58 protein-coding genes (2 of these 58 cut by a window edge) are annotated in these 55350 nt (G+C 72.0%); 33 read left to right on the top strand and 25 right to left on the bottom strand.

The window, feature by feature from the left end:
* Positions 1 to 206, bottom strand: the 5' end (the start) of a protein-coding gene (locus ACWEOE_RS11510) for an ABC transporter permease (RefSeq protein ID WP_452007198.1). Its footprint begins 1009 nt before the window's first position; 206 of the gene's 1215 nt are visible here — the first part of the coding sequence; its start codon is at positions 204 to 206; its stop codon lies off the left edge, out of view.
* A complete protein-coding gene (locus tag ACWEOE_RS11505) occupies positions 203 to 1129 on the bottom strand; it encodes an ABC transporter ATP-binding protein (RefSeq protein WP_452007196.1) in 927 nt (308 codons plus the stop codon). Before ACWEOE_RS11505 ends, ACWEOE_RS11510 begins: the two co-directional genes overlap by 4 nt.
* A gap of 159 nt (positions 1130 to 1288) precedes the next feature.
* On the opposite strand from ACWEOE_RS11505, the gene ACWEOE_RS11500 reads away from it, so the two are divergent.
* The 5 genes from ACWEOE_RS11500 (at position 1289) to ACWEOE_RS11480 (ending at position 6230) form a co-directional block, all read left to right on the top strand.
* Positions 1289 to 2500, top strand: a complete 1212-nt coding sequence (locus tag ACWEOE_RS11500; RefSeq protein ID WP_452007194.1) for a PucR family transcriptional regulator — start codon at positions 1289 to 1291, stop codon at positions 2498 to 2500.
* Positions 2501 to 2685: 185 nt separating this feature from the next.
* Complete coding sequence (locus ACWEOE_RS11495; protein WP_452007248.1) at positions 2686 to 3618, top strand: ACP S-malonyltransferase; 933 nt, start codon at positions 2686 to 2688, stop codon at positions 3616 to 3618.
* Positions 3615 to 4598 carry a beta-ketoacyl-ACP synthase III gene (locus ACWEOE_RS11490; protein WP_452007192.1) on the top strand — a complete coding sequence of 328 codons (984 nt, stop codon included), beginning with the start codon at positions 3615 to 3617 and terminating at the stop codon, positions 4596 to 4598. The genes ACWEOE_RS11495 and ACWEOE_RS11490 overlap by 4 nt, the downstream gene beginning before the upstream one ends.
* 71 nt (positions 4599 to 4669) lie before the next feature.
* Entirely contained in the window at positions 4670 to 4915 is a 246-nt protein-coding gene (locus ACWEOE_RS11485) for an acyl carrier protein (protein ID WP_020657583.1), read from the top strand.
* Positions 4916 to 4979: 64 nt separating this feature from the next.
* Positions 4980 to 6230, top strand: a complete 1251-nt coding sequence (locus ACWEOE_RS11480) for a beta-ketoacyl-[acyl-carrier-protein] synthase family protein (RefSeq protein ID WP_452007190.1) — start codon at positions 4980 to 4982, stop codon at positions 6228 to 6230.
* A 70-nt stretch (positions 6231 to 6300) separates the two neighbouring features.
* On the opposite strand, the gene ACWEOE_RS11475 is transcribed toward ACWEOE_RS11480, so the two are convergent.
* Both ACWEOE_RS11475 and ACWEOE_RS11470 read right to left on the bottom strand, forming a co-directional pair.
* A complete protein-coding gene (locus ACWEOE_RS11475; RefSeq protein ID WP_452007188.1) occupies positions 6301 to 6894 on the bottom strand; it encodes a hypothetical protein in 594 nt (197 codons plus the stop codon).
* A 31-nt stretch (positions 6895 to 6925) separates the two neighbouring features.
* Positions 6926 to 7429, bottom strand: coding sequence for a DUF3145 domain-containing protein (locus ACWEOE_RS11470; RefSeq protein ID WP_452007186.1), 504 nt, complete (start codon positions 7427 to 7429; stop codon positions 6926 to 6928).
* 260 nt (positions 7430 to 7689) lie between these two features.
* Between ACWEOE_RS11470 and ACWEOE_RS11465 the strand changes: the two genes are divergently transcribed.
* Positions 7690 to 9819, top strand: a complete 2130-nt coding sequence (locus ACWEOE_RS11465; RefSeq protein WP_452007184.1) for a hypothetical protein — start codon at positions 7690 to 7692, stop codon at positions 9817 to 9819.
* A gap of 216 nt (positions 9820 to 10035) precedes the next feature.
* Here the strand turns inward: ACWEOE_RS11465 and ACWEOE_RS11460 are convergent, their stop codons facing one another.
* Positions 10036 to 11439, bottom strand: coding sequence for a dihydrolipoyl dehydrogenase family protein (locus tag ACWEOE_RS11460; protein WP_452007182.1), 1404 nt, complete (start codon positions 11437 to 11439; stop codon positions 10036 to 10038).
* A gap of 146 nt (positions 11440 to 11585) precedes the next feature.
* Here ACWEOE_RS11460 and ACWEOE_RS11455 point away from each other — a divergent pair, with 146 nt between their 5' ends.
* The gene (locus ACWEOE_RS11455) at positions 11586 to 12113 is read left to right on the top strand and encodes an Lsr2 dimerization domain-containing protein (protein WP_452007180.1); all 528 of its coding nucleotides are present in this window, start codon (positions 11586 to 11588) and stop codon (positions 12111 to 12113) included.
* Between the two features lie 3 nt (positions 12114 to 12116).
* On the opposite strand, the gene ACWEOE_RS11450 is transcribed toward ACWEOE_RS11455, so the two are convergent.
* Positions 12117 to 12851, bottom strand: a complete 735-nt coding sequence (locus ACWEOE_RS11450) for a lipoate--protein ligase family protein (RefSeq protein WP_452007178.1) — start codon at positions 12849 to 12851, stop codon at positions 12117 to 12119.
* Between the two features lie 187 nt (positions 12852 to 13038).
* On the opposite strand from ACWEOE_RS11450, the gene ACWEOE_RS11445 reads away from it, so the two are divergent.
* The gene (locus ACWEOE_RS11445; protein ID WP_452007176.1) at positions 13039 to 13737 is read left to right on the top strand and encodes a helix-turn-helix transcriptional regulator; all 699 of its coding nucleotides are present in this window, start codon (positions 13039 to 13041) and stop codon (positions 13735 to 13737) included.
* 150 nt (positions 13738 to 13887) lie between these two features.
* Here ACWEOE_RS11445 and ACWEOE_RS11440 read toward each other — a convergent pair whose 3' ends face one another.
* On the bottom strand, positions 13888 to 14241 hold the full coding sequence (locus ACWEOE_RS11440; protein WP_452007174.1) for a RidA family protein: 354 nt from the start codon (positions 14239 to 14241) through the stop codon (positions 13888 to 13890).
* 224 nt (positions 14242 to 14465) lie between these two features.
* On the opposite strand from ACWEOE_RS11440, the gene ACWEOE_RS11435 reads away from it, so the two are divergent.
* From ACWEOE_RS11435 to ACWEOE_RS11425, 3 genes are all read left to right on the top strand, one after another.
* The gene (locus ACWEOE_RS11435) at positions 14466 to 14993 is read left to right on the top strand and encodes a hypothetical protein (protein ID WP_452007172.1); all 528 of its coding nucleotides are present in this window, start codon (positions 14466 to 14468) and stop codon (positions 14991 to 14993) included.
* Positions 14878 to 15480, top strand: a complete 603-nt coding sequence (locus ACWEOE_RS11430) for an aldehyde dehydrogenase family protein (protein ID WP_452007246.1) — start codon at positions 14878 to 14880, stop codon at positions 15478 to 15480. Before ACWEOE_RS11435 ends, ACWEOE_RS11430 begins: the two co-directional genes overlap by 116 nt.
* 230 nt (positions 15481 to 15710) lie before the next feature.
* Positions 15711 to 16469: a hypothetical protein gene (locus ACWEOE_RS11425; protein WP_452007170.1), complete on the top strand. Its 759-nt coding sequence runs from the start codon at positions 15711 to 15713 to the stop codon at positions 16467 to 16469.
* Between the two features lie 47 nt (positions 16470 to 16516).
* On the opposite strand, the gene ACWEOE_RS11420 is transcribed toward ACWEOE_RS11425, so the two are convergent.
* Positions 16517 to 17200, bottom strand: coding sequence for a TetR family transcriptional regulator (locus tag ACWEOE_RS11420; RefSeq protein ID WP_452007168.1), 684 nt, complete (start codon positions 17198 to 17200; stop codon positions 16517 to 16519).
* Positions 17201 to 17294: 94 nt separating this feature from the next.
* Between ACWEOE_RS11420 and ACWEOE_RS11415 the strand changes: the two genes are divergently transcribed.
* The 6 genes from ACWEOE_RS11415 to ACWEOE_RS11390 all read left to right on the top strand — a co-directional run bounded on the left by ACWEOE_RS11415 (position 17295) and on the right by ACWEOE_RS11390 (position 22153).
* Positions 17295 to 18380, top strand: coding sequence for a ferredoxin reductase (locus tag ACWEOE_RS11415; RefSeq protein ID WP_452007167.1), 1086 nt, complete (start codon positions 17295 to 17297; stop codon positions 18378 to 18380).
* Between the two features lie 9 nt (positions 18381 to 18389).
* Positions 18390 to 19505 (top strand): fatty acid desaturase family protein, encoded by a 1116-nt coding sequence (locus ACWEOE_RS11410; RefSeq protein ID WP_452007165.1) that lies wholly within the window; start codon positions 18390 to 18392, stop codon positions 19503 to 19505.
* A gap of 10 nt (positions 19506 to 19515) precedes the next feature.
* Positions 19516 to 19722, top strand: a complete 207-nt coding sequence (locus ACWEOE_RS11405) for a hypothetical protein (protein WP_452007163.1) — start codon at positions 19516 to 19518, stop codon at positions 19720 to 19722.
* A gap of 85 nt (positions 19723 to 19807) precedes the next feature.
* A complete protein-coding gene (locus ACWEOE_RS11400) occupies positions 19808 to 21067 on the top strand; it encodes a sensor histidine kinase (protein WP_452007161.1) in 1260 nt (419 codons plus the stop codon).
* Positions 21068 to 21077: 10 nt separating this feature from the next.
* Positions 21078 to 21722, top strand: a complete 645-nt coding sequence (locus ACWEOE_RS11395) for a response regulator transcription factor (RefSeq protein WP_452007159.1) — start codon at positions 21078 to 21080, stop codon at positions 21720 to 21722.
* A gap of 20 nt (positions 21723 to 21742) precedes the next feature.
* The gene (locus tag ACWEOE_RS11390) at positions 21743 to 22153 is read left to right on the top strand and encodes a YjbQ family protein (RefSeq protein ID WP_452007157.1); all 411 of its coding nucleotides are present in this window, start codon (positions 21743 to 21745) and stop codon (positions 22151 to 22153) included.
* A gap of 185 nt (positions 22154 to 22338) precedes the next feature.
* Here ACWEOE_RS11390 and ACWEOE_RS11385 read toward each other — a convergent pair whose 3' ends face one another.
* Positions 22339 to 23373 (bottom strand): ABC transporter permease, encoded by a 1035-nt coding sequence (locus ACWEOE_RS11385; RefSeq protein WP_452007156.1) that lies wholly within the window; start codon positions 23371 to 23373, stop codon positions 22339 to 22341.
* A gap of 82 nt (positions 23374 to 23455) precedes the next feature.
* Between ACWEOE_RS11385 and ACWEOE_RS11380 the strand changes: the two genes are divergently transcribed.
* The 3 genes from ACWEOE_RS11380 (at position 23456) to ACWEOE_RS11370 (ending at position 25219) form a co-directional block, all read left to right on the top strand.
* Positions 23456 to 24154, top strand: coding sequence for an HAD family hydrolase (locus ACWEOE_RS11380; RefSeq protein ID WP_452007154.1), 699 nt, complete (start codon positions 23456 to 23458; stop codon positions 24152 to 24154).
* A 319-nt stretch (positions 24155 to 24473) separates the two neighbouring features.
* Positions 24474 to 25004 carry a hypothetical protein gene (locus ACWEOE_RS11375; RefSeq protein WP_452007152.1) on the top strand — a complete coding sequence of 177 codons (531 nt, stop codon included), beginning with the start codon at positions 24474 to 24476 and terminating at the stop codon, positions 25002 to 25004.
* Entirely contained in the window at positions 25001 to 25219 is a 219-nt protein-coding gene (locus ACWEOE_RS11370) for a hypothetical protein (RefSeq protein WP_452007150.1), read from the top strand. Before ACWEOE_RS11375 ends, ACWEOE_RS11370 begins: the two co-directional genes overlap by 4 nt.
* Before the next feature lie 28 nt (positions 25220 to 25247).
* Here ACWEOE_RS11370 and ACWEOE_RS11365 read toward each other — a convergent pair whose 3' ends face one another.
* Together ACWEOE_RS11365 and ACWEOE_RS11360 are read right to left on the bottom strand one after the other, a co-directional pair.
* Positions 25248 to 26186, bottom strand: coding sequence for a hypothetical protein (locus ACWEOE_RS11365; RefSeq protein WP_452007148.1), 939 nt, complete (start codon positions 26184 to 26186; stop codon positions 25248 to 25250).
* Positions 26187 to 26198: 12 nt separating this feature from the next.
* Positions 26199 to 27947: a proline--tRNA ligase gene (locus ACWEOE_RS11360; RefSeq protein WP_452007146.1), complete on the bottom strand. Its 1749-nt coding sequence runs from the start codon at positions 27945 to 27947 to the stop codon at positions 26199 to 26201.
* 137 nt (positions 27948 to 28084) lie between these two features.
* Between ACWEOE_RS11360 and ACWEOE_RS11355 the strand changes: the two genes are divergently transcribed.
* Together ACWEOE_RS11355 and ACWEOE_RS11350 are read left to right on the top strand one after the other, a co-directional pair.
* Entirely contained in the window at positions 28085 to 28441 is a 357-nt protein-coding gene (locus tag ACWEOE_RS11355) for a VOC family protein (RefSeq protein ID WP_452007144.1), read from the top strand.
* Between the two features lie 10 nt (positions 28442 to 28451).
* Positions 28452 to 29345: a 2-hydroxyacid dehydrogenase gene (locus tag ACWEOE_RS11350; protein WP_452007142.1), complete on the top strand. Its 894-nt coding sequence runs from the start codon at positions 28452 to 28454 to the stop codon at positions 29343 to 29345.
* 143 nt (positions 29346 to 29488) lie between these two features.
* On the opposite strand, the gene ACWEOE_RS11345 is transcribed toward ACWEOE_RS11350, so the two are convergent.
* Complete coding sequence (locus tag ACWEOE_RS11345) at positions 29489 to 30451, bottom strand: GNAT family N-acetyltransferase (RefSeq protein WP_452007140.1); 963 nt, start codon at positions 30449 to 30451, stop codon at positions 29489 to 29491.
* 54 nt (positions 30452 to 30505) lie between these two features.
* Here ACWEOE_RS11345 and yaaA point away from each other — a divergent pair, with 54 nt between their 5' ends.
* Entirely contained in the window at positions 30506 to 31252 is a 747-nt protein-coding gene (gene yaaA, locus ACWEOE_RS11340; RefSeq protein ID WP_452007138.1) for a peroxide stress protein YaaA, read from the top strand.
* Here yaaA and ACWEOE_RS11335 read toward each other — a convergent pair.
* Both ACWEOE_RS11335 and ACWEOE_RS11330 read right to left on the bottom strand, forming a co-directional pair.
* Positions 31239 to 32333: an NAD(P)/FAD-dependent oxidoreductase gene (locus ACWEOE_RS11335; protein ID WP_452007136.1), complete on the bottom strand. Its 1095-nt coding sequence runs from the start codon at positions 32331 to 32333 to the stop codon at positions 31239 to 31241. The genes yaaA and ACWEOE_RS11335 overlap by 14 nt on opposite strands.
* Before the next feature lie 4 nt (positions 32334 to 32337).
* The gene (locus ACWEOE_RS11330; protein WP_452007134.1) at positions 32338 to 33894 is read right to left on the bottom strand and encodes a phytoene desaturase family protein; all 1557 of its coding nucleotides are present in this window, start codon (positions 33892 to 33894) and stop codon (positions 32338 to 32340) included.
* A gap of 213 nt (positions 33895 to 34107) precedes the next feature.
* Between ACWEOE_RS11330 and ACWEOE_RS11325 the strand changes: the two genes are divergently transcribed.
* The 3 genes from ACWEOE_RS11325 (at position 34108) to ACWEOE_RS11315 (ending at position 38205) form a co-directional block, all read left to right on the top strand.
* Positions 34108 to 35055: a serine protein kinase RIO gene (locus tag ACWEOE_RS11325; protein ID WP_452007132.1), complete on the top strand. Its 948-nt coding sequence runs from the start codon at positions 34108 to 34110 to the stop codon at positions 35053 to 35055.
* Positions 35056 to 35394: 339 nt separating this feature from the next.
* The gene (locus ACWEOE_RS11320) at positions 35395 to 36933 is read left to right on the top strand and encodes a DEAD/DEAH box helicase (RefSeq protein WP_452007130.1); all 1539 of its coding nucleotides are present in this window, start codon (positions 35395 to 35397) and stop codon (positions 36931 to 36933) included.
* 96 nt (positions 36934 to 37029) lie between these two features.
* Positions 37030 to 38205, top strand: coding sequence for an 8-amino-7-oxononanoate synthase (locus ACWEOE_RS11315; protein WP_452007128.1), 1176 nt, complete (start codon positions 37030 to 37032; stop codon positions 38203 to 38205).
* A 361-nt stretch (positions 38206 to 38566) separates the two neighbouring features.
* On the opposite strand, the gene ACWEOE_RS11310 is transcribed toward ACWEOE_RS11315, so the two are convergent.
* Positions 38567 to 39013: a GNAT family N-acetyltransferase gene (locus tag ACWEOE_RS11310; protein ID WP_452007126.1), complete on the bottom strand. Its 447-nt coding sequence runs from the start codon at positions 39011 to 39013 to the stop codon at positions 38567 to 38569.
* A 19-nt stretch (positions 39014 to 39032) separates the two neighbouring features.
* Positions 39033 to 39851, bottom strand: coding sequence for a S1 family peptidase (locus tag ACWEOE_RS11305; protein ID WP_452007124.1), 819 nt, complete (start codon positions 39849 to 39851; stop codon positions 39033 to 39035).
* A gap of 412 nt (positions 39852 to 40263) precedes the next feature.
* Between ACWEOE_RS11305 and ACWEOE_RS11300 the strand changes: the two genes are divergently transcribed.
* On the top strand, positions 40264 to 40881 hold the full coding sequence (locus tag ACWEOE_RS11300; RefSeq protein ID WP_452007122.1) for a M15 family metallopeptidase: 618 nt from the start codon (positions 40264 to 40266) through the stop codon (positions 40879 to 40881).
* Between the two features lie 75 nt (positions 40882 to 40956).
* A complete protein-coding gene (locus ACWEOE_RS11295) occupies positions 40957 to 42354 on the top strand; it encodes a mycothione reductase (protein WP_452007120.1) in 1398 nt (465 codons plus the stop codon).
* A 50-nt stretch (positions 42355 to 42404) separates the two neighbouring features.
* Here ACWEOE_RS11295 and ACWEOE_RS11290 read toward each other — a convergent pair whose 3' ends face one another.
* The gene (locus ACWEOE_RS11290; RefSeq protein ID WP_452007118.1) at positions 42405 to 43670 is read right to left on the bottom strand and encodes a CynX/NimT family MFS transporter; all 1266 of its coding nucleotides are present in this window, start codon (positions 43668 to 43670) and stop codon (positions 42405 to 42407) included.
* 49 nt (positions 43671 to 43719) lie between these two features.
* On the opposite strand from ACWEOE_RS11290, the gene ACWEOE_RS11285 reads away from it, so the two are divergent.
* Both ACWEOE_RS11285 and ACWEOE_RS11280 read left to right on the top strand, forming a co-directional pair.
* Complete coding sequence (locus tag ACWEOE_RS11285; RefSeq protein ID WP_452007116.1) at positions 43720 to 44409, top strand: FadR/GntR family transcriptional regulator; 690 nt, start codon at positions 43720 to 43722, stop codon at positions 44407 to 44409.
* Between the two features lie 150 nt (positions 44410 to 44559).
* The gene (locus ACWEOE_RS11280; RefSeq protein ID WP_452007114.1) at positions 44560 to 45531 is read left to right on the top strand and encodes an SGNH/GDSL hydrolase family protein; all 972 of its coding nucleotides are present in this window, start codon (positions 44560 to 44562) and stop codon (positions 45529 to 45531) included.
* On the opposite strand, the gene map is transcribed toward ACWEOE_RS11280, so the two are convergent.
* The 3 genes from map to ACWEOE_RS11265 form a co-directional block, all read right to left on the bottom strand.
* Positions 45518 to 46375 carry a type I methionyl aminopeptidase gene (map, locus tag ACWEOE_RS11275; protein ID WP_285969430.1) on the bottom strand — a complete coding sequence of 286 codons (858 nt, stop codon included), beginning with the start codon at positions 46373 to 46375 and terminating at the stop codon, positions 45518 to 45520. The two genes, ACWEOE_RS11280 and map, sit on opposite strands and share 14 nt — an antisense overlap.
* An 18-nt stretch (positions 46376 to 46393) precedes the next feature.
* On the bottom strand, positions 46394 to 48220 hold the full coding sequence (locus tag ACWEOE_RS11270; RefSeq protein WP_452007112.1) for a penicillin-binding transpeptidase domain-containing protein: 1827 nt from the start codon (positions 48218 to 48220) through the stop codon (positions 46394 to 46396).
* A gap of 70 nt (positions 48221 to 48290) precedes the next feature.
* Positions 48291 to 49145 (bottom strand): GNAT family N-acetyltransferase, encoded by an 855-nt coding sequence (locus ACWEOE_RS11265; protein WP_452007110.1) that lies wholly within the window; start codon positions 49143 to 49145, stop codon positions 48291 to 48293.
* 80 nt (positions 49146 to 49225) lie between these two features.
* Here ACWEOE_RS11265 and ACWEOE_RS11260 point away from each other — a divergent pair, with 80 nt between their 5' ends.
* Positions 49226 to 49432: a DUF4177 domain-containing protein gene (locus ACWEOE_RS11260; protein WP_452007108.1), complete on the top strand. Its 207-nt coding sequence runs from the start codon at positions 49226 to 49228 to the stop codon at positions 49430 to 49432.
* Between the two features lie 698 nt (positions 49433 to 50130).
* Here ACWEOE_RS11260 and ACWEOE_RS11255 read toward each other — a convergent pair.
* Together ACWEOE_RS11255 and ACWEOE_RS11250 are read right to left on the bottom strand one after the other, a co-directional pair.
* The gene (locus ACWEOE_RS11255; protein ID WP_452007106.1) at positions 50131 to 50913 is read right to left on the bottom strand and encodes an alpha/beta fold hydrolase; all 783 of its coding nucleotides are present in this window, start codon (positions 50911 to 50913) and stop codon (positions 50131 to 50133) included.
* On the bottom strand, positions 50910 to 51740 hold the full coding sequence (locus ACWEOE_RS11250; RefSeq protein ID WP_452007104.1) for an SDR family NAD(P)-dependent oxidoreductase: 831 nt from the start codon (positions 51738 to 51740) through the stop codon (positions 50910 to 50912). The genes ACWEOE_RS11255 and ACWEOE_RS11250 overlap by 4 nt, the downstream gene beginning before the upstream one ends.
* Positions 51741 to 51881: 141 nt before the next feature.
* On the opposite strand from ACWEOE_RS11250, the gene ACWEOE_RS11245 reads away from it, so the two are divergent.
* A complete protein-coding gene (locus tag ACWEOE_RS11245) occupies positions 51882 to 52709 on the top strand; it encodes a helix-turn-helix transcriptional regulator (protein ID WP_452007102.1) in 828 nt (275 codons plus the stop codon).
* Positions 52710 to 52713: 4 nt separating this feature from the next.
* Here the strand turns inward: ACWEOE_RS11245 and ACWEOE_RS11240 are convergent, their stop codons facing one another.
* Together ACWEOE_RS11240 and ACWEOE_RS11235 are read right to left on the bottom strand one after the other, a co-directional pair.
* A complete protein-coding gene (locus ACWEOE_RS11240) occupies positions 52714 to 53112 on the bottom strand; it encodes a VOC family protein (RefSeq protein WP_452007100.1) in 399 nt (132 codons plus the stop codon).
* The gene (locus tag ACWEOE_RS11235) at positions 53109 to 53933 is read right to left on the bottom strand and encodes a helix-turn-helix domain-containing protein (RefSeq protein ID WP_452007098.1); all 825 of its coding nucleotides are present in this window, start codon (positions 53931 to 53933) and stop codon (positions 53109 to 53111) included. Before ACWEOE_RS11235 ends, ACWEOE_RS11240 begins: the two co-directional genes overlap by 4 nt.
* Positions 53934 to 54007: 74 nt before the next feature.
* Between ACWEOE_RS11235 and ACWEOE_RS11230 the strand changes: the two genes are divergently transcribed.
* A complete protein-coding gene (locus ACWEOE_RS11230) occupies positions 54008 to 54262 on the top strand; it encodes a hypothetical protein (protein ID WP_452007096.1) in 255 nt (84 codons plus the stop codon).
* 48 nt (positions 54263 to 54310) lie between these two features.
* Here ACWEOE_RS11230 and ispG read toward each other — a convergent pair whose 3' ends face one another.
* Positions 54311 to 55350, bottom strand: the 3' portion of a protein-coding gene (gene ispG / locus ACWEOE_RS11225) for a flavodoxin-dependent (E)-4-hydroxy-3-methylbut-2-enyl-diphosphate synthase (protein ID WP_326569405.1). 112 nt of this gene lie beyond the right edge of the window; 1040 of the gene's 1152 nt are visible here — the last part of the coding sequence; the start codon falls outside the window, past its right edge — the gene reads right to left on this strand; its stop codon occupies positions 54311 to 54313.

Here is a 55350-nt window from a genome sequence, read left to right as displayed (position 1 = left end):
GCCGCGGCCGGCACGAAGCCGACGGTCGCGTCGGGACCGCTGCTGCCGCCGAACAGCTTCAGCACCACGATGCCGACGACGATGAGGACCAGCAGCACGAGCGTGCTGATCCGGTAGGCCTTCGACTTCAGCCGGGTGCTGATCTCGCGCGAGGCGACCAGGCCGACCCCGGACATCGGGCTCATGCGGACGTCGGGTGTGCTCATGCCGCCGCTTCTTCCTCGTGGTGGTGTTCGGTCACGACGGACCGGAACAGATCGGTCAGCGACGGGAGCTTGCGCGCGAACTCGCGCACGGGACCGGTCGCCAGCGCCGCGCGCAGCACGACCTGGTCGTCGGCCCCGTCGGCCAGCTCGAGCTCGGTCACCGAACCGTCGCGGCCCAGCACCGTGACGCCGGGCAGGTTCGCGGCCCAGCCGTCGGCCGCCTGCGGCGCGTCGACGAGCAGCCGCACGGCGCCGCCGGCCCGCAGCTGCGAGACGGTGCCCATCGCCTCCATCCGTCCACTCCGGACGATCCCGATGCGGTCGCACAGGCGCTCCACCAGGTCGAGCTGGTGGCTGGAGAACACCACCGGCACGCCGTCGGCCGCCTTTTCCTTGAGCACCTTGCTCATCACGTCCACCGCGACCGGGTCGAGGCCCGAGAACGGTTCGTCCAGCACGAGGATGCTCGGTTCGTGCACCAGCGCGGCCGCGAGCTGCACGCGCTGCTGGTTGCCAAGGCTGAGCTTCTCCACCTCGTCGCCGCGGCGCGCGGCCACGCCGAGGCGTTCGGTCCAGCGCTCGGTCGACGCCTTCGCCTCAGCCGCCGACATGCCGTGCAGCCGCGCCAGGTAGGTCAGTTGCTCACCCACCTTCATCTTCGGGTACAAACCGCGCTCTTCCGGCATGTAGCCGATGTGGCGCCGCGTCTCGTGCGTGATCGGCGAACCCGCGAACCGGACCTCGCCCGAGTCCGCGCTGAGCACCCCGAGCGCGATGCGCATCGTGGTGGTCTTGCCCGCGCCGTTGCTGCCCACGAAGCCGAACAGCTCGCCGGGCCGCACGTCGAAAGTCATCTGTTCCAGTGCCACGACGGTGCCGTAGCGTTTGGAGATCGCGTCGATCTCCAGTCCGGGCTCTGGCATCGGCCCTTTCCCCCTTGGTGTCGGATTCGGTGACGTGCGTCACCGGTTACGGATCGTAGAGATCCCGCTGCACGGTGCCTAGCGCCGCCGGTTGCGTGTCCGCCGCCGAAAGTTGCCGATCGAATGTCCAACTAGGATTCCCCCGGAGGAACGGAACGAATGGCTGAGACGACGGGGCGCCGGGTCCCCAAGCACCACGGGCTGTCGGCGAAAACGCTGCGCTCGCTCGAGCACGCCTCGGGCCGGCTCGCGAGCGCGAGCGTCGCGGTGATGGAGAAGCGGCTGGTGTGGTTCGGCCGGCTGCCCGCCGACCAGCGCGCGAGCGTGCTGCTGATCACGCAGGCCGGCGCGGCCGGGTTCGTCGATTGGCTTCGGGATTCGAAGGAAGCGCTCAAGCTCACCACCGAGGCGTTCCGCGACGCGCCCGCCGAGCTGTCGCGCTGGGTCAGCCTGCGCCAGGCCGTGGGCATGGTGCGGCTCGCGATCGAGGTGTTCGAGGAGCAGCTGCCGGAGTTCGCCGCGAACGAGGCCGAACGCGCGGCCCTGATCGAGGGAATCCTGCGCTACGGCCGGGAGATCGCGTTCGCCGCGGCCAACTCCTACGCGGCGGCGGCCGAGACGCGCGGCGCCTGGGACGCGCGGCTCGAGGCGCTGGTCGTCGACGGGATCGTGCGCGGCGACGCCGAGGAGGCCGTGCTCTCTCGCGCGGCCGCGCTGGGCTGGGACCCGGCTTCGGCCGCGACCGTGATCGTGGGCAACCCGCCTTCGGAAGACCCGCCGACGGTGGTGTTCGAGGTCCGCAGCCGCGCCGCGCGCGTCGGCCGGCCGGTGCTGCTGTCGGTACAGGGTTCGCGGCTGGTGATCGTGATCGGCGGCCCCACCGAAGGCGGCGTGAAGGAGCGCGAAACGCTGTCGCGCATGTCCGCGGTGTTCGCCGACGGCCCCGTGGTCGCCGGCCCGACCGTGCCCTCGCTGGCGGAGGCGCACCACAGCGCGGCCGAGGCGCTCTCCGGCCTGCGCGCGGTGGTCGGCTGGCCCGGCGCGCCGCGGCCCGTGCGCTCCGACGACCTGCTGCCCGAGCGCGCGCTGTCGGGCGACCCCCAAGCCGAGCGGCTGCTGGTGGACCTCGTCGCGCGGCCGCTCGAAGAGGCCGGTCCCGCGCTGCAGCGCACGGTGGAGACCTACCTCGAAAGCGGCGGGGTGCTCGAACGCTGCGCGCAGACGTTGTTCGTGCACCCCAACACCGTGCGGTACCGGCTCCGCAAGGCCGCCGAGCTCACCGGCCGCAACCCGACCGAGCCGCGCGACGCGTTCGTGCTGCGGGCCGCGCTCACCGTCGGCCGGCTGGCCCGCGCCCGCGGCCTCTGGTGACACTCGGTGACGATCACGGGAACCCGTGGACCCGTGACGGACTTCACGGCAAGCGATGGTTGAATCCCACAAGGCATCTGGGTTAAGGGCAAGGATCCCCCGCGGGTCTTTGGAGGTTTCCTCCAATAACGCCCGGCGGACTTGGTGACCGGCCGCATCCGGGGGAGACGACCGAGCGTGGTGTCATAGACGGCGTGACAGCAGCAGTCCTCTCCCCAGGCCAGGGCTCACAAGCCCCCGGCATGCTCTCCCCTTGGCTCGAGTCCGACGGTGCCCGCGCGCGCGTCGAGGAGTGGTCCGCCCGCGCCGGGCTCGACCTCGTGCGCCTCGGGACGGAAGGCGACGCCGAGGAGATCCAGGACACCGCGGTCGCGCAGCCGCTGATCGTCGCGCTCTCACTGCTCTCGTTCGAGCGCCTGCAGCAGGTGGCGCCGGTGGCCGACGACGCGCCGGTGGCCGGTCACTCCGTGGGCGAGCTCGCCGCGGCCGCGATCGCCGGGGTGCTGACCCCGGCCGACGCCGTGGCGCTGGCTGCGGTGCGCGGTGCCGAGATGGCGAAGGCCTGCGCGCTGGAGCCGACGTCGATGGCGGCCGTGATGCTCGGGGACCCCGACCAGGTCGTCGCGTGGCTCGAGGGCCAGGGCCTGACCGCCGCCAACCGCAACGGCGCCGGGCAGATCGTCGCCTCGGGCGCCGCCGACGCCATCGAGCGGATCGTCGCCGAACCCCTGGAGGGCACGAAGATCCGTGCGCTCAAGGTCGCGGGAGCCTTCCACACGCCGTACATGGCGCCGGCGGAAGACGCCCTTCGCGAGCACGCCGCCGGCCTCACCCCGGCCGACCCCACGCGCCCGCTGCTGTCGAACGCCGACGGCACCGTGGTCACCAGCGGCACCGAGTACCTGCGGCGGCTCGTCGCGCAGGTCACCCGGCCCGTGCGCTGGGACCTCACGATGGACGGCCTCGTGTCGCTCGGCGTGAGCAGCACCGTCGAACTCGCGCCCGCGGGCACGCTGACCGGTCTGGTCAAGCGCCAGCTCAAGGGTGTCGTCACCACAACCACCGCGCTGAAGACGCCGGCCGAGCTGGCGAAGCTGCGCGAGGAGGACGCCCAGTGACCGACCGCACCAGCCTCCGCCTGAGCACGGGCCCTGCCAGCACCCGGATCCTCGGCGTCGGCAGCCACCAGCCGGAGAGGGTCGTGACCAACGACGACCTCTCGCAGCTCATGGACACCAACGACCAGTGGATCCGCGAGCGCGTGGGCATCATCGAGCGCCGCTTCGGCAGCGAGGACGAGTTCCTCGTGGACTACGCCGTCGCCGCGGGTGAGGCCGCGATGGCCGACGCCGGCGTCGACCCGTCCGAAGTGGACACGGTCATCCTGCCGAACTGCACGATGCCCACGCAGATCCCCAACGCCGCAGCCCAGGTCGCCGCTCGCCTCGGCATCCCGGGTCCCGGCGCGTTCGACCTCAACGCCGCCTGCGCCGGGTTCTGCTACGGCCTCGGCGTGGCCTCGGACCTCGTCCGCGCGGGCTCGTCGAAGAAGGTGCTGGTGATCGGCGCCGAGAAGCTCACCGACGTGGTCGACCCGACCGACCGGGCCAACGCCATCATCTTCGCCGACGGCGCGGGCGCCGCGGTGGTCGGCGGTGCCGACGAGCCGGGCATCGGCCCGGTCGTGTGGGGCAGCGCGGGTGACCTCGTGGACCTGATCACCATGCGGGACAACAAGTACATCTACCAGGAGGGCCAGTCGGTCTTCCGGTGGGCCACCACGAAGATCGCGCCGATCGCGATGAGCGCGCTGGAGGCCGCGGGCCTGCAGGCGTCCGATGTGGACGTGCTGATCCCGCACCAGGCCAACCTGCGCATCGTCGAGAGCATCGCGAAGAAGCTGAAGTCCGCGGGCGCGCGCGAGGACATCGCCGTGGCCGACGACATCAAGTACTCGGGCAACACCTCCTCGGCGTCGATCCCGCTGGCACTGGACCACATGCGCAAGGCGGGCACCGCGAAGCCGGGCGACGTCGTGCTGGCGATCGGCTTCGGCGCCGGGCTCTCGTATGCCGGGCAGGCCTTCGTCTGCCCCTGATGGATACTTCCCCCGCGAGCGCCGTGCTCGCGAGGTGGACCTGAAGAAGAACCGAGAAGGGAACAACTCCAATGGCTGACAACACTGAGATCCTCGCCGGCCTCGCCGAGATCGTCGAAGAGGTGGCCGGTGTGGCTCAGGACGACGTCACCGCCGAGAAGTCGTTCGTGGACGACCTGGACATCGACTCGCTGTCGATGGTCGAGATCGCCGTTCAGGCCGAGGACAAGTTCGGCGTCAAGATCCCGGACGACGAGCTCGCCAACCTGAAGACCGTGGGCGACGCGGTGAACTACGTGTCCGCCAACCAGAAGTAAGTCCTCTTCGTACCCGGGCCGGGGAAGCTCCCCGGTCCGGAGCCGAGACCTTGGGGAGACTCCCATGAGCAACATCGACGTCGTGATCACCGGGATGGGGGCGACCACGCCCCTCGGCGGGGACGTCGCGTCCACCTGGGACGGTCTGCTGACCGGTCGCAGCGGTGTGCGCAAGATCGAGGCGGACTGGCCCGAGAAGCTGGGCCTGCCCGTGCTGATCGGCGCCGCGCTGGCTGTCGACCCGTCGGAGGTCCTGCCCCGCGTGCAGGCGCGCCGGCTTGACCGCTGCGAGCAGGTGGCGATCATCGCCGCCCGGCAGGCCTGGGCCGACGCCGGGTTCGCCGAGCAGACCGACGAGCACACCGACGTCGAGCCGGAACGGCTGGGTGTCTCGATCGGCACCGGTGTCGGTGGGCCCATGACGCTGCTGAGCCAGAACGACCTGTTGCACCAGCAGGGCCTCCGCAAGGTGTCGCCGCTCACCGTGCCGATGCTGATGCCCAACGGGCCGGCCGCGCACGTGAGCATCGACCTCAAGGCGCGGGCGGGCGTGCACTCCCCCGCTTCGGCGTGTGCTTCCGGTGCCGAGGGCATCGCCACCGGCTACGAGATGATCCGGTCCGGCCGGGCCGACGTCGTGGTCGCCGGTGGCACGGAGGCGTGCATCCACCCGATCACCCTCGCGGGCTTCGCCCAGGCGCGCACGGTGTCGACCCGCAACGACGACCCGGCGGCCGCGTCCCGGCCGTTCGACTCGAGCCGCGACGGCTTCGTGCTCGGCGAGGGCTCCGGGGTGGTCGTGCTGGAGCGGGCCGACTACGCGAAGGCCCGCGGTGCGCGGATCTACGCGAAGCTCGCCGGCTACGGCATCACCTCCGACGCCTACCACATCACGGGCAACCACCCCGAGGGCATCGGTCAGATCGCGGCGATGCGCGCGGCGATGAGCATGGCCGGGCTGTCCCCGTCGGACGTCGGTCACGTCAACGCGCACGCGACGTCCACTGTGGTCGGTGACATCGGCGAGGCGGCGGCGATCCGCAAGGCCGTGGGCGACCACGCCGTGGTCACCGCGCCGAAGGGCGCGCTCGGCCACCTCGTCGGCGGCGCCGGCGCGGTCGAGGGCATCGCCACGATCCTCGCGCTGTACGAAGGCGTGGTCCCGGCCACGCTGAACCTCACCGACCTCGACCCGAAGGTGGAGCTCGACGTCGTGTCGGGCGAGAACCGCAAGGTCGAGCTCACCGCGGCGCTCAGCAACTCGTTCGGCTTCGGCGGCCACAACACCGCCCTGCTGTTCACGCCGGCCGCCTGATCGGTTCCGCTTCACGAACGAGGGCCCCTCCCGGGTGTCGGGAGGGGCCCTCGTTCGTGGTGTGGTCCAGTCAGCACTTCTCGTGTTCGGGCGCGGTGCCGGCCCTGATGGTGTCGATCTTGTACCCGCCGCCCTCGAAGACCATCGGCAGAACGAGGCGCCAGCGGATGCAGCCCGCTTTGAGATCGTCGGGCGCCTCGTCCTCGGACTGCGTGCTGGTGAAGCCCACGAGCACCCTCAGCGACGTACCGGCGCCGGGTTCGATGCGGTACAGCGTGATGCTGCCGTCCTTCGTGGACACGTAGTCCTTCGTCCACTCCGTTTTCGGGGTGTCGTCGAGCCGGCCTTTGCTGACCGCGCTCGCCCACGTCGCGTAATCGTGTTTGTTGACGCCGTCGAAGAAGGCCTGCAGCACGGTTTGCACCGCCTCCACGTCGGGGTGTCGGGCCGCGTCGTCGGTCACCTTGACGTCGCCGGGGCCGGGCTGGTCTTCGGCGGCCACCGGCGTCGGAGGGGTGAGGGCGCTGGGCACGCCCGCGTCGACGACCGGGCGGCGGTAGAGCTCTCGCGCGAGCAGGCCTCCGCCCACGGTGATGGAGAGCACCACGACGAGGACGGGTACCAGCCACCGCTGGCGGGCGGGTGCGGGCGGGCGGACGGTCACCCCCGAGAGGGTACCCACCCGGCCGCCGGTGTCACCCGACCTGGTGCAACCACGTGACCGGAGCGCCGTCGCCGGCGTGGCGGTAGGGCTCGAGCGCCTCGTCCCAGTTGGCCGCGAGCAGCTCGTCGAGCTTGTGCGCCAGCGATTCCCCACCGCGGGTCATGGTCACGAGGGCACGCAGCTGGTCCTCGCCCACCACGATGTCGCCGTTGGCGCTCGTGCGGCCGTGCCAGAGGCCGAGGCCGGGCGCGAAGCAGAAGCGTTCGCCGTCGACGCCGGCGCTGGGTTCCTCGGTGACCTCGAAGCGCAGCATCGGCCACGCCTTGAGCGCCGAGGCCAGCTTGGCCGCGGTGCCGGCAGGCGCGCGCCAGCCGCACTCGGCGCGGAGCTGTCCGGGACTGGCGGGCTGCGCCGTCCACTTCAGCTCGACTCGGGCCCCGAGGGTGCCCGAAATAGCCCACTCGACGTGCGGACACACCGCAGACGGCGACGAGTGGACGTACACCACACCTCGGGTGTTGCCACGGGTGCTCACTGCTGACCTCCGCTTGCTCGACGAGGGACGTCTTCCCCTACGACCTCTCGAGCTGCTTCGGCTTGTGGGCTTCCGTGCCGCTTCCCGATGTGTAGCACATTCTGCACCCCAACCGTGCGGTTTGGCCACACGAACACCACAAGTCGCACGGGAACCCCCTTTCGGAGGGAGGCTCGCCGACGCGTCCGCGCGCAGCACGGAATCCGGGCGCGGGCACGCTAGCGTGATGCACCGGAACGGACGAGGTGAGGAGGGTTTCGGTGCGACTGGTCCGCCTCGGGCAGCAGCCGTCGCGCGTCGCCGAGGATGTGCGGGCGGCGCTGGCCTCCCTCGGCCGCGGCAGCACCGTCATCGGGGGCGTCGCCCTCATCGGCGCCCGCCCGGCGGGCGGCGAGCGTGCCGTCGAGGCCGTGGTGGTGCTGCCGAAGGGCGTGCTCATCGTGATCGGCGTCGACCTCCCCGATCCGGCCCTGCGCCTCGAGGCCCCGCTCGGCGGCCCGTGGAAAGCCGACGGCTGGCCCCTGGTCCACGGTGACGACGCCGTGAACCCCGCCACGGAGGCCCTCGACCTCTCCGCCGAGTGCGAACGCCGCATCGCCGAGCTGGCCCCGGGCTCCGGGCCGGTGGGCACGATCGTGGCGGTGGGGCCCTACGTCGAGACGGTGGACCAGCCGCCGGCCGATCTGGCGGGGCCGGTGCGCGTGCTGCACCCCACGCCGACCACGATGCTGGCCGCGACGGTGTCCTTGGCCACCGCCCGCAGCGCGCGGTCGCTGGACCAGGCGCGGGCGCTGATCACGGCGCTGGCGCCGGACGCGCCGCCGCTGTCCGACGAGGTGCTGCTGGGTGAGGGATTCGTCCGGTACACGGATGACCCGCCGGTGCCGGTGGTTCCCGCCGCGGTGCCGGTCCCTGTTCGGCCTGCCGATGTTCGGCCTGTGGTCGCCCAGCCTGTTGTCGCCCAACCTGTTGTCGCCCAGCCGGCTGCCGGTGCTCCGGTGGCGCCGCGGCCGCGGATCACCTCGGTGCCGCCGCCTCCGCCGGTCATCCCGACGACGCGGCCGGTGCCGCAGGTCGCGTCCGCTTCCCTGACGGGGGTGCCCCCTTCGGCGCCGGTCTTTCCGGGTTCGTCCACTTCGGCCACTTCCCCGGCCGTCGGTGTGACGCCGGACGTTTCGGATGCGCCGACGGAGTCCATCGCCGCACCGAGCCCGGTCACGGCGGCCGCGAGTGTGGCGCCCAGCTTCACCGACACGCCCAGCTTCACCGACACGCCGACCGAATCCGTCGCCGCACCGAACCCCGCCGCGGCGGCCGCTTCCCCCGTGGTCGAGGACACCGCCGATCCGTCCACTTCGGCCGTTCCCCCGGCCGGAGCGGACCACCTCGCGGACGCCCCGACCGAGTCGACCGCGGCGCCGAGCTTCCCCGGTGGCCCGGGTGGGTCGTCGGACGCGGCGGCGACGGAGCAGATGGCGTCGCCGAAGCAGGCTCCGGTCGTGCCGCGCGCGGTGCCGGCGCCGAGGCCCGCGCCGAACGGTGGCCAGCCCTCGGGCGATGGCCGCGCTGGTGCCGGCCCCGGTGAAAAACCGGTGGCCGCGAACGGCGTGTCGAGAGGAAAGTCCGTGGGCGCCGGTGGTCCGGCCACCGCTGCCGTGCCCCCGGCTCGGCAGCCCGCGCCGGCGAGGACGGTGTCTTCGGCTCCGGCGGTGGGCTCGGTCGAAGTGCCGGCGAAGCCCGCCCCGCCGGCGAAGGAGCAGTCGCGGACCGTCCGGTGGGTGCCGGTGGCCGCGATCGGGTTGCTGGGCATCCTGTTGGTGACGGCGATCGTCGTGGCCGCGACCGGAGGCGGTGGGGGCGGGCAGGCCGCACCGCCGCCGAGTTCGAGCGGGCGGCCGGTGGCGCCCGCGAGCAGCGCGCCGGTGACCAGTGCCCCGGCGAGCAGTGCGGCGACGCAGAGCCTGTCGTTCGAGCCGCGGGCGAGCAGCGCGGACCAGCGCTGCGCCTCCCACGCGTTCGGCGACGTGCAGGCGAGCCTGCAGCAGACGAGCTGCTCCGCCGTGCGCCGCGCGAGCTACACCGCCCAGGTCGACGGCCGGGCCGCGGCCGTGACCATGGCGGTGGTCGAGTTCCCCGACGCCGCGCAGGCCACCCACTTCAAGCAGATCGCCGATACCCCGGGCGGCGGCGGGATCCTCGACGTCGCCACCGAGACCGGCAAGTGGCCGACCCCAACGCCGGCCTTCGACAACGCCGCCTACGCGAGCGAACTCGACGGCAACGGCGTGCGGCTGGTGCAGGTCGTGTGGCAGTCGGGTCCGTCCACTCCGGACGACCCCGCCCTCGCGCGCGCTGCCCAGGGCGCACTCGGCCTCGCCATGCCCGCCTGACGCGCAACCACGGCACCTCGCGAAAACAGCGGGCCCAAGTCGCCGACTCGGGCCTGCTGCGCAGGAGCCATCCCACGCACGCTGATCAAGAACGCAGCGCGATCCCGTCGGAGCACCGGGCCCGGGCGCAGCCGCGTCCACAGCCCCGCGAGCCCGCGGCACAACGCAAACAGCGGGCCCCGGTCACCAACCGCGAGCCCGCTGCGCGAAAAGGGCCTACAGGCCGTACGCCTCCAGCAGCCGCAGCCAGACCTCGCTGATCGTCGGGAACGCGGGGACCGCGTGCCACAGCCGGTCGAGCGGCACCTCGCCCACCACGGCGATCGTGGCGGAGTGCAGGAGTTCCGCGACGTCCTGGCCGGCGAAGGTGACGCCCAGCACGACCCCGCGCTCGGTGTCGACGACCATGCGGGCCTTGCCGGTGTAGCCGTCGGCGTACAGCGCCGAGCCGGCCACCGCGATGTCGATCTCCACGACGCGGTCCGCGGAGCCCTCGCGCGCTTCGGTGAGCCCGACCGACGCCACCTCGGGGTCGGTGAAGATCACCTGCGGCACGGCGTGGTGATCGGCCGTCGCGCTGTACTTGCTCCAGGGCTCGACGGTGATCTTCTCGCCCCGGCCACGCGCGGCGATGCTGTCGCCCGCCACACGGGCGGCGTACTTGCCCTGGTGGGTCAGCAGAGCCCGCCCGGTCACGTCGCCCGCGGCGTAGAGCCAGCCACCGTCCACGGCGGACACGCGGCCGCTCTCGTCGACCTCCAGCGGGCCGTCGGTCGCCAGGCCCAGCACCTCCAGTCCGACGTGCCCGGTCGCGGGCGTGCGGCCGGTGGCGATCAGCAGCTCGTCGACCACGAGGTCCTCGCCGCCGGCGAGCTTGAGCGAAGCGCCACCGTCCACAGCGGACACCTCGTCGATGCCCGAGCCGGTGTGCACGGTCACGCCGTCGGCCCGCAGGCCCGCGAGCACCAGGTCGCCCGCGAACTCCGGCAGCCGCGGCAGCGGACGCTCGCCCGCGATGATCAGGTGCACCTGCGCGCCGAGCCGCGCCCACGCCTGCGCCATCTCCACGCCGACCACGCCGCCGCCGAGCACGCCGAGGCGCGCGGGCACGGCCGAGGCCGAAGTCGCGTCACGCGAGCCCCACGGCTTGATCGTGTCGAGCCCCGGGATCGGCGGCGAGTACGGAACGCTGCCGGTGCACACGATCACGCCGTGGCGCGCGGTGAGCACCTGCCCGTCGGAAACCGTCACCTCCCGTTCACCGGAAATCCGTGCGTGGCCGCGGATCGGCTCGACACCGACCCCGCGGGCCCAGTCCGCCTGACTCCGGTCGCGAGCCGGATCACTGCCACCTGTGAACGCGTCGCGGCGGGCGAACACCTTCGCCGGGTCGAGCACGTCGCCGACCACCACCCCCGGCATGCGCTTGGCCGCGGCGAGCAGGTTCCCGGGGCGCAGCAACGCCTTGCTCGGCACGCACGCCCAGTAGGAGCACTCACCGCCGAACAACTCGTGCTCGATGAGTGCCACCTTGAACCCGCCTCGGGCGGCGCGTTCCGCGGCCACTTCGCCGACCGGGCCACCGCCGATCACCACGACGTCGAAAGTCTGTCCTGACATGGGTTCAGCGCACACCACCGCGCGGCTTCACGCAAGCCAGCCGCTACTGTGTTCCGCAAGCTGCAAGAAATCGGCGACACCGGGTGACCGGGTCGTCGCCGTGCCGATTGCACGCACGACCACGATCGAGCACGGAGGCTTTCGCCATGGCCAAGAACACTGCCGTCCACGTGGTGGACGACCTCACCGGCGAAGCCGCCGCCGAGACGCTGGGCTTCGGCGTCGACGGGATCGACTACGAGATCGACCTCTCCGCGCGCAACGCCGCCGCGCTACGGGAAATCTTCGCCCCGTACGTGCGCCACGGGCGACGCACGGGTGGCCGCAAGCAGCGTCCGCAGCTCGCGGCCGGCGCGAAAACCAGCGCCAACACCGGCTTGAAGAACCCTGAGCCGCAGGAAGTTCCGGCGAAGGCCAAACCCGCGAAGCGAACCGCGGCAGGAGCGAAAACCGCGGCGCGGCCGGCGAAGGCCGAACCAGCCGCGAAGCCCACGCGGGCCAAGAAGGCCCAGCCGGCGAAGGCGGTCAAGACCACCGAACCGCGCGCGGCCGCGGTCAAGACCACCGCGGCCGTCAAAAACCCGGCCGGGGAACCGAAATCGGCGAAGACCGCCGAGCCCGCCCGGCGCCCGGCGAAGAAGATCCCCGCCGTCACGTTCTCCTCGGGCGAGTAGCCCTCACGCCGCCGGGCGCTGCTTCCCGTCGGCGTGCCAGCCGTCGTAGTGGTAGCGCGTGTGCAGCAACGAGCGTTGCCGCTCGAACTCCGCGTCGGTCGGCGGCCGCGGCACGAGGGTGCCGAGCAGCCCCGCCGCCGCGGCGCGCACCACGGCCTCGGCCTCGCCCTCGGCCGGGTGCACGCCGTGGTCGGCCAGCGACGCGACCTTGCTGCGGTGCGAATCCAGCGGCTTCGGGTCCGGCGGCGCCGAGGTGAGGTAGGCGCCGACGCGCGCGGCGTCGGTGTCGATCAGCAGTGTCGAGTGCGCCAGCAGCCCGTTCTTGGTGCGGAACACCGCGAACCCGCACAGCTTCGCGTCACCCACGAACAAGCCGCGCTCGCCCAGGCGCGGCGGCAACCCGAGCTTCTCGACGGCCGCCGACATCACCAGCCCGAGCATTTCCAGCGGCCGGTCGGCCGGGCCGGGCAGCACGAGCGTGACGTTGAGGTTGCCCGGGTCGTGGAACACCGTGCCGCCGCCGCTGGCCCGGCGCAGCACCGGCACGCCGTCGCGCTCGCACTCGGACACGCGCACCTCACGCGCCACCTTCTGCCCCCGGCCGACGACCACGCTCACCGGGTTGCGCCACAGCCACAGCACCGGCGTGGCCGGGCCTTCGCGCAGCAGCGCCTCGTCGAACGCCAGGTTCGAGGCCGGATCGCCGAACTCCGCGCGCACGTCCGATCCGGTGTCCACGTTCGTTCCTCCACGTTCTCGCTCCACGGCCGGCGCCGGAGAGTTCGCTGCCCACGCCGAGCGTAGCCGCCGCCGATGCCCGAACCGTGTTGGCACACAAGCGCGCGCGGACGATCACCGGCGAACGTGGCTCGCGACGCCGTGGTAATTTCGGGAAACGCCGGTTGACCCCGAGCGGAGGAGCCACATGGGTGACGAGGACTTGGCCGCAGCCTGGTCGGCGGAAGCCGACGCCGAGGCCGACCGGGTGCTGGACGCCGCACGACCGCTGGTCACCGGTATCCAAACCACCTTCGGGCGCATCTGCGAAGTCGTGCTCCACGACTTCCGCCGGGACGACCACTCCGTCGTGGCGATCGCCGGCGACGTGACCCACCGCAAGATCGGCTCGCCGATGAGCGCGATCGGGCTCTCGCTCCTGCGCCAGGGCGAATCGGCCGAGGACAAGATCAACTACATCACCCGCCTGCCCGACGGCCGCGTGATGAAGAGCACGACGATGCTGCTGCGCCTTGCCGACGGTCGCGTCGCCGGCGCCCTCTGCATCAACCTCGACGTGACGCAGCTGCGGTTGTCGTCGATGTTGCTGGGCGAGGTCATCGGTGAGGAAAGCGCTGCCGAACCCCAGCCGGTGACCTTCGGCAGCGACGCGGAGACCGTGATCGAGTCGGTGCTCGCCGACGTCGAAGGCCAGCTGGGCAAACCCCTCACCCACCTGGCAACCGCCGAGTGGCTGTCGGTCTTCAAGACCCTGGACGAGCGCGGCGTGTTCCAGCTGCGCCGCGCGGTGCCCATGCTGGCCGGGCGGCTCGGTATTTCCCGCGCCTCGGTCTACAACTACATCGGCCGGCTGCGCGACGAAGCCCCGTCCGCCACGCAGGCGTAGCGCGCCCGGGCCAGGACCCGAGCAACCCGCGGAACTCCCTGCCGGAACGGCGTTTCCCGCGCACCACGAGCCGGCCGATCCCGAGCCGACGACCCGGGTACAGGATCGCCGGCGGACCGGCCGGCCGCGAACATCCACGGAGCCCGCGCGTCAGGCGCGGTGCGCGATCGCGTCGATCTCGACCGTCGCGCCCCGCGGAAGACCGGCGACCTGAACCACGGTGCGGGCCGGACGCGGCTCGGACCAGGTGTCCACGTACTGGTCGTTCGCGAGCGCACGGTAGGCGATGTCGGTGACGAAGTAGGTCAGCTTGACCACATCGGACAGGTCGAGCCCCGCCTTCACCAGGCGGCGCTCGACCGTCTTCAACGCCGCGTCCATCGCCGGTTTGCCGGCCGGGGCGAGGTTCTCGTTCTCGTCGAGGGGCAGGCAACCGGACACGAAAACGGTGTTCCCGGCGCTGGCCGTCTCGGAGTAGGGGTGGTCGAAGTCGGTCGAGGTCATGGCGACGTGGTCCTTTCCGCGGGGGAGGTCGGGTGGCGAGCCCGGGCGAGATGTCGCACCGGTGGGGAAGGTCGTCCCCACACCCTTGCCTCAACAAAATATCTATGCTTAGACTCTCTGTCAACTTCGCACCACCTCGTCGTCCGGCCGGTCCGGCGGCAGCGGCCCGCACCCGCGGCGGCCGCGCGAATCGTTGTGCCCGTCGTGCAGAGAGGACTTCCCCCGTGACGGCACCCACCACCAACCAACGTCGCGTGGCAGCGGCGACCTTGGTCGGCACCACAGTCGAGTTCTACGACTTCTTCATCTTCGGTACCGCGTCCGCGCTGGTGTTCGGCCCGGCCTTCTTCTCCCCCGCGCCCCCGGCCATCGGCCTGATCCTGTCGCTCGCGACGTTCGGGGTGTCGTTCCTGATGCGGCCGGTCGGCGGCATCATCGCCGGGCACCTCGGCGACCGCTACGGCCGCAAGGTCGTGCTGGTGTGGACGCTCACCTTGATGGGTGTGTCCACGGCAGCCATCGGCCTGCTGCCCACCTACGCCGCGATCGGCGTCGCCGCGCCGCTGCTGCTCATCTTCTTCCGGCCACGAGGACGGGGATCTCGCCCGGGCCGTGGACTGCTGCGTGCGCGGCGGGATGGTGTTCGCCGGCCAGTACTGCATCGGTGTGCAGCGGGTGCTCGTGCACGAGTCGGTGTACGACAAATTCCTCGGCGAGCTGCTCGACGCCGTCCGCGGGGTGCGCACGGGTGACCCGCTGGACGAGGCGACGCAGTGCGGCCCGGTCATCGACGAAGGCTCGGCCAAGCGCATCGAGTCGTGGATCGAAGAGGCTCGGGCCGCGGGTGCCGTGGTCGAGGTCGGCGGCACGCGCGCCGGCACGGTCGTCGCTCCGACCGTGCTCACCCACACCGCGCCGGGGATGAAGGTGGAGGACGAGGAGATCTTCGGCCCGGTCGTGACCGTGAACCCCTACCGCGGCATCGACGAGGCGATCGAGCGCGTCAACGCGTCGCGGTTCGGCTTGCAGGGCGCCATTTTCACCGAGGACCTGCGCACCGCGTTGCGCGCGGGCGACCGGGTCGACGTCGGCGCGCTGATCGTCAACGACTCCCCCACCTTCCGCGTGGACAGCATGCCGTTCGGCGGGCAGAAGGAGTCGGGCCTGGGCCGCGAAGGCACGCGGTACGCGATGGAGGAGCTGACCGACGTCCGGCTGCTCGTGCTGGACTACAGCTGAGACCGGGAGGAGCACTGTGCCACACCGCATCGCCGTTTCCGCCAACGACCGCACCCGCCCGCTGATGAGCGGGCGGGTGCCCCTGGCCGGCTGGGAGTTCGTCGACGGCCCGATCGAAGAGCTGTTCTCCCGGGCGTTCCAGGACGCGCCGTACGAGCTGACGGAGATCTCGTTCAGCAACTTCCTCATCAGCGTCGCCCCGGGGCACCGCGCGGTACATCGGCCTGCCGGTGTTCACCTCGCGCTCGTTCCGCCACTCGGCGATCTACGTCCGCGATGGCGCGGGGATCACCGCACCCGCAGACCTCGCCGGACGCCGGGTCGGGCTGCGCGACTACACCAACACCGCGGCGCTCGTGGCGCGGGGCATACTGCGGGACGAGTACGGGGTGCACCCCGAGACGATCGAGTGGTTCGTCGGTGACATCGACACACCGGTCCGCGACCGGGTCGCCGTGCCGGATCTCGGGCCGGAAGTGTCGCTGAGGCCGGTGGTCGGCCGAGACCTGTCGCAGCTGCTGCTCGACGGCGAGCTCGACGCGATGATCGCCTACCACCCGCCGCGGTGCTTCGGAGCCGGCGCCGACCGGCTGTTCCCCGACTACCCGGCCCTCGAAGCCGACTACTACGAGCGGACGGGCCACTTCCCCGTCATGCACCTGCTCGCCGCTCGCACCGACTTCGCCGCGGCGAACCGGGCGGCGCTCGTGGATGTCTTGGCGGCGTTCGCCGAGGCGAAGAAGCTCGCGTGGGAGGAGCTGCTCGACCAGCAGGCGCTGAAGGTCATGCTGCCGTGGCTGGCGGCGGAGGCGCACCGGACCGCGGGGCTGCTGGGCCAGGACTACTGGTCCTACGGGCTGGAGCCCAACCGCAAGGCGCTGAGCACGCAGATCCGCTACTCGCGGGGACAGGGCCTGATCGACCGCGACGTCGAGCTGGCGGAGCTGTTCCTGACCGACCCCGCGCTGGAAGCCGCGGCGCGCGCCTGAAACGTGCTCCGGGCCGGGTTTTCCCGGCCCGGAGCACGTTTTCACGGTCAGCCCGACGGCCGCCAGTGGGGCACCCCGACGAAGATCATCCGCAGACGTTTGCGCGCCAGGTCCAGCGTGCGCTGATCGGCTTCGCGGTCGCCGTGGCGCACCTCCAGCAGGTCGACGACCGTGGCGAGCATCGCGGTGACGATGAGGTCGGCCAGGGCGTGCAGGTCTTCGGTCGGCCATTCCCGCAGGTGGTCGAAGCGGGCGAGGTCGATGGCGAGGTCGCCGGAGAACAGCCGCAGCTCGACGCCGATGGCGCGCGCCACGGGACCGGTGCCGGCGTAGCGCTCGCGCGTGACGAAGCGGAAGTGGTCCTCGTGGGCGCGCACGTGCTCGTACAGGGTGTTCACCGAAGCGTCGATCATGCCGAGGTGGCTCACGGGCTCGGTGCGCGCCGAGCGGATCATGCCCCGCAGCGTGCGGGTGGTCTCCTCGACCAGCGCCACACCGAGCTCGTCCATCGACGTGAAGTGCCGGTAGAACGCCGTGGGCACGATGCCCGCACCCTTGGCGACCTCGCGCAGCGAAAGGCTGGCGAACCCGCGGTCCGCCAGCAGCTCCAGCGCGGCGTCGAGCAGCGCCTGGCGGGTGCGCTGCTTGCGCTCCTGCCGGCTCACCGACGAAGCCGGCATCTCCGCTGCGCTCACCTCCAAGAGCGTACTGACCCCTTCGGCATGGTCCACGTCACATCACCTCGCTCCCGCGTTGACAGCCGCCCGGTCCGTGCCCCCACACTGTTGAGTGTACAGCTGTGCACTCAAATCTCTGGAGGGTGTGATGACCGCCTTGCTCCCGCGGCGCCTGCGTGGGCTCGCCTCACTCGCCGAGGCCCTGCTCACCCCCCACGGCGCCGACCGCTACCTCGAGCTGCTCGACCCGATGCTGGTCCGCGGGGAGATCCGCGGCCGGGTCGTCGCCGTGCGGCACCAGACGCCGGACACCGTCACGTTCACCGTGCGGCCGAGCCGCGCGTGGCGGGGGTTCGAAGCCGGGCAGTACGTGCGCCTGACGGTGGAGATCGACGGTGTGCGGCGCACCCGCTGCTACTCGCCGTGCGGACCGGGCGAAGGCGATCTCGAGTTCACGGTCAAGGCCGACCCGCAGGGCCTGGTGTCGCGCCACCTGCACACCACCACCCGCGCCGGCACGGTCTTCGGGCTGTCGGCCGCGGCGGGCGAATTCACGCTGCCCTCGCCGCGCCCGCAGCGGATCGTGCTGGTCAGTGGCGGCAGCGGCATCACGCCGGTGCTGGCAATGGCGCGCCGGCTCGTGGCCGAAGGGCACCGCGGCGAGGTCGTGTTCCTGCACTACTCGAACAGTTCGGAAGACGCCCTGCACCGCGCCGACCTGGCCGAACTCGCGCGGCGGCACCCGGGTTTCCGGGTCGTGCACGCGTACACCCACGCGGCCGGCGGCGACCTGCGCGGGTTCTTCTCACAAGGTCACCTGGAGCAGGCCGCGCCCTGGTTCCGCGACGCCGAGACGTTCCTGTGCGGCCCGAAACCCCTCATGGACGCGGCCCGCGAACTGTTCGAGGCCGAAGGACTCGGTGAACGCCTGCACACCGAAGAGTTCACGGCCCCGCCGCTCACCTTCGACACCGAGGCCGCGGAGGGCACCGTGCGCTTCGCCCGCAGCGGCCGGGAATGCGCCAACTCCGGCAAACCACTGCTGGAGCAAGCCGAAGACGCGGGCCTGTCGCCGGAACACGGGTGCCGCATGGGCATCTGCTTCTCCTGCACTCAGGTGAAGACCGCCGGGCGCGTGCGCAACGCCCGCACCGGCGAGATCTCCGGCGAAGAAGACGAAGAAATCCAGCTGTGCATCAGCGTCCCGGTCGGGGACGTGGAGATCAACGCCTAGGAGGCGACGATGACCGGATTACAGGATCGCCTGACCCCCGAACAGGTCGAGGAGTTCGGCCGCGAGCTCGACGCGCTGCGGCAGCGGATCGTCGACGACCTCGGCGAGGCCGACGTCGAGTACATCCGCTCGATCATCAAGACCCAGCGCGCCCTGGAGGTGACCGGGCGCGGGCTGCTGTTCGCCGGGTTCCTGCCGCCGGCTTGGGTCGCGGGTGTCGCGGCGCTGTCGCTGGCCAAGATCCTGGACAACATGGAGATCGGCCACAACGTGATGCACGGCCAGTACGACTGGACGCGCATCCCGGAGCTGAGCTCGCAGCGCTTCGAGTGGGACAACGTGGCACCGGCGGAGAACTGGCGCAACTCCCACAACTACATCCACCACACGTTCACCAACATCCTCGACAAGGACCGGGACATCGGCTACGGCATCCTGCGGATGGACCCGGCCCAGAAGTGGCACCCGTACTACCTCGGCAACCCCGTGTACGCGACGCTGCTGGCGCTGCTGTTCCAGTGGGGCGTGATGCTGCACGACCTCGAGGTCGAGCGGGTCGTGAAGGGCGAGCGCACGTGGGCCGAGAACGTGCCGGTGCTGAAGAAGATCGTGCGCAAGGCCGCGCGCCAGATCGGCAAGGACTACGTGCTCTTCCCGCTGCTGACGGGACCGCTCGCGCCGCTGACACTGCTGGGCAACGCGAGCGCGAACCTCGTGCGCAACCTGTGGGCGTTCGCGATCATCTTCTGCGGCCACTTCCCCGCCGACGTCGAGAGCTTCACCGAGGACGAGACCGACGACGAGTCGCGCGGCCAGTGGTACCTGCGCCAGATCCTCGGGTCGGCGAACATCACCGGCGGGCCGCTGTTCCACGTGATGTCGGGCAACCTGTCGCACCAGATCGAGCACCACTTGTTCCCGGACATCCCGGCGCGTCGCTACCCGCAGATCGCGGCCGAGGTGCGCGAGATCTGCGAGCGCTACGGCCTGCCGTACAACACCGGGCCGCTGCGCAAGCAGCTGTGGTCGGTGGCGAAGAAGATCGTGCGGCTGGCACTTCCCGGCACGCCATCGCGCACCCCGGGCGTTACGGTGGATCCCGACCGGCAACTCCGAGCAGCCTGAGGAACCTCACATGGTGGGTCAGTTCGAAAGCGGCAAGGACACGGTGCAGGAGCTCACGGAGTCCGCAGCCACGCACATCGGGGCGATCGCGACGATCATCACCGGCGCCGTGCGCGAAATCGCGCGGGAGACGGGTGAGTGGCTCACCGATGTGATCGAGATGCGCGAAGCGTCGCAGCGGGCGAAGGAAGACCACCGGGACCCCGAGGCCGGCTGACCTGCCGGGAGCGGGGGAAATCCCCCGCCCGGTTCGCCGGTGATCCCGGTGGTCGGCCGCGCGCGGGGCGGGCAGACTCCGAGGCATGACGACGCCCGCCGGCCCCCGTGTGCTCTGGTGGCCCGGGCCGTTGCGGCGGACGCGGACGGAAGCGACGTGGCTGCTCGTGGCCGGGGTGCTGTCGCCGACCGCGCTGGTCGTGGTGCTCCTCGGCCTGGCTGTCGGCCTCGCCCTCAGCCCGCTCGGACTGGGGCTGGTGGTGCTCGCGGGGGTCGTGCGGGTGATGCGGCTGTGCGGAGGCCTGCACCGGCGGCTGACGGGTGCGCTGCTCGACACCCCGCTGCGCGCGCCGGCTCCGGTGCAGCTGCGACCCGGGTTGGGGCATTGGCTCATCGCGCGGCTCGGTGACCGGCACGCGTGGCGCGCGGGTGCGTACCTCGTGCTGCGGGTACCGGTCGCCGTCGCCGGGTTCGCCGTCGCGGGCTCGCTGCTCGTGTTCGGCGCCGCGGCGGCGATCTACCCGGTGCTGTGGTTCTTCACGCGCGATGTGCTGCCGGTCTACAACATCTTCACCCGCACCTGGCCGGGCACGGTGCTGTGGGCGGTCGGCGGTGTGCTCGCGCTGGGCGCGGTGCCGTGGGTCGTGCACGCGCTCGCCTCCCTCGACCGGCAGCTCGGCCGGCTGCTGTTGTCGGGGCCGGGCTTGCGGCAACGGCTGCGGTTCCTCGAAGAGACGCGGGCGACGGCGCTCGAAGACGCCGCACAGCAGCTGCGCCGCATCGAGCGCGACCTGCACGACGGGGCCCAGGCCCAGCTCGTGGCCATGGCGATGAAACTGGGGCTGGCCAAGGAAGAGCTGGCCGCGGACACGGTCGAGGTCAACCAGGTGCGGGCGCTCGTGGAAGCCGCGCACGGCAACGCGAAGCAGGCGCTGGTCGAGCTGCGCGCCCTCGCGCGCGGCATCCACCCGGCCGCGCTGGACAATGGCCTCGACATCGCACTGTCCACTGTGGCCGGTTCCACCGGGATGGCCGCCACGGTGGCGGTGCGGTTGCCGCGCAGGCCGCCGCCGTCGTTGGAGACGGTGGTGTACTTCGCGGCCGCGGAGCTGATGACGAACGTCGCCAAGCACTCCGGAAAGCCTTGCACCGTGGGGATCGACGAGCAGGACGGCGTGCTGCGGCTCACCGTCACCGACCCCGGCCCCGGCGGCGCGGTGGTCGTGCCGGGCGGCGGGCTGGCGGGGATCGCGGAGCGGCTGCGGCCGGTGGACGGTGAGCTGAGGGTGTCGAGCCCACCCGGCGGCCCGACCGTCGTGACCGTAGACGTGCCGTTGCCCGGTTAGGCTCGCCGGCATGCGGATCGTGATCGCCGAGGACTCGACCATCCTGCGCCAGGGCCTGGTCGAGCTGCTGGGGCTGCGGGGCCACGACGTCGTCGCGGCGGTGAAGGACGCCGACGAGCTGCGGGCGGCCGTGCGCGCGCACCGGCCGGACGTGTCCGTGGTGGACATCCGCATGCCGCCCTCGCACACCGACGAGGGCCTGCGCGCCGCGATCGCGCTGCGCGAAGAGCAGGCGGGGTGCGCGATCCTGCTGTTCTCGCAGTACGTGGAGACGAACTACGCGAAACAACTGCTCGCCGACCAGGCGGGCGCGGTCGGCTACCTGCTCAAGGACCGCGTCGCCGAGGTCTCCGACTTCCTCGACGCCCTGCGCCGCGTCGCGGCCGGCGAGACGGTGCTCGACCCCGAGGTGGTGCGCCAGCTCTTCGCCGCCACCGACCGGTCGGGACCGCTCGCGGAACTCACCACCCGCGAACGCGAGGTCCTCGACCTCATGGCCCAGGGCCGCTCGAACTCCGCCATCGCGGGGGATTTGTTCCTGTCGGCGGGTTCGGTGGAGAAGTACGTGACGAGCATCTTCGCCAAACTCGGCCTGCCACCTTCGGAAGGCCACAACCGGCGGGTGCTGGCGGTGTTGCGCTACCTGGGCGTCTGAGCCCGCCTACGCTGGCCACTATGTATTCCACCGAACTTGAAGTGCACACAGGTGACACGCCCGTGGTGCACGATCTCACCCACGAGGCCGAGAAGTTCCTGCGCGACGCCGACGCCACCGACGGCCTGCTGCACGTGTGGGTCCCGCACGCCACCGCGGGCCTGGCAATCCTCGAGACCGGCGCGGGCAGCGACGACGACCTGCTCGCGGCCCTCGAGGAGCTGCTCCCCCGCGACAGCCGCTGGCGGCACCGCCACGGCAGCCCGGGCCACGGCCGTGACCACGTGCTGCCGGCGCTGGTGCCGCCGTACGCGACGGTGCCCGTGCTGGGCGGGGTGCTCGCGCTGGGGACCTGGCAGTCCGTCTGCCTGGTCGACACCAATGTCGACAACCCGGTGCGCAAGGTCCGCTTCAGTTTTGTTTGTAGCTGACTGTGTTGTCTGCCCCGCCTTCGGCAGGGCGGGCGAGATCGCTGGGTTGTCTGCCCTGCCTTCGGCAGGGCGGGCGAGATCGCCTTTGAGCCGGCGTCTCGATCAGGCGGTCGGATCGGCCGGGGCCGATCGCACCGCCTGATCGAGACGCCGGCGCGATCTCGCGGCGTGGGCGGGTAGCCGACTCAGCCGGCCATGGGAACCTCGGCCGTACGCTCAACGGGCCGCAGCGGGGGCTCCGACGGTCGTGAACGGCGTGGCCACAGTGCCAGGACCAGGCCGACCACGAGCATGCCGGTCAGGACCCACACGCCGGTGGTCACGTCGGGTGCGCCGGGTGTGCCCTGCATCAGGCTGCGCAGACCTTCGGTCGAGAAGCGGAACGGCGTCCACGACCACAGCAGCGCGCGGTAGACCGGGTTGAGCAGCTCGGGCACCTGCCCGGCCACCGCGGGCGCCAGGAGGTACAGCGGCGCCAGCACCGCGAGGGCGCGCAACCCCAGCAACCGCAACAGTCCGGCCTGCACAGCGGCGAACGCGGTGACCGTGAGGAACAGGAAACCCACCACGTCCCAGCCCAGCGGCAGCGTTGAGTCCCACAGCGCGGCGAAGCCCACGAGGGCGCCCGTCACCAGCAGACCGCTGCCGAGCACCTGGGCGAGCCGCACCGGCACACCGACCTGACGGCCCGCGCCGAGCAGCACCAGCACGGCGCCGGCCACCAGCGCGCCGAGCCACGCGAGCGCACCGGCGGCCAGGGGCACCACGCGGCCCGCAACGCTCGCCGGGTGCAGCATCTCCAGCCGCGGCGCGCCGGGCAGCGCCTGGGCGGCGCCGGCGAGGACCTGTTGCGCCACCTGCGTGCCCGCCGGGCTCACCGCGCCCGAGAGCAGCACCGTGGCGGCGGGGCCCGGCCGCAGCTCCAGCACGCCGTAGACTTCCTTGTCCGCCAGCAGGTTCCGCGCTTGCGCCGGCGAAGCGACGCGCCAGGAGAGCTGCGTGCCGCCGTGTGTGGCGACCTGGCGGGCCAGGCCCTGCAGCGGCGCGGGCGCCGAAACCGCGACAGGCACGTGGTCGGGCGCCACCGTGGCCTGCGCCCCGAACGTCAAGAACCCCAGCACCACGGCGGCGAGCGCCCCCACCAGCACCGCGACCAGGGCGAGCACCCCTGCGGGGCGCCGAGCAGCAGCCGGCATGGCGGCCTCCCAATAATTCTTCATCTGTTGAATTACGCCCCAAGGTAGGTCGCACCCCTTGGAAAGTCAACAGACGTTGAATAACTCCGCCGGTACCCTCACGGCCGTGACGAACACGCACGCGCACCGGCTGGTGCTCTGGGACATCGACCACACGCTCGTCGACCTCACGGGTGTCGGCAGCGACTGGTACGCCACGGCGCTCACGGCCATGGGTACCGAGCTGCGCACCCACCCCGACTACCGTGGGCGCACCGAGCGCGCGATCTCCGCCGACGTCCTCGCCACGCACGGCATCGAACCGACCGACGAGAACATCCGGCGCCTGTGGAGCGAGCTCATCGCCGTGGCCGACCGCGACCGCCCCACCCTGCACGAAGCCGGCCGCGCGCTCGACGGTGCCGCGGCGGCGCTGGCGGCCATGGCCGACCACGGTGCCGTGCAGACGCTCGTCACCGGCAACCTGCCGGAGATCTCGGTGCACAAGCTCGCGGCGTTCGGCCTCGACGAGCACCTGGAGCTGGAGATCGGCGGCTACGGCTCGCTCTCGGCGCACCGGCCCGACCTCGTCCCCCACGCCGTGGCCGCGGCGGCGGCCAAACACGGCACCGCGTTCGCGCCCGGCGACGTCGTCGTGATCGGCGATACCCCCAACGACGTGCTGGCCGCGCTCGACAACGGTGCCGTCGCGGTCGCCGTGGCCACCGGGCACTACACCGCCGAGGAGCTCGCGGCCGCGGGCGCCCACACCGTGCTCCCCGATCTCGCCGACCTGGCCTCGGTGCGCAAGGCCGTGCTCGGCTGAGCGGTTTGCCCCGGTTTTCGGTCCCCCCACACAGTTCCCGCCTCCAAAGGCGACGGACTACCACGTCACCACCGCCCCGAGCGGCACGCACCGGCAGGCGGCCTGCCGATGGCCGGCACTTCCGCGCCGCTGACCGGATTCGAGGAATGGCAGCTCGGCACCCGCCGCACGATCGCGGTCACCGTCGGCGGGCAACTGGTCTCGGTCGTCGCGGCAATCCAGTTCCTGCAGCTGTGCCGTCATTCCGGCTGGACGTGGGCCGCGCACATCGCGACGACGCTCGACGTCGGCTTCTCCGGCGGCTCGCTCGTGGCTCGCCGTGGCCGGCGCGACCCTGCGCACGCCGTGGCGGCTGCGGTTGCGGGCCGGGCTGTGCGTGTACGCGGGCGTCGCGATCGTGTACGTCGGCACGCTCGCCGATCTCGTGCACTTCTTCGCGCTGGCCCGGGCGTTGCCGCTCGGGCACCGGCTCGCGGGCCGGGCCCCGGTGGCCGAACCGGTGCGGCCGACCGTGCGTGAATGGTGGCTGCTCGCGTGTGCGGGACTGCTGCTGCTCGCGCTCGCGGAAGTGGTGATGTGGCTCGTTCCCGGTGACGGTCCGTTCGGCCCGTTCGACGCGGTTTCCCTGTCAGCGCCGGAAATCCTGCTGCTCTGCGTGATCGAACACAGGCTTTCGCTGTCCTTCGTGGACAATCTCTTGTGGACGGTCGAGCTGGTGCTGCTGATCGCGGCTGGGCGTTCCGGTCGCCCTCGCGCCGGCGGCGCCGCAAACCGGCACACGGCGGACCGGACGGCAGCCACGCGCGGCTTCTGCTGGGGCGCAACGGAGGCGGCACGATGTCGTGGATGACCACGTGGCCGCAGAACACGTACTTCGTCGCTTCCGACGGCGCCTCCTACCTCGCCCACCAGAGCCACGCCGGCGTCGCGATCGCGCTCGGCGACCCGGTGGCGCGAAGTTCCAGCCCCGGCGCGAACCGCTGTCCCTGGCCTACCGCGACGAAGCCGATCCGCCGCACATCTGGCCGGCGCTCGGACGCGCGTACCTGCAGGGCGCGGGGCTGAAGGACTTCGCGAAGCTGGCCTTGCGGCGTCAGCGCGTGGTGGGCGGCGGGGTGGTCGTGGACCGGTCGGCGGCGGGCACCGCGCGATAGCTCTCCAGCAGGCGGAGCAGATCGGCGCGGCTCGTGGTGTCGTCGGAGTAGGCGACCAGCACCACGGACTGCGTGGTTCCGGCCAGCGCGATCGCGCCGACCGTGACGTGCTCCTGGAGGCAGTCGTCGGCGCCGTCCTGTGTCACGTCGGCCAGCACCACCTTCGCCGGCCGGGTCGTGGTCTCGAGCTTCACGGTCGCGGCCTGCGCCGGCGCGTACGCGACCTTCGCGTCCGGGGCGTAGGCACTGCCGACGAGGTCGCCGACGGCTTTGCGCGCGGCAGCTTCGGCGTCGCCGAGGTCTTCGGTGGTGAGGCCGGACCCGCCGTGGCGGCTGTCGCTGCCGCAGTAGCCGCGGCCGACGGAAGCGCTGGTGGTCAGCTCGATCCCGGGTGAGGTCGCGCCGGCGTCCCAGCCGTGGACGACCCCGGGTTCGGGGGTCCACGGGGGCGGGACGTCGTAGGCGAGGCCGCCGTCACGCGAAGCCACGGACGACCAGCCCGTGACCACCGCGGGCACGACGACCCGCGGCTCCGGCTGGTACGTCAGCGGCCCGCGACCCGGTGTGGTGGTGGGGCTCGCCGGGTGGTGGCGGCCGGCGCCGAAGAAGTTCGTCACCCCCACGCCGACCGCCATCAAGGCCACGAGGATCCACAGCGCCCGCGACGGCCGGCCTTTCAGCCGCGTGGGTGGCCGGCCCGCCGGCCGGATGCGCTTCGGCTCGGCACGCGGCGCGATGCCGGACTCCTCGGCATACCCGGGCGTCACACCGGGCCAGGATGCGTCGGCGGGTTCGTACCCGCCGACGCCGGTGAGGGCGGCGTTGTCCTCGTAGCCGCCGTTGCCGTTGCCACCCTTACCGCGGCCGAAGAGCCCCACGGGCGTGCGTGGTCAGGAGCGGACGAGCTTGACCAGGTGGGCGACCACGGACTCGACCGGGATCTCCTCGCGCTCGCCGGTGCGGCGGTCCTTGACCTCGACCACGCCGTTGGCCAGGCCGCGCCCGACCACGAGGATCGTGGGCACACCCACCAGCTCCGCGTCGGCGAACTTCACGCCCGGGGTGGCCTTGCGGTCGTCGAACAGCACGTCGACGCCGGCGGCGTCGAGCTCGGCGACGAGCTTCTCGGCACCGGCCGCGATGGTCTCGTCCTTGCCGGCCACGACCACGTGCACGTCGTAGGGCGCCACCTCACGCGGCCACACCAGGCCGGACGTGTCGTGGTTCTGCTCGGCGAGCACGGCGACCAGGCGCGAGACGCCCACGCCGTAGGAACCCATCGTGATGCGGATCGGCTTCGAGTCGGGGCCGAGGGCGTCGACCTCGAACGCGTTGGTGTACTTGCGGCCCAGCTGGAAGATGTGGCCGATCTCGATGCCGCGCGCGGCGACGAGGGTGCCGTGGCCGTCGGGCGACGCGTCGCCCTCGCGGACCTCGGCGGCCTCGATCGTGCCGTCGGGCGTGAAGTCGCGGCCCGCGACGAGGTCCAGCACGTGGTGGCCGTCCTGGTCGGCGCCGGTCAGCCACGCGGTGCCGGTGACCACGCGCGGGTCGACGAGGTAGCGCACGCCGTTGTCCTTGAGCGCCTTCGGGCCGATGTAGCCCTTGACGAGGAACGGGTTCTTCCTGAAGTCCGCTTCCTCCAGCAGCTCGACCTCGGCGGGCTCGAGCGACGCTTCGAGGCGCTTCATGTCGACCTCGCGGTCGCCCGGCACGCCGACGCCCAGCAGCTCCCACTCCTTGGCGCCCGGCTGGCGGATCTTCAGCATCACGTTCTTGAGCGTGTCGGCCGCGGTGAACTCGCGGCCGAGGCCGGCGGCGTTGAAGAACGCCACGAGCGACTCGATGGTCGGCGTGTCGGGTGTGGCGTGCACCTGCGCGGCGGGCAGGCCCTCGATCGGGCGCTCGGCCGGCGCGGGCGTGACCACGGCCTCGACGTTCGCGGCATAGCCGGACTCCGTGCTGCGCACGTAGGTGTCCTCACCCGTCTCGGCGACGGCGAGGAACTCCTCCGACGCCGAGCCGCCCATGGCGCCCGACGTCGCGGCCACGACCACGTACTCAAGGCCGAGGCGGTCGAAGAGCTTCGTGTAGGCCGCGCGGTGGGCCTGGTAGGAGCGCTCGAGGCCCTCGTCGTCGAGGTCGAAGGAGTAGGAGTCCTTCATCACGAACTCGCGGCCGCGCAGAATGCCCGCGCGGGGGCGCGCTTCGTCGCGATACTTGGTCTGGATCTGGTACAGCGTGACCGGGTAGTCCTTGTACGAGCTGTACTCACCCTTCACGGTGAGCGCGAACAGCTCCTCGTGCGTGGGGCCGAGCAGGTAGTCGGCGCCCTTGCGGTCCTTGAGGCGGAAGAGGCTGTCGCCGTACTCCGTCCAGCGGCCGGTGGCCTCGTAGGGCTCGCGCGGCAGCAGCGCGGGGAACTGGATCTCCTGCGCGCCGATGGCGTTCATCTCTTCGCGCACGACCTGCTCGACGCGGCGCAGCACCCGCAGGCCCAGCGGCAGCCACGAGTAACCACCCGGGGCGACCCGGCGGACGTAGCCGGCGCGCACCAGCAGCCGGTGGCTGGGTACCTCGGCGTCCGCCGGATCCTCGCGCAAGGTGCGGAGGAACAACGACGACATCCTGGTGATCACTGCGGACTCCCTGCACTGAGAGACTGAAGACGCTGAGCGGGTTTGACCGACACAGGGTAGTCAACCCGCGTCCGGCCACTCCACCCGGTTATCGCGTGACCGCGGTTTTGTCGGTGCCCCGCGTTAGCGTCCCGGCCATGGCACTCGAACTGGGCATGATCACCATCGACTGCGCGGACCCCCAGCTCCTGGCGGACTTCTGGACGCAGGCGCTCGGCGTCGCGGTCGAAGCGGACTACGGACCTTTCGTGATGCTCGCGCGCCCGGGCGGCGGCGGGCCCGCACTGGCGTTCCAGCAGGTCCCCGAGCCGCGCACGGGGAAGAACCGCGTGCACGTCGACTTCTCGGCGCCCGACCGCGAGGCGGAGGTCCGGCGGCTGGTCGGGCTCGGCGCGTCGGAGCAGGAGCGGCACGCACAGCCGGGCATCGAGTGGACCGTGCTGGCCGATCCGGAGGGCAACGTCTTCTGCGTCGCGCAGGCGGGGGCGCACTAGGTTCGGGGGCATGAGCGCACGCGTACTCCTGCCCTGGACCGACATCGAGGTGCCCGAAGGCCTGGCCGCCGCGTACTACGACGGAGTGACCATGCCGGGCGAGGACCTGGCGGGCGTGGAGTTCTACGTGCTGCCCTACGACGCGGGGCGCGAGCCTGCGGAGCTGATCGGGAAGCTGCCCGCGCTGCGTGCGGTGCAGGCGCTGTCGGCCGGGGTGGAGTCGCTGGTGCCGCTGGTGCCCGAGGGTGTGGTGCTGGCCAACGGCCGCGGTCTGCACGACCTCAGCGTGGCCGAGCACGCGCTGGCGCTGATCCACGCCGCGCAGCGCGACCTGCCGCGGTGGTTCGCGCAGCAGGCCACCGGCTCGTGGGCGCGCGAGCACACGCGCTCCCTCGCCGACAGCCGGGTGCTGCTCGTCGGGTACGGCTCCATCGGCCAGGCGATCGAGCGCCAGCTGCTGGCGGCCGAGGCCGTGGTCACGCGGGTGGCGAGCCGCGCGCGTGCCGGTGTGCACGCGATCACCGAGCTGCCCGAGCTGCTGCCGGATGCCGACATCGTGGTGCTCGTGCTGCCCGAGACCGAGGGCACGAAGGGCCTGCTGGGCGCGGGTGAACTCGCCCTGCTGCCCGACCACGCGCTGGTGGTCAACGTCGGCCGCGGCTCGGCGATCGACACTTCCGCCCTGCTGTCGGAAACGTCCGCCGGCCGGCTGCGCGCCGCCCTCGACGTCGTCGACCCGGAACCCCTGCCGGCCGACCATCCACTGTGGAGGGTCCCGGGCGTCGTGATCACGCCCCACGTCGCCGGCGGCTCGGCTTCGTTCTACCCGCGCGCGAAGCGGCTGGTGGCGGACCAACTGCGGCGGTTCGTCGCAGGGGAAGAGCTGGTGAACGTGGTGACCTAGATCGCCGGCACGTAGCCGAACCCCGGGCCGGCGCGACCTCCTCACCGCCGCGAACGCCGATTCCCACCGCGCACCGGCCTCTGTACGGCGCCCGCCCGCCCAGCCGAACGCGGCCGCCGTGGCGGTTCACTAATCGCAGCGAACTAGATCGCCAGCACGTAGCCGTAGTACGTGTCCGCGACCTCGTACCCACAACGCTCGTAGATTCCCACCGCACTGTGCGCGTTGTCCGTGTCCACCGACAACGCCGACCGCTCGAACCCGGCATCCCGGGCGTGCGCCAGCGTGTGCCCCAGCAGGGCCGTCGCCACCCCGCGGCCCCGCAGCCGAGCCAGGGTGCCCACGTAGTCGACGTACAGCTCGCGCACGCCGGTGCCCGCGAAGTCCGCCGGGTGGAAGGCGCCCAGGACGAAGGCGACGACCTCGTCGTGGGCCGGGGACAGCAGCAGGAACGACAGGTCGCCGCGGAAGTCCTTGGCGCCGGTGATGCCGTGGCGCCAGGCTTCGGGTGACAGCTCGGCGCTGCCCCAGTGGCCGGCGAAAGCCGCGTTGCGGGCGATGCGCGTGAGGTCGTCGTAACGGAGGTCGAAGGCGACCAGCGCAAACTCGGGCGGCAGTGGCCGCGCGGGTGGCAGCGAGCCCAGGTCCGCGCGCATTTCCACGAACGAGCGGGCGCGCCGGAAGCCCGCGCGGGTCAGGGCGTCGAGGTACCAGTGCTCGTTTTCGTGGGCGCCCGCGTGGAGCTCCAGCGGCGCGTCGGGAAACGCCCGTGAATGCACGAGTTTGCCGGCGTCGAGGAACCACGCGGTGAGGTGCGCGGCGACCTCGGGGGTGCGGAAGCCGGGGTGCGTCGTGGCCTCGACGCGGGGCATGTGCACCGGGTCGGCGGCGTCGCGGCGGCGGATGGCGGCGTAGCTCACCAGGCGGTCGCCGGCCCAGCCGCCGGTGCTGGCGAGCGTGAGGTCGAGGTCGGGACCCTGCATTTCCTCGCGCAGGTCGGCGGCGGTGTAGTGCTCGCCGGTGCGGTCCACCTCCTCCGCGGCCGCGAACACGGCCGCGAGCGGCTCGGCGTCGCCGAGGGTGAGCGGGCGCCAGGTGAGCTGCATGCGGTCAGCGTAGGCGCGCGGTGACCGGCGGCGCACCCCGATTACCCTCGACGTGTGCTGGTGCTCCTCCCCCCTTCCGAGACGAAGGCCGACGGCGGCAAGGGCGCGCCGCTCGACCTCGACGCGCTGTCCTTCCCCGAGCTCAACCCCGTGCGGGCCAAGCTCGCCGACGCGCTCGTCGAGCTCGCCCGCGACGTCCCCGCGAGCCTGGCCGCGCTCGGCATCTCCGAGCGCCAGAGCCACGAGGTCGCGCGCAACGCAAGCCTGTGGACCTCACCGACGCTGCCCGCGCTGCGCCGCTACACCGGTGTGCTCTACGACGCCCTCGACATCAGCGGCTTCACCCGCGCCGGCCTCGAAAAAGCGCACCGCCGCCTGGCCGTCACGTCGTCGCTGTTCGGCGTGGTCTCGGCCACCGACCCGATCCCCGCGTACCGCCTGTCGGGCGGCAACAGCGTGCCCGCGCTCGGCACGGTGCGCAGCCTGTGGAAGCCCGTGCTCGAACCGGTGCTGCAGGACATCGAAGGCCTCGTGGTCGACCTGCGCTCGGGCACGTACTCGGCGTTCGCGAAGCTGCGCCCCGGCGCGGTGACGGTGAAGGTGGTCACGGAGGACGCGCGGGGCAACCGCACCACCGTGAGCCACTTCAACAAGGCTTACAAGGGCCGGCTGGCCGCCGTGCTCGCGACCACCCGCGCCGAACCGTCCACTGTGGACGAGCTGGTGAAGGTGATCACCAAGGCGGGCCTCACCGTGGAGCGCACCGGCGACCACGCGCTCGAATTGCTCACGGACGACTGAACCGCGAGGGCGAGCACGCCGTCAGCAGATCCGCCGGCAGGTCCTCCCCGAGCACCAGGGCGGCGATGAGCTTGCCCGCGTACGGCGCCAGCGTGAGCCCCGCGGGCCCGAAACCCGTGGCCAGGAACAGCCCCGGCGCGGCCTGCCCCAGCAACGGCAACGTGTCCGGCGTCGCGGGCCGGAAGCCCACGCGGGTCTCGGCGAGCGTCGCGGCGGCGAGCCCCGGCGCAACGGTCAGCGCCTGGTCCAGCACCTCGCGCTGCCCGGCGGCCGTCACGCGGTAGTCGAACCCGGAGTCCGTCTCGCGCGTCGCGCCCGCGACGACCCGTCCGCCCGCGAACGACAGCAGGTAGTGGCTGGAGCGCGGCAGCACCACGGGCCACGCGGACGTGTCGGTGTCCGGCACGTCGAAGTGGCTGATCTGGCCCCGCTGCGGTGCCACCGGCACGTCGACGCCGAGGGGTTCGGCCAGCGCCGCCGACCACGCGCCCGCGGCCAGCACCACGGCGTCGCCCGTGAGCTCCTCGTCGCCCGCGCGCACGCGCGAACCGGGCAGCAGCGACGCCTGCGCCGCCACGAACCGCGCGCCTCGCTGCTCCGCCGCGGCCACCAGCGCGGCCCGCATCACGCGACCGTCGACGCGCCCCGCGCCGGACAGGTGCACGGCGGACAGTTCGGGCGCCAGCGGCGGGAACAGCTCGCAGGCCTGCGCCGGGTCCAGCCGCCGCACCTCCCCCGCCTCGGGCGCCGTCGCAACCCGCTCGACGAGCCGCGCGTGCGCTTCGGCCAGTTCGTCCGGGGAAGCCGAGACGACCATGCCGCCCACGACCTCGTACGACGAATCCTGGCCCTGCTCACGCAACGCCGCGGCCAGCTGCGGGTAGTACGCACCGGCCGCGGCCGCGAGCGGGTAGATCGCGCTGTCCCAGCGCGAAGTCCAGGGGCTCACGATCCCCGCGCCGGCCTCGGTCGCGACGCCGGGCAGCCCGGCGTCCACCACCACGACGTCGGCTCCGCTGGTCACGAGGTGGTAGGCCGTGGCGGCCCCGGCGATCCCGCCGCCGATCACGATCACGCGCATGTCTTCACCCTGCCCGCTGTTCGCCGCGCCGTCGAGCGAGCACCGCCATCGCCGCGTTGTGGCCGGGAATCCCGCTCACGCCACCCCCGCGCACGGCCCCGGCACCGCAGAGCAGCACGCGCTCGTGCGCGGTCTCGACACCCCACTTCCCGACGTCGGCCGGATCTTGCGCGTACGGCCACGAAAGATCGCGGTGGAAGATGTGCCCGCGCGGCAGCCCGAGCTCGGCTTCCAGGTCCAGCGGCGTCTTCGCCTCCACGCACGGGTTCCCGGCCGCGTCACGCAGCAGGCAGCTCTCGATCGGCTCGGCGAGCACGCTGTCGAGCGACGCGATCGTGGCGCGCAGCGCTTCGGCCCGCGCGCGGTCATTGTCGGCCTCGAACAACCGCGCCGGCATGTGCAGGCCGAACAAGGTGAGCGTCTGCACGCCGGCCGCGCGCTCGGCCGGGCCGAGGATCGACGGGTCGGTGAGCGAATGGCAGTAGATCTCGCACGGCGCCACGGTGGGGATCCGGCCCGCGGCGGCTTCGGCGTACGCGGTCTCGAGCTGCGAGTACGTCTCGTTGACGTGGAAGGTGCCGCCGAACGCGTCGCGCGGGTCCACGGCCGCCTCCCGCAGGCGGGGCAGGCGCGAGAGGACCATGTTGACCTTGAGCTGCGCGCCTTCCGGGCGCGGACCCGAACCGGCGCCGGAGCCGAGCAGCCGCGCGAGCGTCTCGGGCGCGACGTTGGCCAGCACGTGACCACCGGCAGCCACCCGCTCGGCGCCGTCGAGGGTGTAGCGGACCTCGCCGTCCGGGGCCACCGAGAGCACCTCGGCGCCGGTCACGAGCGTGGCGCCAGCCGCCCGGGCGGCGTCGGCCAGCGCGCCGGTGACCGCGCCCATCCCGCCGACGGGCACGTCCCAGTCGCCCGTGCCGTTGCCGATCAGGTGGTAGAGCAGGCAGCGGTTCTGGCGCAGGTCCTCGTCGCCGGCGCCGGCGAAGGTCCCGATGAGCGCGTCGGTGAGCACCACGCCGCGCACGGTGTCGTCGTCGAACAGCGTGGTGAGCGTGTCGGCGATGGGCCGTTCGAACACCGTGTCCCACGCCGCGTCGTCGCCGAGGCGGGCTTTGAGGCTTTCGCGGCAGGGCAGCGGTTCGGTGAGCGTGTCGAACGTCGCCGCGGCCACCCGGCTCGCCCGCGCGTAGAACTCACCCCATGCGGCGAAGTCCTTTGTGGACCCGGTGACGGCGCGGAAGGACTCCGCGGTGCGCGTGTCGTCACCCGTGTCGACAAGGAGACCCGTGTCCCCGGACGGCGTGTAGGACGACATCCGGCGCCGCCGCAGCTCGACGTTCAGGCCGAGGTCGGCCACGATCTTCCGCGGCAGCAGGCTGACCAGGTAGGAGTAGCGCGACAGGCGCACGTCGACGCCGTCGAACGCGCGGAACGACACCGCCGCTCCCCCGATCTCGCCCCGCCGCTCCAGCACCAGCACCGAGCACCCGGCGCGCGCCAGGTAGGCCGCCGCGACCAGGCCGTTGTGGCCGCCGCCGACGATCACCACGTCGTGTTCCATGCCGCCGAGGCTAGGGCCCGGTAATTCGGTTGCGCGACCCCCGCGTGCCCGGGCATGCTGCGACGCGAACCGGCCGGGGTGCCGGCCGACGGGAGTCAGGAGGTGCGTCATGGCGATTGTCCGGGCGTTTGCCTGCCCACTTCCGTCCGCCCCTCTCGGCTAGAGCCGTTCGCGCTCGCCCGGTGGGGCACCCCGATCGAGGAGAACCCACCAGTGCGCGAGCACGACTACGAAGACCTTCACGCGTCCGATTTCGAGCAGCCCCGCCGCCGGGGCCGTTTCCGGGAAGAACCCGAGCCGACCCGCCGTGGCCGGCTCACCGAAAGCGAGCGCGTCCGCCTCGCCCAGGCCCGCGACGACGCCTACACCGAGACCGCCCTCCCGGACGGCGCCGACCGCTGGTCCACGTGGGGCGACGCCGAACAAGGACCGCACCCGAGGCCCGATTGGGTGATCACGGAGCTGGCGGCCGTCGACACCGACCTGGGCGTGCTCAAAACCGGCAAGGAAGCCGACGTGCACCTCCTGCGCCGCATGCTGCCAGACGGCGAAGGCGCCCTGCTGGCCGCCAAGCGCTACCGCAGCGACGAGCACCGCCTGTTCCACCGCGACGCCGGCTACCTCGAAGGCCGGCGGATGCGGCGTTCACGCGAGATGCGGGCCATGGCGGGCCGCACCTCGTTCGGGCGCAACCTGATCGCCGAGCAGTGGGCGGTCGCGGAGTTCGCGGCGCTGAGTCGCTTGTGGACGATCGGCGCGCCCGTGCCCTACCCCGTGCAGCGCCACGGGACCGAACTGCTGCTGGAGTTCCTCGGCGAGCCCGACGGCACGGCCGCACCCCGGCTCGCCCAGCTGCGTCCGGAGGCGGACGAGCTGACCGACCTGTGGGAACAGGCCGTGGCGGCGCTGGAGCTGCTCGCCACGCAGGGGCTCGTGCACGGCGACCTCTCGGCGTACAACCTGCTGGTGCACGAAGGGCACCTGATGGTGATCGACCTGCCCCAGGTCGTCGACCTCGTCGCGAACCCCCGCGGCCGCGAGTTCCTGGAGCGCGACGTGCGCAACCTCGCCGGGTGGTTCCAGGCCCGTGGCCTGCCGGAACGCGTCACGGCCGTCGATCCTCTCGTGGCGGACCTGGCCTACACCGCGGGGCTGGGCTGACGGGTGGGCGGCGGCGTGGCGCCGGGCCAGTCGAATGTGGCGCAGGACACTGCTGCGACGCCGCCCACAACCGGACACCTGGGTGCGAAGCAGAAGGCCTCACTCCGGTACAGTGAACACCGACCGCAACCGGCGGCGTGGATGAGTTGGTGTCCGTCGCCTCCAAAGCCCACTGACGGGCTCGCGGTGAAATCCGAAGCATTTCCATCGGCGCTCGATGGCGGCAACGTCGTGGCGCGCCGGGTCCGTCCCTGTGAACGCCCATTGCACACCATCTTGCCCTGCCTGCGAGCGGGCAGCCCGGGCCTCCTTGCGACGTGCCACGTCCGAGAGGCATAAGTGACAGTCACGTTCAATTCCGGTCATTCCGCTGCGTCGTCCCACTCGGGGCCGGGCCGCGGTGACCGTCACGACCGCAAGCCGCGCCAGCGCCCGGCTCGCGAGGACTTCCTTCGCGACGACACCGTCGAGACGGTCGCCACGAAGACCTGGGCCCAGCTGGGCCTGCCCGAGGAGCTGCTGCGGGCGCTTTCCGAGGCCGGCATCAACACCCCGTTCCCGATCCAGTCGGCCACGATCCCCGACGCGCTCGCGGGCCGCGACGTGCTGGGCCGCGCGCAGACCGGTTCGGGCAAGACGCTGGCGTTCGGCCTGGCCATCCTGGCCCGGCTCAACGGCGGCAAGGCCCGCCCGAAGCGCCCCCGCGCGCTCGTGCTGGTGCCGACCCGCGAGCTGGCCATGCAGGTGGCCGACTCGCTGACCCCGCTCGCCAAGTCGCTCGGCCTGTGGTGCCGCACGGCCGTGGGCGGCATGGCCTTCACCCGTCAGGCCGACGCGCTCTCCCGCGGCGTCGACCTGCTCATCGCCACCCCGGGCCGCCTGTCGGACCACGTCCGCCAGGGCACGGCGTCGCTGGGCGACTGCAACTTCATCGCCCTCGACGAAGCCGACCAGATGGCCGACATGGGTTTCATGCCGCAGGTGCGCGAGATCCTCGACCTCACCCCGCCGGGCGGGCAGCGGCTGCTGTTCTCCGCGACGCTCGACGGTGACGTCAACCGGCTCGTGAAGCAGTACCTGACCGACCCGGTCACGCACTCGGTCGCGCCGTCGACCGCGAGCGTGGACACGATGGACCACCACGTGCTCCAGGTGTCGCACCAGGACAAGCAGGACATCGTCACGCAGATCGGTGCCCGCGAGGGCCGCACGATCATGTTCGTGCGCACCAAGCACCACGTCGACCGCCTCACCGAGCGGCTGCGTGAGCAGGGTGTGCACGCGGCGGCGCTGCACGGCGGCAAGACCCAGGGGCAGCGCAACCGCGTGCTGGCCGACTTCAAGGAAGGCCACACGCCGGTGCTGGTCGCCACGGACGTCGCCTCGCGCGGCATCCACGTGGACGACATCTCGCTGGTGCTGCACGTGGACCCGGCCGCGGACCACAAGGACTACCTGCACCGCGCGGGCCGCACGGCGCGCGCCGGTGCGTCGGGTGTCGTCGTCACGCTGGTCACGCACGACCAGAAGCGCACCGTCCGCCGGATGACCGACCGGGCCGGCGTGCGCGCCGAGACCACGGTGGTCCGCCCGGGCGATGCGGAGCTCTCGCGCATCACGGGTGCGCAGGAGCCGAGCGGTGAGCCGGTGATCGAGCGTCGCCGCGAGACCCCGCGCCGCGGTGGCGGCCGTGGCTTCGGCGGTGGCCGCGAGCGCGGTGAGCGCGGCGGTTACGGCGAGAACCGCGACCGCGGTTACGGCGGCTCCCGCGAGGGCCGCCCGAGCTACGGCGGCCGTGGGCGTCAGCAGCGGTCCGGCAACGGTGCGGGTCGCCCGCAGCGCCCGGGCCGGCCGCAGCGCCGTGGTTACGACAGCTGAGTTCTTTCTGGAAAAGGCCCCGCTTCGGCGGGGCCTTTTTCGTTGTGTGGCAGGGCCCACGGTTTCCCGGCGGGCGCGGGTGGGACACTGCGGAACGTGAACGCCATCCCGCAGCTGCCGCCCGAGAACGTCTTCGACTGGCTCGACACCGAGGCCGAGAAGCGGGCGGACGCGGGCCTGGTGCGCAAGCTGCGGGCCCGCCCGGCGCAGGCGGACGAGCTCGACCTGGCCGGCAACGACTACCTCGGCCTGGCCCGCGACAAGCGGGTCGTCGGCGCCGCCGCGGCCGCCGCCATGCGCTGGGGCGCGGGCGCCACGGGCTCACGGCTCGTCACCGGCTCGACCGAGCTGCACGCCGAGCTGGAGCACGAACTGGCCCGCTTCTGCGGCGCCCAGGCGGCGTTGGTGTTCTCCTCGGGCTTCGCCGCGAACCTCGGCGCCGTGACGGCCCTGTCGGGCGCCGAGTCCGCGATCGTCACGGACAAGTACATCCACGCGTCGCTCATCGAAGGCTGCCGCCTCTCGCGCGCCGACGTGGCGGCCGTGGCGCACTCGACGCCGTCGGCGATCGAGCACGCGCTGTCCACCCGCCGCAAGCCACGCGCCCTCGTGGTCACGGACTCGGTCTTCTCCGTCGACGGCGACCTCGCCCCCCTGGGCGACCTGGCCGCCATCTGCCGATCCTCCGGCGCCGCCCTCCTGGTCGACGACGCCCACGGCTTCGGCATCCTCGGCGACGGCGGCCGCGGCGCCGTCCACGCGGCCGGCCTGTCGTCCGCCCCGGACGTGGTGACCACCCTGACGCTCTCGAAGTCCCTCGGCGCTCAGGGCGGCGCCGTCGTCGGTCCCCGGCGCGTGATCAAGCACCTGGTGGACACGGCCCGCAGCTTCATCTTCGACACGGCACTGGCGCCCGCCAGCGCCGCCGCCGCGCTGACGGCGCTGGGCGTGCTGAAGTCCGATCCGTCGCTGGCCGGCCGTGTGATCGACAACGCCGGGAACATCGCCCTGCAGCTCAAGGCCGCCGGCCTGCGCGCCAGCATCCCGGACGCCGCGGTGATCTCCGTGCAGGCCCCGTCTCCCGAGGCCGCCGTCGCGTGGGCGGAGTCCTGCGCGGACCAGGGCGTGCGCGTGGGCTGCTTCCGCCCGCCGTCCGTCCCGGACGGCATCTCGCGCCTGCGCCTCACCGCCCGCGCCGACCTGACGGAGGCCGACGTGGACCGCGCGGTGAAGGTCATCACGGCGACGGCACCTCGGGGCGCGGCTTCCTAGCCGGCCAGCTTCGGCTGCGCGCCCGCCGCGACCGGAGTTGTCTTGACGGGAAGCGCCCCCGGCGCGCCACCCGCGATCCACGCAGGCACCGGCGCTCACGGTGCGCGTCGCCGTCGCGCGACCCGCGCATTCGTCCACCGGGCGAACGCTGGTGTTTGGCTCGCCGAAGGCTTCGGCTTCGTGCCTCGCTGCGACCGGGACTGCTCTGGCGACATGAAACCGGCGCACGCGACCCTCGGCCGGTCGCCAGGCACGACCGCACAAAACACCAGCGCCATGGCGTGCCGGAGCGCTTCGGCTTCGTGCGAAGCACAGCTTCCTTCCCTGCACCAGGGCGAGTGCGCTCCGGCCCCGCGGCCTCCTAGCTCCCCGACGACTTTCCCGCACGACGCATGGTGATGTGCGGGATCCCGTCATCCAGGAACTCCGCGCCTTCCGCCACGAAGCCGAAACGCGCGTACAGCCCCTGCGCGTACACCTGCGAATCAAGCACGAACTCACCGTCCGAAGTGGCCAGCGCGGCGGCCATCAGCTGCGCCGCCCGACCACGCCCACGAGCCGACGCAGCCGTGACGACGCGCCCGATCCGCGCGACCCCACCCGGATCGGCCAGCACGCGCAAATAGGCACTGATCTCATCACCGGAAGCCAGCCACAGATGCCGAGTGGACGGCAGCAGGTCGCGGCCGTCCACGTCGGCGTAGGCGCATTCCTGCTCCACGACGAACACCTCGGCGCGCAGGCGCAGGATGGCGTAGAGCTGGGCGGCGGTGAGTTCGGGACCGGTGGCCTGAAGCAGGGTGCTCACGCGCCCTGCTTAACACACCTCAGCCGAGGATCCGCGGCTGGGACTGGGCGGCGATGTCGTCGGCGTAGGTGGACACGCGGGTGTAGACGCCGGGCTTGCCGGCTTTCGCGCAGCCGTCGCCGAAGGAGACGATGCCGATGAGGGTGTCGCCGACGACGAGGGGGCCGCCGGAGTCGCCCTGGCAGGCGTCGATGCCGCCGTCGGGGTAGCCGGCGCAGACCATGCTCGAGGAGTCGTAGGTGTCGTACGCCGTCTTGCACGTCGAGTCGCTGACGAGCGGCACGACGGCGCTGCGCAGGTAGTCGGAGCGGTCGCCGCCGTCGGCGACGCGGCCCCAGCCGAGGACGGTGGCCTGCGTGCCCGTGTCGTAGGCCGCGCGGTCGCTCGACGTGGCGACGCGCGCCGGCCGGTACGGCAGCTGCCCGCGCACGCTGAGCACCGCGATGTCGGCGCCCTTCGTCGGGTCGGAGAAGTCCGGGTCCACCCATTCGCGCGACACGCTGAGCACCACGCCGTCGCTCGTGCGCTTGTCCTGGCGGCCCGCGACCACGCGCACGTTGCTGCTCGGCAACGCCGCGGCGCAGTGCGCGGCCGTGGCGACCGCCGTGGAGCTCACGATCACCGCGCCGCAGAACTGGTTGCCGTTCTGGTCGGCGAGGTACACCGCGTACGGGTGGTCGGCCAGCGTCGCCTCGTCGCCGCCGACGATCCGCGGCTGGGCGCCCGACGGCGGAGCATCTTGAGCCGACGCCGTACTGACCGCGATCGGCACCGTCACCGCGGTCACGAGCAGGGCCCCAGCCGCGAGAAGGAGCGAACGGCGGAACTTGGCGGGCATGGGATTCCCCTATCGACCAGAACAGCAACAGCAACAGCGAGAAAGACACGAAGATCGCGGCGCGTGAACAAGCAGCCGCGATTACCCTAAACGGAGCAGGCCCGAAATGGTGTCACTGGAACGGGTGGACTGAGCGCTCACGGAGCGCGTTTGCTTTGCTGGTCCCATGCGACGGAGAGCGACGGCGGCGGCCGGCACCCTGATGGCATTCCTGCTGGTCGGCTGCACCACGCCGACGCCTCCCGCAGCACCGGAACCACCCTCACCGAGCGCGACGAGCCGGACCAGCGCGGCACTCCCGACAACTCGGACAGCGACGACCACACCACCCGTCACCTGGCAGGTGGGTGCACACCCGCTCCCCCGCCGTTCCGACGGCTTCGGCGAAATCCTCCCGACTCCACCCGAACTGGTGAACCGCGCCCTGCCGACGCGCGATTTCCTGCCGCCGCCCGGAAACGGGACCCCCTACACCTCGAAGGTCGAGACCGTTCCCGCCGACGTGCTGGCCCGCAGCACCTGGCAGGCCGCCTGCCCGGTGAAGGCGACGGACCTGCGGTACGTCACGCTGTCGTTCTGGGGCTTCGACGGCCGCGCCCACACCGGCGAGCTGCTCGTGAACCGCACCGGCGCACAGGCCGTCGTCACCGCGTTCGGGAAGCTCTTCGCCGCGCGCTTCCCGATCGAACAGATGCGCATCACGGGCCCCGAGGAACTCGACGCACCGCCCACCGGCGACGGCAACGACACGAGCGACTTCGTCTGCCGCCCCGTGCGCGGCGAGACGAATTGGTCGGCCCACGCGTACGGGCTGGCAGTGGACGTGAACCCGTTCTGCAACCCGTACACGAAGGGACCGCTCGTGCTGCCGGAGCTGGCGTCGGCTTATCTGGACCGCTCGCGCGTGCGGCCGGGCATGGTCGTCGCGGGCGGACCGGTCGTGCGCGATTTCGCCGCAGTCGGGTGGAGCTGGGGCGGCGCGTGGACCTCCCCGGTGGACCGGATGCACTTCACAGCCACCGGTCACTGATTCACGGGAACACCGAAGGAGGCGACTCGGTTGACTAGGCTGGGAACGCTCGTTCTACATGCTTCGGAGGAGACAGTGCCGCACTACGACTTGGTGGTCGTCGGAACGGGGTCGGGCAACTCGATCCTGGACGACCGCTTCACGCACTTCAAGACGGCCATCGTCGAGAAGGGGGCGTTCGGCGGTACCTGCCTCAACGTGGGTTGCATCCCCACCAAGATGTTCGTCTACACCGCGGACGTGGCCGCGACGCCGTCGCACAGCTCGCGCTTAGGTGTGGACCAGGAGCTCAAGGGCGTGCGCTGGACCGACGTGCGCGACCGCATCTTCGACCGCATCGACCCGATCGCGGTCGGCGGCGAGGAGTACCGCAAGAGCCACGCGGACAACGACCACGTGGACGTGTTCGCGGGCGAAGGCCGCTTCACCGGCATGAAAGAGCTCACCGTCTCCTACTCCGACGGGCGTCCCGACGAAGTGCTGACGGCCGACCGCTTCGTGCTGGCCGCCGGCGGCCGCGCAGCCGTTCCCGACATCCCGGGCCTCGCCGAGGTCGGCTACCACACCTCCGACTCGATCATGCGGCTCGACGCCCTGCCCAAGCGCATGACCATCCTCGGCGGCGGGTACATCGCGGCGGAGTTCGCCCACGTCTTCGCGTCGTTCGGCGTGGAGGTCACCGTGGTCGTGCGTTCGGGCGCGATGCTGCGCAACGAGGACGAAGACGTGAGCGCGCGCTTCACCGAGCTGGCGGCCAAGCGCTTCGACCTGCGGCTCAACAGCATGGTGGTCAACGCACGCCGCGAGACCACCGGGATCAAGCTCGACCTCGAAGGCCCCGCCGGCCCCGAGACGCTGGAGACCGACGCGATCCTGGTCGCCATCGGCCGGCTGCCCAACACGGACAAGCTGAACGTCGCCGCCACGGGGGTCACCACGCTGCCCAGCGGCCACGCGATCGTGGACGACTACCAGGAGACGGTGGTCCCGGGCATCTACGCGCTGGGCGACATCTCGTCGCCGTACGAGCTGAAGCACGTGGCCAACCACGAAGCCCGTGTGGTGCAACACAATCTGGCGCACCCGGACGACCGCATCAAGGCCGACCACCGCTTCGTGCCGCACGCGGTGTTCACCTCGCCGCAGATCGCGTCGGTGGGCCTTACCGAGCAGGACGCGCGCGCGAAGGGCATCTCGTACGTGGTGTCCAAACAGGACTACGCCGGGATCGCCTACGGCTGGGCCATGGAGGACACGTCGGGCTTCGCGAAGCTGCTCGCCGACCCCGAGACGGGGCAGCTGCTGGGTGCGCACATCATCGGCGCGCAGGCGTCGTCGGTGATCCAGCCGCTCATCCAGGCCATGAGCTTCGGGCTCGACGCCCGCACCATGGCGCGGGGCCAGTACTGGATCCACCCGGCCATGCCGGAGCTGATCGAGAACGCGCTGCTGAGCCTGCCGCTCAAGAAGTGAGCCGGTGAACGGGAAAGGGCCTCCCCGCGGGGAGGCCCTTTCCCGTGGCATCAGACGAACCGCGGCCGTCCGGCGAGGAACCCGACGGACATCTGCGCGCACGTCACCGCGATGAGCACGATGAGCGAGACCGTCCAGCCGCCCGTGGCGTCGTGGAGCAGGCCGAAGACGAACGGGCCCACGGCCGCGAGCAGGTAGCCGTAGCCCTGCGCCATGCCGGAGAGCCGGGCCGTGTCGGCGCCGGTGCGGGCGCGCAGGGCGATCACGGTGAGCGCGAGCGAGAAGACGCTCATGCCCACGCCGATCAGCACGCTCCACAGCAGCGGCGAGAACGCCGGCGCCACCAGCAGGCCGAGCATGCCGGCCACGCCGCACACGCCCATGCCGAAGATCCACCAGCTCTGGCTGCCCTGACGGGCGGCGACCGGTGGGATCACGAGGCTGATCGGCACGGCGATCACGGAGATCAGGCCCAGCAGGAGACCGGCCTGGCCCTTGCTGACCCCGGAGTCAATGAAGACCTGCGGCAGCCAGCCCATGACCACGTACGCGATGAAGGACTGCAGGCCGAAGAAGATCGTGACGATCCACGCGAGCGGGCTGCGCATCAGGGACCGTCCGCCGGCGGCGTTGGCGGCCGGCTTCGGCGCCCGGCCGGTGCCGCGGGCGGCGATCAGCCACACGACGAGCGCGAGCGCGGCCAGCACCGCCCACGAGCCGAGCGACTGGCGCCAGCCACCCAGCGCCGTCTCCAGCGGGGGGCTCGCGGCGGACCCCGCGGCGCCGCCGCCCTGCAGCGCGGCCGTGTAGACGCCGGTCATCAAGCCGACCTTCGTCGGGAACGAATCCTTGATCACCACGGGGATGAGCACGTTGATCAGGGCGATGCCGGCCGTCGCGACGAGGGTGCCGCCGAGGACCACGAACTGCCCGTCGACCACGCGCAGCACCAGCCCGGCCGTGAGCACCGCCAGCGCGAACCCGATCGCCGCGCCGATGCCGATCCGGCGCGACAGCAGGGGCGCCGCGAGACCCGCGCCGGCGAAGCACAGGCCCGGCACTGTCGTGAGCACACTCGCCCAGATCGCCGACGCACCCAGGCCGCCACGCATCTCCGCGAGCAGCGGCCCGACGCTCGTGATGGCCGGGCGCAGGTTCAACGCCGTGAGCACCACGGCGACGGCGAGCAGCGCACCACCGGCGATCACCCCGGGCCGGCGCACGGTCTCCTCCTCGACGGCGCCCTCGAGTTCGAGCTCGAGGCGCTCGGAGTAGGACGCGGGGCGCGGGGTGGGATCCCAGGAACCGACGGACACGTCCGCTACTATTGCATACGTAGGATGATTGGATGAAGGGATTAATCCTGTGCCTCTCGCCACCACCCGGCGCGCGGGCCTGGTCGACCAGGTCATCGACCAGCTGCGCGACGCGATCGCACAGGGGGAATGGCCCGTCGGACAGCGCATCCCCACCGAGCAGGAGCTTCTCGTCCAGCTCGGCGTCGGGCGCAACACCGTCCGCGAGGCCGTGCGCGCGCTCGCGCACACCGGCATCCTCGAGGTCCGCCAGGGCGACGGCACGTACGTCCGCGCCACCAGCGAAGTCTCCGGCGCCCTGCGTCGCCTGTGCGGCTCCGAGCTGCGCGAGGTGCTGCAGGTCCGCCGCACCCTGGAGGTCGAAGGCGCCCGCCTGGCCGCCACCGCCCGCACCGAAGAGGAGCTCGCGGGCCTGCGCGTGCTGCTGGAACGGCGCGACACAGACCAGCTCGAGGGCCGCGTCGACGACTTCGCCCGCACCGACGCGGAATTCCACCTCGAGATCGTCCGATGTGGACACAACGGTCTGCTCTTCGAGCTCTACCGCGGGCTGATGGAGGCGATCACCGCCAGCGTCGCCGCCACCTACGACCACCCGGACCACGCCGAGCTCGCGCAGCACCGCGCCATCGTCGACGCCATCGAGGCCCACGACGCCGACCGGGCGGGCCAGGCGGCCGGCGACTTCCTCGACGAAATCCTGGCGCGGGCCGAGAAAGCGGGGAAAACGGCCGACTGAGCGGAAGCCGAGCAGCCGGCTCAGCACACCCGACGATCAGCCTCACCCACCCGCGTGAGACTTGAACGCGAAAGCCTCGCACTTAAGTTGCGGTGGTCCCGACCGCGCACCAGAGTTCGGATCACCATCCCCGGACGAAGAGGTCACGTCGTGCGCCGTTCGCCCCTTGTCGTGTTGCTGGTCGTCGCTGGGCTGGTCGCCGGTGCCACCGCCGCGGCCGCAAGCACTCCGCAGTTGCGCGAATACGTCTCGCTCGGCGACTCCTACACCGCCGGGCCGCTGATCCCGTGGCAGCAGGCCAGCTGGTGTTTCCGCTCGAACAACAACTACCCGTCCTGGCTCGCGACGCGGCTGGGGATCTACGACACACCCGGCGCGTTCACCGACGTCAGCTGTTCGTCGGCCGACACCTCCAACATGACGCAGCCGCAGGTCACCCCGTCACCGAGCATTCCGCTGTCGACGCAGCAGCCGCAGTTCGACGCCCTCCACGCCGACACCGACCTGGTCACCATCGGCATCGGCGGCAACGACAACAGCGTCTTCGGCGACCTCACCGGCACCTGTCCCACGCTGCGCGACCAGGACCCCACCGGTGCGCCCTGCCAGGAGCACTACACGGTGGACGGCCTGGACACCATGGCCGAGGCGGTGGCGGCGACCGGACGCAATGTCGCGCAGGTCGTGCGGGGCGTCGAGGACCGCGCTCCGGCGGCGACGATCGTGGTCGTCGGCTACCCCCGCCTGCTGCCGCCGAGTGGCACGTGCCCGAGTGTGATCCCCTTCGCCGACGGCGACTACCGCTGGGCCGACAGCATCGAGCAGAAGCTCAACGCAGCCATCGCCGGCGCAGCGGAAAGCGAAGGTGCCGAGTTCGTCGACACCTACGGCCCCAGCCTCGGCCACGACGCGTGCGCCGGCGGCAATGCCTGGGTCAACGGCCAGAGCACGAACCTCTTCGAAGCCGTGGCCTACCACCCGTTCCGCAGCGGCATGGAAGCCGAGGCGAAGCTGATCGCACAGGCCCTGGGCGTGCCCACGAAGAGCACGAAGGCGCCGGCCGCGCGCAGCAAGGCCGACCCCCAGCAGCTCGCGAAAGCCGCGAACCTCACGGGAGCGTGAGGATCTCCGCGCCGTCGGCCGTGACCACGAGGGTGTGCTCGAACTGGGCCGTCCACTTCTTGTCCTTCGTGGTCACGGTCCAGTTGTCGTCCCACACGTCGTAGTCGATGGTGCCGAGCGTGATCATCGGCTCGATCGTGAAGGTCATGCCCTCCTCGATCAGCGTGTGGACCGAGGGCTCCTCGTAGTGCAGCACGGTCGGCGCGGTGTGGAACGCCGGGCCGACGCCGTGGCCGGTGAAGTCGCGGACCACGCCGTAGCCGAAGCGCTTGGCGTACGCCTCGATCACGCGGCCGATCACGTTCAGCTGCCGCCCCGGGCGCACGGCCTTGATCGCGCGCGCCGTGGCTTCACGGGTGCGCTCGACGAGCAGCTTCGCCTCCTCGGAGACGTCGCCGGCGAGGAAGGTGGCGTTGCAGTCACCGTGAACGCCGCCGATGAAGGCGGTGACGTCGATGTTGCAGATGTCGCCGTCCTCGATCACGGTCGAGTCGGGGATGCCGTGGCAGATCACCTCGTTGAGCGACGTGCAGCACGACTTCGGGAAGGCGCGGTAGCCCAGCGTCGACGGGTAGGCGTGGTGGTCGAGCAGGAACTCGTGCACGACCTTGTCGATGTCGTCGGTGCTCGCGCCGGGCTTGACGGCCTTGCCGCCCTCCTCCAGCGCCTGCGCGGCGATCCTCGACGCCACGCGCATGGCCTCGATCACCTCGGGCGTGCGCACGCCGTTGCCGGTGTCCCGCTTCGGCGCCGGCCGGTCGACGTACTCGGGGCGGGCGATGTCGGCGGGAACGGCGCGGCGCGGCGTCTGGACGCCGGGCTTCAACGGGGCACGAACGGACATGCTCCCCAGACTACGACGTCACTTCGCGGCCACTCCCGCGAGGAACCGGTGAGCCGCGTCCACGGCCGGTTTCGACGACCCGGCGTCGGTCAGCAGCACCGCGAACGCCAGGTCGCCCTGGTAGCCGACGAACCAGCCGTGGGAGTGCGTGCCGTCGCCGAACTGGGCCGTGCCGGTCTTCCCCCGCACATCCGGCAGATCGCGCAGGCCGGTGGCGGTGCCGGTGGTCACGACGTCGCGCATCATCGAGCGCACGGCATCGAGCACCCCGGGCCGCGGCGCCGGACCGAGGCCGGTGACCTTCCCCGGCTGCCCGCGCACGAGCGACGGCACCGGCGCCTTCCCCGACTCGACGGTCGCGGCCGCGAGTGCCATCCCGAACGGGCTCGTGACCACCGTCCCCTGCCCGAAGCCGTTCTCCGCGCGCTGCACCTCGGAGTCGGCCTTCGGCACGGACCCGGTGACGGTCGTGAGACCGGGGATCACGAAGTCGGCGCCGACGCCGAGCGAGCGCGCCGCGTCGGTGAGCGCGGTCGGCGAGAGCGCGGCCGAGAGCTGCGCGAAGGTCGTGTTGCACGACTGCGCGAACGCCTTCGACAGCGGCACCGTGCCCAGATCGAACCGGCCTTCGTTCGGCACCACGCGGCCCTCGAACGCCGTGGTGCCGGGGCAGGCGACCGGTGAGTCGGCCTTCACACGGCCGGCCGAGAGCGCGGCCGTGGCGGTGACGATCTTGAACGTCGACCCCGGCGGGAAGCGGCCGGTGAGGGCGAGCGGGCCCTGCGCGTCGGCGGGCGCGTTCTGCGCGACGGCCAGCAGCTGTCCCGTCGACGGCTGCAGCGCCACGAGCGCGGCGGCCGTCTTCACCGGTGCCAGCGCTTGTTCGGCGGCGGTCTGGACGTGGGTGCTGAGCGTGCTGGTCACGGCCGGCGGGGCCTTGGGCGCCACGGCGTAGAGCTCGCTGGCCTCGCTGCCGGTGACGTCGAGCGAGACGATGCGCCAGCCCGCGCCGCCCGCGGCCTGCTGTTCGACCATCGTGCGCAGGGCGGGCAGGATCTGGCGGCCGGTGTCGCGGTGGTCGGGCAGGAGGCGTTCCTGGCTCGTGAACCGGACGCCGGGCAGGTCGTAGATCGTCGGCTTGACCTGCTCGTAGTCGGTGTCGCGCAAGGAAAGCACCGGGTAGGCCGAGCCGGGTTCGGTGGCCTTGATGCCGTCGAGGACCGAGCGGCTCGTGACCGTCGGCTCGAAGCGGTGCAGCGCCGAACCGAGCTTCGTCGCGACGGCCGTGGTGTTGCCCGTCTTCGCCGGGTCGACGACCACGCCGATCACGGTCTGTGGGCGCAGCAACGGGAAGCCGTCGCGGTCGAGCACCGGCGCGGGCTCGGCCGGGTCGACCTCGAGCGCGAGGCTCTGCGACGGCGCGAGCTGCGGGTGCAGGACGGTGGGCTGCCAGTGCACCTGCCAGCCGTCCTCGGTCGTGCGCAGCTGCGCGTCGGACGTGTAGGTCCAGGTGCGGCCCTTCGGCAGGTGCCAGGTGAGGCGGTAGCCGCCGGTGGCGGTGTCGCCCGACTTCTGCACGGATTCGTCGGCCACCTCGACCGACTGGGGTTTGAGGGCTGCGCGGACCTGCGTGAGGAGGGTCTTCGCGGCGTCGGGCGAATCGGTGAGCGCGGCGGCCGCGGCGACGTCACCGGAGCCGACGGCGGTGAGGAACGCGGCGAGGGTGTCGTCCGGACCATCGGAGGAGAACAGGCCGCAGCCGGCGAGCGGCAGGGCGGCGAGCAGGGCGGCGGTGAGGGCCGCTGCTTTTCGCTGAGTGGTGCGGTGTGGCCGACCAGGTGCCATGGTGTCCGATCGAACCAGCCCGGTGAGCGCGTCCCGGGCCGAAACGCCGACCCGGAAGGGCGAATCGGGCTCAGAACAGGACGGTCGCGTACTGCCCGACCTGCTGGAACCCGATGCGCCGGTAGGCGGCGAGCGCGGGTGCGTTGAACGCGTTCACGTACAGGCTCGCGGTGCGGCCGAGGCCGTGCACGAGCCGGTTGACGACCGCGGCCGTGCCCGCCGTGCCGAGGCCGCCGCCGCGGCGCTCGGGGTGCACCCAGACGCCCTGGATCTGGCCGACGCTCGCCGACATGGCGCCGATCTCGGCCTTGAACACGACTTCGCCGTCCTCGAACCGGGCGAACGCTCGCCCGGTCGCGATCAGCTCGCTCACGCGGGCGCGGTAGCTCGCGCCGCCGTCACCGCTGCGCGGGTCGACGCCCACCTCTTCGATGAACATCGCGACGGCCGCGGGCAGGTAGCGGTCCAGTTCGTCGGGCCGCACCGCGCGCACGCGGGGGTCGGCTTTCACGAGCGGGTTGCCGTCGAGCGCCATGAGCGGCTGGTCGCCGCGGACCTCGCGCGCGGGCCCCCACTCGCGCTGCAGTTCGTCCCACAGCCCCAGCACCTGCTCGGCCGGCCCGACGAGCGACGAGCACGTGCGCTGCCTCCGCAACGCCCGATCGGCGAACGACCGCAGCGCCGACGCGTTGCCGCGCAAGGGAATCAGGTTCGGCCCGGCGAAGCACAGCCCCTGGAACCGCGTGGACCTACCCGGGCGGCCGTCGGCGGCCCAGAGCTCGCCACCGAGCCGCCAGGGGTCGAGGCCCGCGGCCTCGACCCTGGCGCTGACCATGCAGCTGCTCACCGGGTCGGCGGCCAGTGCGGTGCGCACTGCCGGATAGTCCCGATCGTCGAGCAGCCGTGCACCTGCAAGCCGCAACACAGTGTCCAGAGTGCCAGATGACGCGGATGAACGGAACGCAAGCCCACCGACACGCTCAGATGAACGGCACAATCGGACACATGCAGCGCTACACCTACAAGGTCGTCGAACTCCGCGAGAAGCTCCTGGGCGGCAAAATGTCGGGCGACAAGCTGGAACGCATCCTCAACGACCACGCCCGCGACGGGTGGCAGCTGAAGGCGATCACGTCGGCGGATGTGAAGGGCAGGGTGGGGCCGGGAGGGGTGGACGGGTTGCTGGTGACGTTCGAACGACCGGTTCAGTAGGCCGCCGGTCGTCCGGTGTCTCGTGGCCGAACTACCAGGCCCAGACCACCGGTCGAGGCAGGCGGGGCCACGGTCCGTGTTCGCCGGCCGGACCGCGTGCCCTCGTATGCTGTTCGCCGGCTGTGGGCACGGGGTCCGTGCGCGTCACCCGAACCGCGCCCGTCACCGCGCCACGACCAAGGTGGCCACGCTCCCCGCACACATCGCTCCCGGTGATCCGCGGCCGAGCATCGAACAGCAGCGGTGCGCTGGGGTGATCGGCACTGCGCACGTAGTCCGCACGCGCCACACCGCCCACGCGCCCGCCACGACCATGGCTCTCACGCACTCCGCACTCACGGCTGTGATCCGCGGCCGAGCATCAAACAGCGGTGCGGTGGAGGTGATCGGCTGTGGGCACGGGGTCCGTGCGCGCCACCCGAACCGCGCCCGTCACCCCGCCACGACCACGGCCGCCACGCACGCCGCACTCACGGCTCCCGGTGATCCTCAGCCGAGCATCGAATAGCAGCGGTGCGGTGGGGCGATCGGCACTGCGCACATGCCGCACCGACCACGCCCCTCGCCCCACCACGACCATCGCGGCCACGCACGCCGCACTCACGGCTCCCCGCGATCCGCGACCGGACATCAAACAGCAGCGCCGCGAGATGATCGGCGGTGGGCACCGCAAGCCACGTGCCCCACCGACCGTGCACTCATCCCGCCAGGAACTCCGCCGCCAACGCCCCCCACTCCCGCGTCGCCCCGGGTGCCTCGGCGATGTGCAGCCGGGCGTCGGGCAGCACCGATGTGAGGCGCTCGGCCGTCGGGACGGGGTGCACCGGGTCGCCGGACCAGGCGAGGACCAGCACCGGCAGGTCGAGGCTCGCGAGCTCCTCCTCCGACGGCAGGTCGCTGCGGGCGGCGCCGCGCAGGACCGAGGGCAGCAGGCCGTCGCCGACCTGGGGCGCGGGTGGGTAGCCGGGCAGGCCGGTGAACGCCGGTGGCACCGGGCCGCCGGCCGCCAGCTTCGCGAACGCGGCGAACCCGTCACGTTCCAGCGCGTCGGCCGTCGCCTCGTAGGCGTCGCGCTGGGCGGCGCGAGCGGCCCAGGCGGTCGGCGGAGCGGTGACGACCAGGCGGCTGAAGCGGCCGGGGGCGCGGACCGCGGCGTGCAGCAGGGTCGCCGTGCCCATGGACGTGCCGATGCCCGCGACCCGAGTGCCCGGGGAAAGCACGTCGAGCAGGCCGAGGAGGTCCCCCGCCAGCGCGGGCCACGTGTACAGGTCCGGGTCCGCCTCGCCGCTCGACGCGCCGTGGCCGCGGGCGTCGTAGCGCAGGAGCTGCCGGCCGGAGGCCGCGACCGGCCCCCAGTCGAACATGCCCACGTCTTCCTGGGAGCGACCGGACTGGGTGAGCCCGTGCGCCCAGACCACGAGCGGCCCGGTCCCCTCGGACTGCCAGGCCAGCCCGGCGGTCGTGCCTTCGGTACCGGTCATGAGGCGGTCGAGCCGTGCGCGAGCCGGGAGATGTGGTCCCACTGCTCCCAGCCCTCGAGGCGGCGGGCGTACTCGGCGCGGACCTCGTCCAGACCACCGATGCCGAACAGCACCCGCAGCGGCGGCTCTTCGGCGTCGACGAGTTCCAGGACGGCTTTGCCGGTCGCTTCGATCTTGCCGGGCACGATGTGCGCCGCTCCGGAGAACAGGGCGGTGCGGGCCTCGGCGTAGGCCTCGTGCGGCTCGGTCTGCGGCGAGTTGGCGCCCAGGCCGGTCTCGAAGACGATCGGCTCGATGAGCGTCACCTTGATGTTGTGGGGCGCGACCTCCACCGAGAGCGACTGGCTGGCCGCCTCCAGCGCCCACTTCGACGCGTTGTAGAGGCCGAGGGCCGGGAGGGCGACGATCCCGCCGAGCGAGGAAACCTGGAGGATGCGGCCGCCGCCGCGGGCGCGCATGCCCGGCAGCACCGGGCGGGTGGTCCACATCGAACCGAGGTAGTTCGTCTCCATCTGCTCGCGGACCTGGTCGTCCGTGGCTTCCTCGACAGCGCCGACAAGCATGTGCCCGGCGTTGTTCACCAGCACGTCGATGCCCCCGAAGTGCGCCTCCGCGGTCGCAACGGCGTCCCGCGCGGCCGTCACGTCCTTGATGTCGAAGCCCAGGGGCAGGACCTGGTCGCCGAACTCGTCGACGAGCGGCTTGAGCGAGACGGCGTCGCGAGCGGTGGCGGCGACCCGGTCGCCGCGCTGCAGCGCGGCCCGCGCCCACGCAGCGCCCAGTCCGCGCGACGCCCCGGTCAGAAACCAGGTCTTGTTTTCAGTCATGGTGCTGCTCCTCAGGTCGTGGTTCGAGGGCGATCCCTCATCCACCACTTTCGGCCGCGCGCGGGCGCGTAGGCAGAGCGAGCTCCACCCAGGGACCGGCCGTCCCTGGCTGGCCGACGCCGGCGGGTCGACACTGGGTGCATGGACTCCGGACAGCTCGCCCACTTCATGCGGGTGCGACGCGAAGCGCTCACCCCGGCCGAGGCGGGGGTCACGTCCACGACACGGCGCCGCACACCCGGCCTGCGCCGTGAGGAGGTGGCCGCCCGCGCGGGCATCTCCACGGACTACTACACGCGCCTGGAGCAGGCCCGCGCCCCGCAGCCGACGGCGTCGGTGCTGCGCGGCCTGACCCGCGCACTGCGCTTGACGCTCGACGAGCGCGACCACCTCTTCCGGCTCGCCGGCCACACCGCGCCCGACCGGCTCTCGACCGACGACCACGTCTCCCCCGTGCTCCTCGGCCTGCTCGACCGCCTGCACGACATGCCCGCGCAGGTGATGACCGACCTCGGCGAGGTCCTCGCGCAGAACGCCCTCGCCACCACCGTCTTCGGCGACCACAGCCACCTCGAAGGGCCGGAGCGCAGCGTCGTCTACCGCTGGTTCACGTCGCCGGAAGCCCGAGCTGCCTACCCACCCGAAGACCAGGCCGAGGAATCCCGCCTGCTGGCCGCGGACCTGCGCTCGGCCCTGGTCCGCCGGGGCGACGCGCGAGCCCAGGCCCTGGTCGACCGGCTGCTGCGGGACAGCGCGGAATTCGCCGAGCTGTGGTCCGCGCACGACGTCGCCGTGCTGCGCAGCCGCCGCAAACGCGTCCAGCACCCCGAAACGGGCCTGCTCGAGCTCGACTGCCAGGCGCTGCTGGAGGAGAACCGGTCGCAGATCCTGGCGCTGTTCGTTCCCGTGCCCGGCACGGACACCGCCGACCGCCTCGCGTTCCTCGGCGTGCTCGGCGCCAGCCACTGAGATCTCAGGCGCCGCGGTACGTGCCGATCGTCCAGCTGTTGCCCTCGGGGTCACGCAGGCTGAAGGTGTGCGATCCGTAGTCGGTGTCGTGCGGTTCGAGCGTGATGTCACCACCCGCGGCCCGCACGCGCGCGTGGATGGCGTCCACCTGGTCGGAGACCACGTACACCGCACCGGTGCCGGGTTTCATGGCGTCGTGCACGTCGTCGGCCGGGCCACCGGTGCTGCCGAGCATCACGCCGCCCCCTTCGGGCCAGCGCAGCTCGGCGTGCGCGATGGCCCGCTCGGCGCCCCCGGGCACCACGAGCGTCTCCTCGAACCCGAGGACGTCGACGAGGAACCGCACGGCCGCCGGGGCATCGTCATAGCGAAGAGCGGGCCAAACGTTCGGTTGAGGTGTCATGCGGTCGAGTCTGTCTCCGCGGCCGAGCCGTCGTCTTGGAGAAACGGGAGTTCCTCCGCGATCCACGTCCGCGGTGAGCACCCCGCCAGCGCTCGCCACTCGTTCGACAGGTGCGCCTGGTCGTAGTAGCCCGCCTCGACGGCGATCGAGGCCAGGTCGGACGTGCCCGAGCGCAGCAGGCGGCCGGCGTGTTCGAAGCGCAGCACGCGCGCGGCCTGCTTCGGGGCGAGGCCGACTTCGGCGCGGAAGCGCTCGCCCAGGTGGCGGCGGCTCCAGCCGACCTCCGAGGCCAGGTCGGTGACCCGCACGGAGCCCCGCGAGCGGCGCAGCCGCCGCCAAGCCTCCCCCAGTTCGGGAGGTGGCTCGGGAGTCACCCGGGCCGCGCCGGCGAGGACCTCGTCCAGCACGGCGAAGCGGGCCGCCCAGTCGTGCGCTTCGTGCAGGCGCGCCGGCAGCAGCGACCACGGCCGGCCGAACGCGGCGAGGTCCACGACGCTGCCGCTCAGCTCCGCGGCCGTGACGCCGAGCAGCGCGCGCACGCCCAGCGGGTCGAGCTCGATGTGCAGGCCCCGTTGCACGCGGTCCTGCGTGATGAACGCGGGTGCGGTGTGCAGGCCGCCGACCAGGGCCTGCAGCGTGCCCGCGCCGGGCAGGCCGGCGAAGCGGATCGGCTGCTCCAGGCTGACGATCAGCGTCACGTGCCGCGACGGCAGCCCTCGGTGGACGGTTAGCGTGACGTCGTCCTGGGCGTAGCCGATGTAGCGCGTGACCAGCGGCCGCAGCACCGGGTGCGGCAAGCGGGTGGCCCAGCTGTGACTCACCTGACCAGCGTAGGCCGCGAGCTCCCTCTTTCTGCTACCACGGACACCGGGGGCCACGGAGAAAGGACGCGTGCGTGACGATCCAGGAGCAGGCCCAGCAGCTCGAACTGCTGGCCGACCAGGTGCCCACCGGCATCGCCCTCGCGACGAAGGGCGAGCTGGAGGACCTGCAGTCCCAGGTGCTCGGGCTCCTCGGCGAGACGACGTCGGCCACCGCGATCCAGGGCGCGATCCAGCTGGCGGCCCTGCAGATCGACGAGGTCGCCGCGGCGCTGGAGAACGTCCGGATGCAGATCAGGGACGCCGCGCAGCACCACCTGCAGGGCTGAAAAAGCCGGCCCCGGGAACGCGTCCCAGGGCCGGCCCGAAGAAGAACGTCAGCCCACCGTCACGCTCGGCGAACCCTCGCCGATGCCCTCGCCCGCTTCCTCGGCGATCCGCATGGCCTCTTCGATCAACGTCTCGACGATCGCGTGCTCGGGCACGGTCTTGATGACCTCGCCCTTCACGAAGATCTGGCCCTTGCCGTTGCCGGACGCGACACCCAGGTCGGCCTCGCGGGCCTCGCCCGGGCCGTTGACGACGCAGCCCATCACGGCGACGCGCAGCGGGATCTCCATGCCCTCCAGACCGGCCGTGACCTGGTCGGCGAGCGTGTAGACGTCCACCTGCGCGCGGCCGCACGAGGGGCACGACACGATCTCCAGCTTGCGCGGCCGCAGGTTCAGCGACTGCAGGATCTGCGCGCCGACCTTGACCTCTTCGACCGGCGGGGCCGAGAGCGACACGCGGATGGTGTCGCCGATGCCCTGGCGCAGCAGCGCACCGAAGGCGACGGCCGACTTGATCGTGCCCTGGAAGGCGGGGCCGGCCTCGGTGACGCCGAGGTGCAGCGGGTAGTCGCACTGCTCGGCGAGCAGCTCGTACGCGCGGACCATCACGACCGGGTCGTTGTGCTTGACCGAGATCTTGATGTCGTGGAAGTCGTGCTCGGCGAACAGCGACGCTTCCCACATCGCCGACTCGGCCAGGGCCTCGGGTGTGGCCTTGCCGTACTTCTCGAGCAGGCGCTTGTCGAGGGAACCGGCGTTGACGCCGATGCGGATCGGCGTGCCGTGGTCCTTCGCGGCCTGCGCGATCTCCTTGACCTGGTCGTCGAACTTGCGGATGTTGCCCGGGTTCACGCGCACCGCCGCGCAGCCGGCCTCGATCGCGGCGAACACGTACTTGGGCTGGAAGTGGATGTCGGCGATCACGGGGATCTGCGACTTCTTCGCGATCGCGGGCAGCGCCTCGGCGTCGTCGGCCGACGGGCACGCGACGCGCACGATGTCGCAGCCGGCCGCGGTGAGCTCGGCGATCTGCTGGAGGGTGGCGTTGACGTCGGAGGTCAGCGTCGTCGTCATCGACTGGACGG

Source organism: Amycolatopsis sp. NPDC004368, assembly GCF_053602515.1.
The sequence above is the reverse complement of the archived record's forward strand: the minus strand, read 5'-3'. Positions and strand labels throughout refer to the sequence as shown.

Bases quoted from the DNA above. Each gene is read 5' to 3' on its own strand.
- ACWEOE_RS11505 (WP_452007196.1), bottom strand. From the start codon at position 1,129: ATGCCAGAGCCCGGACTGGAGATCGACGCGATCTCCAAACGCTACGGC.
- ACWEOE_RS11500 (WP_452007194.1), top strand. From the start codon at position 1,289: ATGGCTGAGACGACGGGGCGCCGGGTCCCCAAGCACCACGGGCTGTCG.
- ACWEOE_RS11485 (WP_020657583.1), top strand. From the start codon at position 4,670: ATGGCTGACAACACTGAGATCCTCGCCGGCCTCGCCGAGATCGTCGAA.
- ACWEOE_RS11480 (WP_452007190.1), top strand. From the start codon at position 4,980: ATGAGCAACATCGACGTCGTGATCACCGGGATGGGGGCGACCACGCCC.
- ACWEOE_RS11460 (WP_452007182.1), bottom strand. From the start codon at position 11,439: ATGTCAGGACAGACTTTCGACGTCGTGGTGATCGGCGGTGGCCCGGTC.
- ACWEOE_RS11455 (WP_452007180.1), top strand. From the start codon at position 11,586: ATGGCCAAGAACACTGCCGTCCACGTGGTGGACGACCTCACCGGCGAA.
- ACWEOE_RS11445 (WP_452007176.1), top strand. From the start codon at position 13,039: ATGGGTGACGAGGACTTGGCCGCAGCCTGGTCGGCGGAAGCCGACGCC.
- ACWEOE_RS11440 (WP_452007174.1), bottom strand. From the start codon at position 14,241: ATGACCTCGACCGACTTCGACCACCCCTACTCCGAGACGGCCAGCGCC.
- ACWEOE_RS11430 (WP_452007246.1), top strand. From the start codon at position 14,878: ATGGTGTTCGCCGGCCAGTACTGCATCGGTGTGCAGCGGGTGCTCGTG.
- ACWEOE_RS11415 (WP_452007167.1), top strand. From the start codon at position 17,295: ATGACCGCCTTGCTCCCGCGGCGCCTGCGTGGGCTCGCCTCACTCGCC.
- ACWEOE_RS11410 (WP_452007165.1), top strand. From the start codon at position 18,390: ATGACCGGATTACAGGATCGCCTGACCCCCGAACAGGTCGAGGAGTTC.
- ACWEOE_RS11405 (WP_452007163.1), top strand. From the start codon at position 19,516: ATGGTGGGTCAGTTCGAAAGCGGCAAGGACACGGTGCAGGAGCTCACG.
- ACWEOE_RS11400 (WP_452007161.1), top strand. From the start codon at position 19,808: ATGACGACGCCCGCCGGCCCCCGTGTGCTCTGGTGGCCCGGGCCGTTG.
- ACWEOE_RS11395 (WP_452007159.1), top strand. From the start codon at position 21,078: ATGCGGATCGTGATCGCCGAGGACTCGACCATCCTGCGCCAGGGCCTG.
- ACWEOE_RS11390 (WP_452007157.1), top strand. From the start codon at position 21,743: ATGTATTCCACCGAACTTGAAGTGCACACAGGTGACACGCCCGTGGTG.
- ACWEOE_RS11385 (WP_452007156.1), bottom strand. From the start codon at position 23,373: ATGAAGAATTATTGGGAGGCCGCCATGCCGGCTGCTGCTCGGCGCCCC.
- ACWEOE_RS11370 (WP_452007150.1), top strand. From the start codon at position 25,001: ATGACCACGTGGCCGCAGAACACGTACTTCGTCGCTTCCGACGGCGCC.
- ACWEOE_RS11355 (WP_452007144.1), top strand. From the start codon at position 28,085: ATGGCACTCGAACTGGGCATGATCACCATCGACTGCGCGGACCCCCAG.
- ACWEOE_RS11350 (WP_452007142.1), top strand. From the start codon at position 28,452: ATGAGCGCACGCGTACTCCTGCCCTGGACCGACATCGAGGTGCCCGAA.
- ACWEOE_RS11345 (WP_452007140.1), bottom strand. From the start codon at position 30,451: ATGCAGCTCACCTGGCGCCCGCTCACCCTCGGCGACGCCGAGCCGCTC.
- ACWEOE_RS11335 (WP_452007136.1), bottom strand. From the start codon at position 32,333: ATGCGCGTGATCGTGATCGGCGGCGGGATCGCCGGGGCCGCCACGGCC.
- ACWEOE_RS11330 (WP_452007134.1), bottom strand. From the start codon at position 33,894: ATGGAACACGACGTGGTGATCGTCGGCGGCGGCCACAACGGCCTGGTC.
- ACWEOE_RS11305 (WP_452007124.1), bottom strand. From the start codon at position 39,851: ATGCCCGCCAAGTTCCGCCGTTCGCTCCTTCTCGCGGCTGGGGCCCTG.
- map (WP_285969430.1), bottom strand. From the start codon at position 46,375: ATGTCCGTTCGTGCCCCGTTGAAGCCCGGCGTCCAGACGCCGCGCCGC.
- ACWEOE_RS11270 (WP_452007112.1), bottom strand. From the start codon at position 48,220: ATGGCACCTGGTCGGCCACACCGCACCACTCAGCGAAAAGCAGCGGCC.
- ACWEOE_RS11260 (WP_452007108.1), top strand. From the start codon at position 49,226: ATGCAGCGCTACACCTACAAGGTCGTCGAACTCCGCGAGAAGCTCCTG.
- ACWEOE_RS11255 (WP_452007106.1), bottom strand. From the start codon at position 50,913: ATGACCGGTACCGAAGGCACGACCGCCGGGCTGGCCTGGCAGTCCGAG.
- ACWEOE_RS11250 (WP_452007104.1), bottom strand. From the start codon at position 51,740: ATGACTGAAAACAAGACCTGGTTTCTGACCGGGGCGTCGCGCGGACTG.
- ACWEOE_RS11245 (WP_452007102.1), top strand. From the start codon at position 51,882: ATGGACTCCGGACAGCTCGCCCACTTCATGCGGGTGCGACGCGAAGCG.
- ACWEOE_RS11240 (WP_452007100.1), bottom strand. From the start codon at position 53,112: ATGACACCTCAACCGAACGTTTGGCCCGCTCTTCGCTATGACGATGCC.